Annotated in this window: 53 protein-coding genes (1 of these 53 running past the window's edge); 25 read left to right on the top strand and 28 right to left on the bottom strand. The window is 54.6% G+C overall.

All coding sequences use genetic code 11. The features are described from left to right. Positions 1-816 carry the 5' portion of a leucyl aminopeptidase gene (locus ACT3UM_RS18240; protein ID WP_498901157.1) on the bottom strand. 705 nt of this gene lie to the left of the window's left edge, so the window shows 816 of its 1,521 coding nt (coding positions 1-816); it begins with the start codon at positions 814-816; its stop codon lies off the left edge, out of view. 146 nt (positions 817-962) lie between these two features. Here ACT3UM_RS18240 and lptF point away from each other — a divergent pair, with 146 nt between their 5' ends. The 5 genes from lptF (at position 963) to bfr (ending at position 4,701) form a co-directional block, all read left to right on the top strand. After that, a complete protein-coding gene (lptF, locus tag ACT3UM_RS18235) occupies positions 963-2,042 on the top strand; it encodes an LPS export ABC transporter permease LptF (protein WP_498901155.1) in 1,080 nt (359 codons plus the stop codon). After that, complete coding sequence (gene lptG, locus ACT3UM_RS18230) at positions 2,042-3,106, top strand: LPS export ABC transporter permease LptG (protein ID WP_498901153.1); 1,065 nt, start codon at positions 2,042-2,044, stop codon at positions 3,104-3,106. Before lptF ends, lptG begins: the two co-directional genes overlap by 1 nt. A 68-nt stretch (positions 3,107-3,174) precedes the next feature. Next, the gene (locus tag ACT3UM_RS18225; protein WP_498901151.1) at positions 3,175-3,651 is read left to right on the top strand and encodes an RDD family protein; all 477 of its coding nucleotides are present in this window, start codon (positions 3,175-3,177) and stop codon (positions 3,649-3,651) included. A gap of 169 nt (positions 3,652-3,820) precedes the next feature. After that, the gene (locus ACT3UM_RS18220) at positions 3,821-4,027 is read left to right on the top strand and encodes a (2Fe-2S)-binding protein (protein WP_498901149.1); all 207 of its coding nucleotides are present in this window, start codon (positions 3,821-3,823) and stop codon (positions 4,025-4,027) included. 191 nt (positions 4,028-4,218) lie between these two features. Then, positions 4,219-4,701 (top strand): bacterioferritin, encoded by a 483-nt coding sequence (gene bfr / locus ACT3UM_RS18215; RefSeq protein ID WP_009288515.1) that lies wholly within the window; start codon positions 4,219-4,221, stop codon positions 4,699-4,701. Positions 4,702-4,951: 250 nt separating this feature from the next. Here bfr and ACT3UM_RS18210 read toward each other — a convergent pair whose 3' ends face one another. From ACT3UM_RS18210 to ACT3UM_RS18180, 7 genes are all read right to left on the bottom strand, one after another. After that, positions 4,952-6,136 (bottom strand): MFS transporter, encoded by a 1,185-nt coding sequence (locus tag ACT3UM_RS18210; RefSeq protein ID WP_498901146.1) that lies wholly within the window; start codon positions 6,134-6,136, stop codon positions 4,952-4,954. A gap of 36 nt (positions 6,137-6,172) precedes the next feature. Continuing rightward, positions 6,173-7,165 carry a fumarylacetoacetate hydrolase family protein gene (locus tag ACT3UM_RS18205; RefSeq protein WP_498901144.1) on the bottom strand — a complete coding sequence of 331 codons (993 nt, stop codon included), beginning with the start codon at positions 7,163-7,165 and terminating at the stop codon, positions 6,173-6,175. 2 nt (positions 7,166-7,167) lie between these two features. Beyond that, the gene (locus ACT3UM_RS18200) at positions 7,168-7,962 is read right to left on the bottom strand and encodes a cyclase family protein (protein ID WP_498901142.1); all 795 of its coding nucleotides are present in this window, start codon (positions 7,960-7,962) and stop codon (positions 7,168-7,170) included. 213 nt (positions 7,963-8,175) lie between these two features. Further along, positions 8,176-9,321: a hypothetical protein gene (locus ACT3UM_RS18195; RefSeq protein ID WP_498901140.1), complete on the bottom strand. Its 1,146-nt coding sequence runs from the start codon at positions 9,319-9,321 to the stop codon at positions 8,176-8,178. Positions 9,322-9,520: 199 nt separating this feature from the next. Next, positions 9,521-10,681: an alpha/beta hydrolase family protein gene (locus ACT3UM_RS18190; RefSeq protein WP_498901138.1), complete on the bottom strand. Its 1,161-nt coding sequence runs from the start codon at positions 10,679-10,681 to the stop codon at positions 9,521-9,523. A 73-nt stretch (positions 10,682-10,754) separates the two neighbouring features. Further along, on the bottom strand, positions 10,755-11,873 hold the full coding sequence (locus ACT3UM_RS18185; RefSeq protein WP_498901136.1) for an FAD-dependent monooxygenase: 1,119 nt from the start codon (positions 11,871-11,873) through the stop codon (positions 10,755-10,757). A gap of 133 nt (positions 11,874-12,006) precedes the next feature. Next, a complete protein-coding gene (locus tag ACT3UM_RS18180; RefSeq protein ID WP_498901134.1) occupies positions 12,007-12,912 on the bottom strand; it encodes a LysR family transcriptional regulator in 906 nt (301 codons plus the stop codon). 248 nt (positions 12,913-13,160) lie between these two features. Between ACT3UM_RS18180 and ACT3UM_RS18175 the strand changes: the two genes are divergently transcribed. Both ACT3UM_RS18175 and ACT3UM_RS18170 read left to right on the top strand, forming a co-directional pair. Further along, positions 13,161-14,111, top strand: a complete 951-nt coding sequence (locus ACT3UM_RS18175; protein WP_498901132.1) for a VOC family protein — start codon at positions 13,161-13,163, stop codon at positions 14,109-14,111. A gap of 9 nt (positions 14,112-14,120) precedes the next feature. After that, on the top strand, positions 14,121-14,462 hold the full coding sequence (locus ACT3UM_RS18170) for a Rieske (2Fe-2S) protein (RefSeq protein WP_498901130.1): 342 nt from the start codon (positions 14,121-14,123) through the stop codon (positions 14,460-14,462). Here the strand turns inward: ACT3UM_RS18170 and ACT3UM_RS18165 are convergent. Continuing rightward, positions 14,459-14,587: a hypothetical protein gene (locus ACT3UM_RS18165; protein WP_498901128.1), complete on the bottom strand. Its 129-nt coding sequence runs from the start codon at positions 14,585-14,587 to the stop codon at positions 14,459-14,461. The genes ACT3UM_RS18170 and ACT3UM_RS18165 overlap by 4 nt on opposite strands. Positions 14,588-14,882: 295 nt before the next feature. Here ACT3UM_RS18165 and ACT3UM_RS18160 point away from each other — a divergent pair, with 295 nt between their 5' ends. Further along, positions 14,883-17,054, top strand: a complete 2,172-nt coding sequence (locus ACT3UM_RS18160) for an esterase-like activity of phytase family protein (RefSeq protein ID WP_498901126.1) — start codon at positions 14,883-14,885, stop codon at positions 17,052-17,054. A 168-nt stretch (positions 17,055-17,222) separates the two neighbouring features. On the opposite strand, the gene ACT3UM_RS18155 is transcribed toward ACT3UM_RS18160, so the two are convergent. The 9 genes from ACT3UM_RS18155 to ACT3UM_RS18115 all read right to left on the bottom strand — a co-directional run bounded on the left by ACT3UM_RS18155 (position 17,223) and on the right by ACT3UM_RS18115 (position 27,628). After that, a complete protein-coding gene (locus ACT3UM_RS18155; protein ID WP_498901124.1) occupies positions 17,223-18,689 on the bottom strand; it encodes a carbon starvation CstA family protein in 1,467 nt (488 codons plus the stop codon). Positions 18,690-18,877: 188 nt separating this feature from the next. Further along, positions 18,878-19,429 carry a superoxide dismutase family protein gene (sodC, locus tag ACT3UM_RS18150; protein WP_035576599.1) on the bottom strand — a complete coding sequence of 184 codons (552 nt, stop codon included), beginning with the start codon at positions 19,427-19,429 and terminating at the stop codon, positions 18,878-18,880. An 81-nt stretch (positions 19,430-19,510) separates the two neighbouring features. Beyond that, entirely contained in the window at positions 19,511-20,683 is a 1,173-nt protein-coding gene (locus ACT3UM_RS18145) for a M20 family metallopeptidase (protein ID WP_498901122.1), read from the bottom strand. Beyond that, positions 20,668-22,089: a M20 family metallopeptidase gene (locus ACT3UM_RS18140; RefSeq protein ID WP_498901120.1), complete on the bottom strand. Its 1,422-nt coding sequence runs from the start codon at positions 22,087-22,089 to the stop codon at positions 20,668-20,670. Before ACT3UM_RS18140 ends, ACT3UM_RS18145 begins: the two co-directional genes overlap by 16 nt. A 38-nt stretch (positions 22,090-22,127) precedes the next feature. Beyond that, entirely contained in the window at positions 22,128-23,141 is a 1,014-nt protein-coding gene (locus ACT3UM_RS18135; RefSeq protein WP_498901118.1) for an ABC transporter ATP-binding protein, read from the bottom strand. After that, entirely contained in the window at positions 23,138-24,187 is a 1,050-nt protein-coding gene (locus ACT3UM_RS18130) for an ABC transporter ATP-binding protein (RefSeq protein WP_498901116.1), read from the bottom strand. The genes ACT3UM_RS18135 and ACT3UM_RS18130 overlap by 4 nt, the downstream gene beginning before the upstream one ends. Continuing rightward, entirely contained in the window at positions 24,180-25,091 is a 912-nt protein-coding gene (locus tag ACT3UM_RS18125; protein WP_035576603.1) for an ABC transporter permease, read from the bottom strand. Before ACT3UM_RS18125 ends, ACT3UM_RS18130 begins: the two co-directional genes overlap by 8 nt. 11 nt (positions 25,092-25,102) lie before the next feature. After that, complete coding sequence (locus ACT3UM_RS18120) at positions 25,103-26,020, bottom strand: ABC transporter permease (RefSeq protein ID WP_009288365.1); 918 nt, start codon at positions 26,018-26,020, stop codon at positions 25,103-25,105. 75 nt (positions 26,021-26,095) lie between these two features. Further along, complete coding sequence (locus ACT3UM_RS18115) at positions 26,096-27,628, bottom strand: ABC transporter substrate-binding protein (RefSeq protein WP_498901113.1); 1,533 nt, start codon at positions 27,626-27,628, stop codon at positions 26,096-26,098. A 182-nt stretch (positions 27,629-27,810) separates the two neighbouring features. Between ACT3UM_RS18115 and ACT3UM_RS18110 the strand changes: the two genes are divergently transcribed. Further along, positions 27,811-28,794 (top strand): LysR family transcriptional regulator, encoded by a 984-nt coding sequence (locus ACT3UM_RS18110; protein WP_498901111.1) that lies wholly within the window; start codon positions 27,811-27,813, stop codon positions 28,792-28,794. A gap of 48 nt (positions 28,795-28,842) precedes the next feature. Here the strand turns inward: ACT3UM_RS18110 and ACT3UM_RS18105 are convergent, their stop codons facing one another. The 3 genes from ACT3UM_RS18105 to ACT3UM_RS18095 form a co-directional block, all read right to left on the bottom strand. After that, positions 28,843-30,366: an ABC transporter substrate-binding protein gene (locus tag ACT3UM_RS18105; protein ID WP_498901109.1), complete on the bottom strand. Its 1,524-nt coding sequence runs from the start codon at positions 30,364-30,366 to the stop codon at positions 28,843-28,845. 161 nt (positions 30,367-30,527) lie between these two features. Next, positions 30,528-31,400: an alpha/beta fold hydrolase gene (locus ACT3UM_RS18100; protein ID WP_498901107.1), complete on the bottom strand. Its 873-nt coding sequence runs from the start codon at positions 31,398-31,400 to the stop codon at positions 30,528-30,530. After that, positions 31,393-32,511 carry a helix-turn-helix transcriptional regulator gene (locus ACT3UM_RS18095; RefSeq protein WP_498901105.1) on the bottom strand — a complete coding sequence of 373 codons (1,119 nt, stop codon included), beginning with the start codon at positions 32,509-32,511 and terminating at the stop codon, positions 31,393-31,395. The genes ACT3UM_RS18100 and ACT3UM_RS18095 overlap by 8 nt, the downstream gene beginning before the upstream one ends. A gap of 306 nt (positions 32,512-32,817) precedes the next feature. Between ACT3UM_RS18095 and ACT3UM_RS18090 the strand changes: the two genes are divergently transcribed. The 6 genes from ACT3UM_RS18090 (at position 32,818) to ACT3UM_RS18065 (ending at position 39,352) form a co-directional block, all read left to right on the top strand. Continuing rightward, a complete protein-coding gene (locus tag ACT3UM_RS18090; protein WP_498901103.1) occupies positions 32,818-33,915 on the top strand; it encodes a transferrin-binding protein-like solute binding protein in 1,098 nt (365 codons plus the stop codon). A 101-nt stretch (positions 33,916-34,016) separates the two neighbouring features. Continuing rightward, positions 34,017-35,339, top strand: coding sequence for a surface lipoprotein assembly modifier (locus ACT3UM_RS18085; RefSeq protein ID WP_498901101.1), 1,323 nt, complete (start codon positions 34,017-34,019; stop codon positions 35,337-35,339). A gap of 99 nt (positions 35,340-35,438) precedes the next feature. Beyond that, on the top strand, positions 35,439-36,212 hold the full coding sequence (locus tag ACT3UM_RS18080) for a pseudouridine synthase (protein ID WP_498901099.1): 774 nt from the start codon (positions 35,439-35,441) through the stop codon (positions 36,210-36,212). An 11-nt stretch (positions 36,213-36,223) separates the two neighbouring features. Continuing rightward, complete coding sequence (gene tcdA / locus ACT3UM_RS18075; protein WP_498901097.1) at positions 36,224-37,099, top strand: tRNA cyclic N6-threonylcarbamoyladenosine(37) synthase TcdA; 876 nt, start codon at positions 36,224-36,226, stop codon at positions 37,097-37,099. After that, the gene (locus tag ACT3UM_RS18070) at positions 37,096-37,314 is read left to right on the top strand and encodes a DUF1653 domain-containing protein (protein WP_498901095.1); all 219 of its coding nucleotides are present in this window, start codon (positions 37,096-37,098) and stop codon (positions 37,312-37,314) included. The genes tcdA and ACT3UM_RS18070 overlap by 4 nt, the downstream gene beginning before the upstream one ends. A gap of 28 nt (positions 37,315-37,342) precedes the next feature. Continuing rightward, positions 37,343-39,352: a RecQ family ATP-dependent DNA helicase gene (locus ACT3UM_RS18065; protein ID WP_498901093.1), complete on the top strand. Its 2,010-nt coding sequence runs from the start codon at positions 37,343-37,345 to the stop codon at positions 39,350-39,352. A 9-nt stretch (positions 39,353-39,361) separates the two neighbouring features. Here the strand turns inward: ACT3UM_RS18065 and ACT3UM_RS18060 are convergent, their stop codons facing one another. From ACT3UM_RS18060 to ACT3UM_RS18035, 6 genes are read right to left on the bottom strand one after another with little or no spacing between them, the layout of a single operon-like run. Continuing rightward, positions 39,362-40,783 (bottom strand): FAD-dependent oxidoreductase, encoded by a 1,422-nt coding sequence (locus ACT3UM_RS18060; protein WP_498901091.1) that lies wholly within the window; start codon positions 40,781-40,783, stop codon positions 39,362-39,364. Further along, entirely contained in the window at positions 40,783-41,715 is a 933-nt protein-coding gene (locus ACT3UM_RS18055; RefSeq protein WP_498901089.1) for a polysaccharide deacetylase family protein, read from the bottom strand. Before ACT3UM_RS18055 ends, ACT3UM_RS18060 begins: the two co-directional genes overlap by 1 nt. A 4-nt stretch (positions 41,716-41,719) precedes the next feature. Further along, positions 41,720-42,673 carry a polysaccharide deacetylase family protein gene (locus ACT3UM_RS18050; protein ID WP_498901087.1) on the bottom strand — a complete coding sequence of 318 codons (954 nt, stop codon included), beginning with the start codon at positions 42,671-42,673 and terminating at the stop codon, positions 41,720-41,722. Positions 42,674-42,701: 28 nt separating this feature from the next. After that, positions 42,702-43,367, bottom strand: coding sequence for an isochorismatase family protein (locus ACT3UM_RS18045; protein WP_035576614.1), 666 nt, complete (start codon positions 43,365-43,367; stop codon positions 42,702-42,704). Positions 43,368-43,424: 57 nt separating this feature from the next. Beyond that, positions 43,425-44,330 (bottom strand): isocitrate lyase/PEP mutase family protein, encoded by a 906-nt coding sequence (locus tag ACT3UM_RS18040; protein ID WP_498901085.1) that lies wholly within the window; start codon positions 44,328-44,330, stop codon positions 43,425-43,427. Then, positions 44,327-44,737: a nuclear transport factor 2 family protein gene (locus tag ACT3UM_RS18035; RefSeq protein ID WP_498901083.1), complete on the bottom strand. Its 411-nt coding sequence runs from the start codon at positions 44,735-44,737 to the stop codon at positions 44,327-44,329. Before ACT3UM_RS18035 ends, ACT3UM_RS18040 begins: the two co-directional genes overlap by 4 nt. 227 nt (positions 44,738-44,964) lie before the next feature. On the opposite strand from ACT3UM_RS18035, the gene ACT3UM_RS18030 reads away from it, so the two are divergent. The 7 genes from ACT3UM_RS18030 (at position 44,965) to ACT3UM_RS18000 (ending at position 51,551) form a co-directional block, all read left to right on the top strand. Further along, on the top strand, positions 44,965-45,771 hold the full coding sequence (locus ACT3UM_RS18030; protein WP_035576617.1) for a GntR family transcriptional regulator: 807 nt from the start codon (positions 44,965-44,967) through the stop codon (positions 45,769-45,771). A 146-nt stretch (positions 45,772-45,917) separates the two neighbouring features. Next, on the top strand, positions 45,918-47,357 hold the full coding sequence (leuC, locus tag ACT3UM_RS18025) for a 3-isopropylmalate dehydratase large subunit (RefSeq protein WP_498901080.1): 1,440 nt from the start codon (positions 45,918-45,920) through the stop codon (positions 47,355-47,357). Further along, the gene (gene leuD, locus ACT3UM_RS18020; RefSeq protein WP_498901078.1) at positions 47,357-47,995 is read left to right on the top strand and encodes a 3-isopropylmalate dehydratase small subunit; all 639 of its coding nucleotides are present in this window, start codon (positions 47,357-47,359) and stop codon (positions 47,993-47,995) included. The genes leuC and leuD overlap by 1 nt, the downstream gene beginning before the upstream one ends. A 112-nt stretch (positions 47,996-48,107) precedes the next feature. Further along, positions 48,108-49,106, top strand: coding sequence for a TRAP transporter substrate-binding protein DctP (dctP, locus tag ACT3UM_RS18015; protein WP_035576620.1), 999 nt, complete (start codon positions 48,108-48,110; stop codon positions 49,104-49,106). Positions 49,107-49,169: 63 nt separating this feature from the next. Further along, positions 49,170-49,676: a TRAP transporter small permease gene (locus ACT3UM_RS18010; protein WP_035576621.1), complete on the top strand. Its 507-nt coding sequence runs from the start codon at positions 49,170-49,172 to the stop codon at positions 49,674-49,676. Then, positions 49,676-50,989 (top strand): TRAP transporter large permease, encoded by a 1,314-nt coding sequence (locus ACT3UM_RS18005; RefSeq protein ID WP_498901075.1) that lies wholly within the window; start codon positions 49,676-49,678, stop codon positions 50,987-50,989. Before ACT3UM_RS18010 ends, ACT3UM_RS18005 begins: the two co-directional genes overlap by 1 nt. A gap of 118 nt (positions 50,990-51,107) precedes the next feature. Continuing rightward, positions 51,108-51,551 (top strand): ion channel, encoded by a 444-nt coding sequence (locus ACT3UM_RS18000; RefSeq protein WP_498901073.1) that lies wholly within the window; start codon positions 51,108-51,110, stop codon positions 51,549-51,551. Between the two features lie 9 nt (positions 51,552-51,560). On the opposite strand, the gene zigA is transcribed toward ACT3UM_RS18000, so the two are convergent. Beyond that, the gene (gene zigA, locus ACT3UM_RS17995; protein ID WP_498901071.1) at positions 51,561-52,787 is read right to left on the bottom strand and encodes a zinc metallochaperone GTPase ZigA; all 1,227 of its coding nucleotides are present in this window, start codon (positions 52,785-52,787) and stop codon (positions 51,561-51,563) included. Between the two features lie 316 nt (positions 52,788-53,103). Between zigA and ACT3UM_RS17990 the strand changes: the two genes are divergently transcribed. The 3 genes from ACT3UM_RS17990 to ACT3UM_RS17980 all read left to right on the top strand — a co-directional run. After that, complete coding sequence (locus ACT3UM_RS17990; RefSeq protein WP_498901069.1) at positions 53,104-55,848, top strand: type I restriction-modification system subunit M; 2,745 nt, start codon at positions 53,104-53,106, stop codon at positions 55,846-55,848. Then, positions 55,841-57,166, top strand: coding sequence for a restriction endonuclease subunit S (locus ACT3UM_RS17985; protein ID WP_498901067.1), 1,326 nt, complete (start codon positions 55,841-55,843; stop codon positions 57,164-57,166). The genes ACT3UM_RS17990 and ACT3UM_RS17985 overlap by 8 nt, the downstream gene beginning before the upstream one ends. Positions 57,167-57,282: 116 nt before the next feature. Then, positions 57,283-57,671: macro domain-containing protein (locus tag ACT3UM_RS17980; RefSeq protein ID WP_498901065.1), on the top strand; the 389-nt coding region annotated here is incomplete at its 3' end.

Below are 57,671 nucleotides of genomic sequence, written 5' to 3'. Positions count from 1 at the left end.
GGTAATGCCTTTGCCGACCAAAACATGGGGAGCTTCGTCAGCATTCTCAGCGCCCTGGTACTTCATCACGATCAGGCGTGTCGGCTCTTTGCTGCCGCGGCCGACGGATAGTAGTGAGCCTGCACCCAGGGCTTCCAACGCCTCTTCATCAAGAATATCGACCTGGAGCGCGCCTGCTGAGTCGCGGCCCAACTGCTCTGCCTGCTCGGCTAAATAGCGGGGCGTACAGATATTGGCGGGCAGATTGCCCAGGGTGCGGGTGTAGTTGATGCCTTGGCCAATGGCGTTGCCCACTAACGCCCCCTGCTTCACCTGCGCAACAGCGTCGGCATCGCTAATGATTAACGTAAGCTTGGCAAGGCTGGGCGCTGGCGCAGGCGACGATTTGAACTGATCAAAGCGATAAATCGCCCGCTCAACGGCTTCCATGACCTTGCGCGCTTTCCAGGCCGCGTCGCGGTCGGCCAATGGGATATCACCAAACACTACGCTGGCTTCGTCGATGGGTAGTTTCACCAGCGCGGTCATGGCCGCATCCAGCGCCTTGATAAAGGCCGCTTCCTGACATTTTTCGCGCTCACCCAAGCCCACCAGTAAGATACGTTCGGCGCCCAGGCCCGGTGCAAAGGGTACCATTTGCACGTTGCCCAGCGCGGCGTCGAAGTCGCCGCGTTCCAACAACTGGCCGATTAGGCGTTCGCTGGCGTCGTCCAGTTTGGAGACGGTGGGCAGTAGGTCGCCCCCTTTAAAAACTGGCACCAACAGACAAGGTGTTTCAGCTTTGGCTGGGTTTGCGGTCTGAACGGAAAATTCCATGACGGCTCCAACAAGACAAGCATCGAGGGATTCGGGATAATGCCCCGTTGCTTTTGATTTTGAAAAGGGACTGTGAATAGTTTGATTAGTGTACCCAAGCCATACGCTTATTGCATGGCATCCTGCACGTCTAGCCGGAGAGCGCGTTGATTTTATTTCGGTATCTAACTCGCGAAGTGTTACTCACCATGTCAGCGGTTGCTGGCATTCTGCTGCTGGTGATCATGGGCAGCCGCTTTATCCGCTATTTTTCGGACGCAGCGGAAGGCGATATCCCCGTCACCATGTTAGGCAGCCTGATGATGTTTCACCTGCCTGGCTTTATGGAGCTCATTCTACCGCTGTCGTTTTTTCTAGGTATTCTCCTCGCCTATGGGCAACTCTATATGAACAGCGAAATCACTGTAATGGTCGCCTGTGGGATGAGCCCCACGCGGCTATTGAAAGTGACGTTGCTGCCTGCCAGCGTGGTAGCAGTGTTGGTAGGTGTCTGCAGCCTGTGGCTGACCCCTTTGGGGACGCTGCAAACCGAAACTGCGCTGGAAGAGCAACGTAGTCGCCTGGACGTTTCGGTACTGGCCCCAGGGCGCTTTCAAGAGTTTGGCGGTGGTCGTACCGCTTACATCGGCAGCTTCTCCAGCGATGGTACGGAAATGCAGGACGTGCTGGTGCACGAGCAGAACCAGCTCGGCGACGAAGGTACCCACGACTATGTGACCCGCGCGGCATCGGGTTACCAAGAAACCCGGCTCGAAACCGGTAGCCGTTTTCTGGTGTTAAATGACGGTGAGCGTTACGGAGTGACGCCAGGCGATAAAAGCGCCGAGCGACTCACCTTTGAGCGCTACACGTTACGACTGGGGTTGAATCGCGACCGACAGGAGTTGGATTCGTTGGAGTATGCCTCCACGCCTGCGCTCTGGCGTAATCCAGCCCCCCGGGCCCAGGCTCAATGGCAATGGCGTGCGGGCCTGCCATTAATGGTGTTTGTGCTGGCCTTGATGGCGCAGCCGCTCTCCCGGGTTAACCCCCGCCAGGGACGCTTTGGCAAATTGCTCCCCGCCGTTTTTTTATACGTTGCCTATCTCAGCTTACTGCTAGCAGTGGTCGATGCCATTGGCAGCGGTACCTGGCCGACTACATTGGGTGTGTGGCCGGTACACGGACTGTTCTTAGGACTGGGCCTGCTAATGCTGTGGCGCTCACAACGTAAGGGGATGCGCTGATGGTGCTTGATCGTCTTGATCGTTACATTGCCCGCAACGTGCTGGCGGCCATTGTCGTTGTTCAATGTGTGCTGCTGGGGCTGGATATTACCATCGCCTATATCGATGATTTAGGTGATGTTCAGGCGGGCTATACCGCCTTTGATGCGCTCCTTTACCTGCTAATGCGCACGCCTTGGCGTTTCTATCAGTACGCACCGGTGGCGGTGTTGATCGGCGCACTGATTGGCTTGGGCAGCATGGCCTCCAGCAATGAGCTCACTGTTATGCGCGCCGCGGGCCGCTCCCTGGCGCGCATTGTGTGGGGCGTGATGAAGCCAGTGCTGGTAGTCGTCGTTGTGGTACTGCTGGTCGCTGAGTATGTCAGCCCACGCACCGAGCAGTATGCCGAGGCGTGGCGGTTGGAAAAGCTTCAGGGCGAAGGCGCTATGCTGACCAGCCGCAGCGGCTGGCAGATCGAGGGCAACAGCGTCTACCGTTTCGGCGCGATTCGTGCCGATGATGTGGTGCTCGATTTAACCCGCTATCGCTTTGATGACCGCCAGCTTGTCGAAGCCACTTACGCCCAGCGAGCCCGTTGGGAGGGCGATGCCTGGCGGTTGGAAAACGTGGCGACTACACGTATTTATGCCGACCACACTGAGTCCGAACAGACGGCAAGCATGGGCTGGGAGACCTCCTTTACCCCCACCCAGTTAGAGCGGCTGCTGCGCGATATCGAGAGTCAGGCGCCCAGCGAACTGTGGGCCTATGCCCAGTTCCTGGAAGCGCAAAACCTGCAGAATGACCAGGCGCTGCTGTATTTTTGGCAGAAAATGCTGATGCCGCTGACCATGGGCTCGCTGGTGCTGATTGCCGCCTCCTTTGTGTTTGGCCCGCTGCGTACCGTGGCTGCCGGTACCCGGGTGTTTTACGGCGTGATCACCGGGCTGAGCTTTAAGTACGTTCAGGACTTGCTGGCGCCCGCCTCGACGATTTTTGGCTTCTCGCCCGTCTGGGCGGTACTCGTGCCGACACTGGCGTGCGCTGGGGTCGGGATTTACTTTTTACGTCGCAACGGTTAATGCCGGAACGGCATCGCGGCTTCTAATCGCCTAAAAACCGCCAATAAATAGCCAGGAGCTGAGCAAGAATGAGGGAAACACGACGCTTTACTCAGTTGGACAGCGTATGGCCAGCGGGCCTTGGCCGCCGTTTGGGCGCTATGTTGTACGACGGCTTTTTGGTCACCGCGATCTGGATCGCGGTGACGGTCATTCACATGCTGTTTTTCCGCTATGTGCTTGGCCAGCAGCCCGAAGAGATTGGCACCACGGCCAGCGATATTTGGAGCCTGCGCCTCATGCTGGTGTTTTTTGTCACGCTGTTTTTTGTTTTTTCCTGGTCGCGCGGGGGGATGACCTTGGGCATGCAAGCGTGGCGGCTGAGGGTGCAAACGGCAGATGGCCGTTCGCTGAATCTGAAGCAGTGCCTAATCCGCTGCGCGGTGGCGTGGCTCTCGCTACTGGCCTTGGGTTTAGGCTACTTATGGGTGCTGTTTGATCAACAGCGGCGTAGCTGGCCGGATATCGCATCCAACACACAAACGGTGGTTTTGCCGAAAAAATAATTTTACCGGGCATCGGCCATTTTTTTTGGAAAAAGTGTCGCTTCGACAATATCTTATCGCGCTCTCCATAATCACTAAGACGAATGGCTAGCAAAAAGCAGTAATTTCTACTTGATAAGATGTATGCGAATCATTTACATTCATCTCATGATTTCAATGAGGTGTCGCCATGTACGTTTGCGTGTGCAAGGGAGTAACCGACCATCAGATTCGCCAGCACGTTGACGACGGTGCGCGCAGCTGGCGAGAAGTACGCGAGGCAACCGGCTGCGCAACGCAGTGTGGTAAGTGTGCGTGTTACGCTAAATCCATTACCCGCGATGCCATTCAGGAAGCACGTCAAGAAGCCGATATGGGTCTTGCTTACGCCGTGTGACGCGAATCACTATTGTTAGGGTTATCTTTAGCAAATAACTGATTTGCTTGAACTTTTAATCATCTTATCTATACTCTCAGGAACGCTGGGGGTATAGCTATTTACGTCTATACTCTACTCCAAACGTAACTGCTTGATCGTATTGTCTAAACTAGATTAAACATCAGCATTACAGTAGAAAAGGTGACGTTATGAAAGGTGATACGAAAGTTATTGAGCATCTTAATAAGGCGCTCGGCAACGAACTGGTTGCAATCAATCAGTACTTTTTGCACGCCAAAATGTATAAAGATTGGGGCCTGAAAGCCCTCGCCAAATGGGAATACGATGAGTCCATCGAAGAGATGCAGCACGCTGATAAGATCATCGAGCGCATCCTGTTCCTTGAAGGTATTCCTAATCTTCAGGATCTGGGCAAGCTGCATATCGGCGAAAACGTCAAAGAGATGCTCGAAAGCGATCTAAAAATCGAGCACGATGGTCGCAACGACTATATTGAAGCGATTACCTATTGCGAGAGCGTTAAAGATTACGTCACCCGCGATATGCTGCGTGACCTGCTTGCTGATGAAGAAGACCACATCGATCACATTGAAACCGAGCTTGGTTTGATCGACAAGGTGGGCATTCAGAATTACATGCAGCGCCAAATGCAGATGGCAGGCGACGAGTAAAACGCTTCAGCCAATCTATAGCTGACTAGTTCAGTTATTAGTGCCATGCAAAACGGGCAGCCAAGTGGCTGCCCGTTTTATTCACTGCGGCGTTAGTCGTCTTCATTGGCAATAACAAAATGTCCCCCGCCCCCTGTCTGTCCCGAAAAAAAACGGTCACACGCGCAGCCGTGAGTAAAACCTCAACAGACCCTTTAAGTGCACAGTGTCGGCCAGAAAGCTAAGGTGATCACTATTTTATTAGCTTCCTTTATGGGTTGCCGTGACCGTTGGTTGCCCGCGTGCCACGAGCAAAACAAGTGATGGAAAGGGCGGAGATAATAACTGCCGTAATGCCGAGAAAGGGAATAGATGCTGTCTCCATTAGCACGCCGCCAATAATGGGACCTAGGGCTGAACCGGTCATAAGCATTGCTGGCGTTGCGGCTACAGCGCGCCCCGTAGGATCCATTTTTGCTAGCAGGCCAAAGGCGAACGTATGGGTAAAAATCTGCACTGCAACGAATACGGCGGCGACGGGCGCCCAAACGGTGAAGAGGGTCACGCTGGTCAGTATCAGCGCGAAGGCGGCTTGCACGGCGGGACCGATATTGAGTACGGTGCGAGCGGGCAGGCGTTTCTCCAGCAGTGCGGCGAGCGGGGCAGGACCGACAAAGTTGACAATACCGAGTGCGATCAGGGTGCCGATGATGGCCTGAGGCGCGAAACTGCGGGCATGGCCGATTACCTCGATAAAAGAGAAGATCATGGCTTGGTTGAAGGTGATTAGGCTGACACCCGCGATGACCGCCGTGACACCAGGCGCGAAAAGCGCGCCAGGCCTGGTAGCCTTAACCGTTTCAAGCCGTGGATAGGCGGAGAATACTGCCACGGCTGCGACAACAAAGATGGCGGCAAAGGCTAGAAACAGTATATTGCCTCCTTGAACAGACATCAGCTGCGGTACCACACCCATATAGACGATACCGAAGGCGCCGAGGCCAATGCCTGCGAAGGCGAACAGGCGGTGTGGATTGTCGGCACGCCCCATCGCGCCATGTACAAGGCTAAGCGCCATGCCGTTGGCAAGCCCACCAATCAAGTGCAGTACGGCTAATGGCATAAAGTCAGATTGCGTCGAGGCGACAAAAAAGGTTATGGCCGCCACTGAGTAGCCCAGCACCACCAGAGCGCGTCGGTTGACCCTATGGAAGTTGCGCGCAGTCATCAGGCTAGCGACGACCGCACCGATCAAAAACAGGGTCACCAGTCCCCCGGCGTGTGCTGGGTTGAAATTAAACCGGGTGATCAATGCGCCCACCCAAATAGGCAGGGCCACAAGGTCTATCAGGCCTGCACAGTGACCGATAACAAGGGCTGCCACATTCATTCTGGAAATGCTGTCGCGTTGTTTTAAGTGGTGCGTAGCGACATTGGATATTGTTTTAACCGCCATGATAAAGTCCTCTTCTTAGGATAACGTTCTCTCGAATTACGGCTTTGTGCTCTTTGGGCTGGCAACCACTTGCTGAGAGATAGCACCGAATAAAGGAGCGTTATCGCCAAGCCTGGCTTCCATCTGGACGGCATCACCGAAACGCAGGAAAGGGGTTTGGGCCTCGCCTGAATCCACTATTTCAATGGCGCGGCGCTCTGCGATACATGCGGATCCCACCTGACGGAAATTGGCGTTTGAGACTGTTCCAGAGCCAATAACCGTGCCCGCAGGAAGGTCTCGTGAGTAGGCAGCATGGGCAACTAATTCATGAAAGCCTACCGACATGGCATAGCCATTGGGGCGCCCGAAGGGAGTCGCGTTGAGGGATACCTCAAGATCTAAATCTACCCGTCCATCACGCCAGTTTTCACCCAGCTCGTCGGGGGTTATCGCGACGGGCGCCATGGCGCAGCGTGGTTTGCACTGCAGCATGCCAAATCCCGTTTTCATCTCGATAGGGCCAAGGTACCGTAGGCTCCAGTCGTTTACCTGGACAATAAGGCGTATCGCATCCAGACAAGACTGTGCACGGGTGGACATGCCTACAGGCCCCGTAATGACAGCAAACTCGCCCTCAAAATCGATATTGTCATCCTCGCTAGGAAAAGGAGACGGCTCATTAGGTGATTGAAAACGATCAGAGATGCCTTGATACATCAGTGGCCTGCCGAGTGCATGGCGCGCTTCAAGTTTGAAGACCTGTTCCATTAGCTGACCATGACTGTCAAACGCGGATCCATCTAGCCACTGCCAGGCACGCGGTAGCGGAGCCATTGCCTGAGAGGGGTCAAAATCAAAGCTGCCTGGTGCTTGGCCGTCATTTAACTGCCGATACTGCACTTCAAGCGGCGCGGAGACGTCTGACCACCGCTCCAATGCTTCCTGAAGAGTGGTAACGGACTGCGTGGGAACGGTCGTCGCATTACGGCGACAGACTAGGTGAAGACGTCCATCTGGATGGCCATTGGGAAAAGTGGCAAAACGCATCGTTAATTCCTTCCGTTGTTTGGAACTAATGCAATCGGTCGGCACCAGCCGGCGGAGGCATGGGCTATCTTGGTGGGTAAACAGATGACGTCGAAGCCTGTCGCAGGTAAGGTGTCGAGATTGGCAAGTTTCTCCATATGGCAAAACACGGCCTCCGCGCCAGCTTTATGCCCTTCCCAGAACAGTGCGGGATTACCGGTTTCGCGTACTTTCGCTACCTGCGTGACGAGAGGTGGATCCCAGCTCCAGGCATCAGTACCCGCGACTTTTATGCCGTGGTTTGTCAGGTAAAGGGTGGCTTCACGACCCAATCCGCACCCCGAAGCAACATAGTCGCTTTCGCCATAGCGTTCACCCGCACGCGTGTTGACCAGTACGATATCCCCGGTTGAAAGGGAGTGACCGATGCGTGTTAGCTCAGCCTCAACGTCCTCAGCTGTCACCAAGTGGCCATCAGCAAAGTGTCTAAAGTCGAGTTTGACCCCATGCCCGATACACCATTCTAGTGGCACTTGATCAATCGTTAGTGCAGGTTTGCCACCGTCCATCGTGGGGTGGTAATGCCATGGCGCATCCATATGAGTGCCTGTATGGGTACTCATGGTGCAGCGCTCAACCGCTGCGCCTTTGCCATCCAGTTGCTGGTCAACCGGAATGCCGAACATCTCCTCAAATTCTTTGGCACCTTGATCGTGGTCAATGTAATCAATTCGCGGGCCAAGGCCGGGTGGGTCTGAAGCAATGCCCGCGGTTAAACTGACGGCCAGGTCAATGATGGTTTTACCTTCAGTTAACATGCAGTGACTCCTTAAAGCAGTGGTTTAATATAGTTTGAATAACCCACGTCCACTCTGACGTTTTTTTATCTTCATGCGGAAGCGAGCGCTTGTTTAACGGCGTTTTGAAGATGACATAAAATATTAAATAATAGCTTTCGGTGCTTTTTTTTATTTTAGATGCTTGTATGTTAAGTAAGTGGTTTATGGATTGATGTCGTATTGGAGTTTTGTCTAAAAAGAAACATTAACCCCCGTTACAAACACATTACCTACCCGTTCTTCTTCAAGTCCCTGATAGCGTTTATAATTAATAAAAAAACCATGGCCGCGGATGGTCGCTGTTAATTCGGCCCCGAACACTGCGTAAGTGTCTTCATCATTGAATCGATTAAGAGAATTTTCATATTCATACTCAACACCGACCATTGCACTAGGTATCCATTGGAGCTGAGTAGTATGACGGGGTGCTTTTTGTAGCTGGAAGTGAGCCCAGGTAAGGCCAAAGTCTTCGTTGGGGCCATCGACCCCGGTGACCTCGGGTAGCTCGATAGTGCCAAGCCGCGGTGTTGTGGTACCCAGGTCACTATGATGATAAAGAGCGCCTATGCGTGGGTGTGCAAGGCTCCCGTCGGGAAGCCAATGAGTCGTATCACCCAAGTATGAGCCGACTAGATCGGCTTGCAGGTAGTAGCGGTCATCGTCCTGCTTTTGGCGTAGATTGGCAGGTCCATGGCCGGTGGGAACATTGTAGACGCGGTTCTCTGTATCACCCCAAAGATACAGACCTCGAGTCGCTATGCCCCAGTTATCACTAAACTTTTTCAGATAATCCAGACGTAGCCCAAGGCTGTCGCGAATGACCTCTGTGCCGCTAATGGTATCTTCACTTTTGAAGTCATTGGCAACTAGGCCTACACCCCACATCGTGTCAGGGTCAGGCAAGTGCAAAAACGCTACTGCGCCGTGATAGAGGGTGGTCTCAAGGTCAAGGGCGTGAGGAACGGATTCACTTTGTGTATAAGTCCCTGTGAAGCGAAGATAGCTGGCGCCTACTTTAGCGGGTAGCTCCATCATAATATTGATGGGGGCTATTAGCGTATTGCCATCTTCACGGAAGTCGGTTAGCTGGGGATTGGCGCCGCCTTCGCCATAGGCATAACGGCTTGCGCCCATTCTGGACTGAGCGAAGCCAAATTGCTCATCAGAAAAGAAAGGCTGCAATAGTCCAGCCTGTCCAAGGTTGATTAAAGATCGGGTGCCAGGCGATAGCGCTGGTCGGGGAGTGTCGGGTGCATTGGTGGGTGCCTGTGCCATGGCCGATTGGGAAAGCAAGGCGAGCAAAACCGATGCACTAATAGTGCGTGCTTGATGGTTCATTTTGAGCTCTCTTTATTTATTATGTGAGATGAGCATATTGCTATTTAATATGTTTGGTCTTTTTTATATTTAAGACGACCTAGTAAATATTAAATCTAAGGGCAAGATGGCTAAAGTGATTCTTGTCTATACCAGTTATTGATACGGTAAATGGTAAAAGACAATGTCGTCCGAAGTTTTAATCGGAAGAGGGTCGTGCTTAAGAGGTCTTACCACCTAACGTATTTGCAAACCAGTCGGCAATGTAATGCCTCCCGAAGCTCATGTTGTCTGCGCCTACATGTTCAACTCCCCCTTCCCGATCAGTAAATATCTTGAGCTCTCTGCGTGGTGAGTTAGTAAGCTGGTTATAGGATTGGTGGGCATAATCAAGGCTAATTTGTCGATCCTTTTCGCCATGAGTCACCAAGAAGGGCACCCGGATTTTCTCCATTACGCCATTGAGATTCATCCCTTCAGCACGTTGGAAGAAATCGTCTTTATCCTTGGCGCCAAAGACCCACTCCACGTGGTGCCAGTAATGAGGAACGGGATTTTCGCCTTCCCGTTTTAGTCGCTTCTGTTGTACCTCGGCCCAGTTATGATTTGCCCCCCAAACAGCGCCTGATGCGTAGCGGGGTTCCAGGGCACATACCCGGGGGGCGTAGTAACCCCCAAGTGAGATACCTGTGATACCTATTCGGGATGCATCGACATCGTCACGCTGGGCCAACCATTCGTATACGGGCGTGCCCCATTGCTCTGCCTGCCAGGTCGCGGGTAGATCCTGAAGCCGAAGGCTCTCACCAGTGCCGGGCTGGTCGACACACAAACAGCTGATTCCGCGGCGGGCCAGTTCCTCGGGCAGGCGCGACCACCAAAGCAGTTCCTTACAGCTGTCCAGGCCATTTAGAAACACTACCGTCGGTGCTGGCCCCTCTACTCCTAAAGCGCGGGTGTAGAGCACGGCTATATGTTTATCGCCGTAAGGTATTTCGTGGCGGCTAACATTAAACCTTCCAAGTGTTGCTCCCTCATCAAAACTTTGGCGCCCTTTTAGGAACGTCTCCATACGCCCCTGAGAGCCTTGGGCTTGCATGCGTTCGGCCATTAAGTAGTACAGGGAAGCACGGTGCAGTTTGTCGCTTGCTGAGAAACCACGATCCTTAGCTTTATCTTCTTCGGCGAGCGCAACTAATTGATCGGCTACCCTCACCCACTCAAGCATAAAAGCATCAGTGCCTACATCTTCTCCATCGTTGGCAGCTTCGAGTAACGGCTGGCACATGTCCATGATCTCGCCAAGCTTGGCACCGCTTTCCATCGCAATGGAAATGGAAAGATTCCAGACATAATTGGGGAAATAGTTAAATAAAGCCACGTTGGGTATTCTCCGGTCAGCATTATGATAAAGAAGTGCTGATTCACTTCGTCATTTGAGTCGATTCAGTTGATCAAATCGGGGTGGCCATTAGGGCCATGCAGCGACGGTTGATATCACCTGGGTCAACGTCTTGGCGTAAGCCCATTTGCATGTCTCCAATAGCTAACGAGTTAAGATTCACGAAATGACAACGTTCGTAGCGTCGTTTCCGGTAGCGTGTAAAAGCACCTTCTAGATCGCTTGTGGCGGCTAGCTCTTCAGCGAGCACCACGGCGTCTTCAATGGCCATGCCGGCACCCTGCGCCAAATGCGGAGTAGAGGCGTGCACGGCGTCGCCAAGCAATACCGTGCGGCCCCGGTGCCAATCCCCCGTTAAAAAAATGACTTCTAAAGGCTTGGCGACTATCTCCGTATTATGTCGAACGTGTTCCATAAGGGCTTGGATTTGTGGCGCGGCATGGGCTGCACGGTGGTGCATCAGTTGGCATGCTTTATCGCTATCAAGCCGAAACCCCTCGGCCTCTTCGCTCAACATGAAGAGGTACATCAACTCCTCTGTCAGGGGCGTTAGGCCTGCATTGACGCGTCCGTAAAAGAGATGAATACCCTCCACTTCTGCCGAGCGGGGCATGTTGTAACGCCATACCCATTGCCCGGTATAGCGAGGTTTGGGAGCGTCTGGAAAGAGTGTTTGGCGAGTTTGGGAAAAGATGCCATCGGCGCCTATCATTAAGTCAAAGTCTTGGTGAGTACCGTCACTAAAGATGACGTGAATGCCGTCGGCGCTTTCCTCCCAATGCGCTACAACGGTACCCAGCCGTGTATCGGCACCTAGTGCCTGCGCTTTGCTGGCAAGAATATTCTGTAGCGCCGCTCTGCGAATGCCAACATTAGACGGCAAGTGATCACCGGCCAAGCGCGGCGCAGAGAAAGAGAACAGGGGCTCACCCTGGGCGTCAAAACAGCGGGTACTATCAAAGCCATAAGACTGTTCAAGGTAGTCTTCGAGAATATCCAGTTCTGCCATGGCGCGCAGCACATTGAACTGTTGGATGATCCCAACGCCACTGGCAGGCCACTGGGCCTCTTTTTCGATTAGCGTGACGGGAAAGCCTTTGCGCCTGAGTGCAATAGCCGCGGTGAGTCCGCCGATACCACCGCCTACCACAAGAATATTATTGTTGGTCATGTTTGTTACCTCCGGGAGAGAGCCTAACCAATAGCCGGTATCACGAAAAATTGAGGTGTTGAATCATATGCATTGATTTGCGTGATGGGTAATAGGGGCTTTATGCAATGCTGGAGGAACTGACGGTATGCATTTAAAACAGCTCCCTGGCTGCTCGCTTCATAATCTCTGTCAGCCAGCGGATACCGGGATCCTGATCGCGGTAGGCGTGCCACTGAATGCGTTCTTCCAATACCGGGATGTCAAAGGGCAGTGGATGGATATCGATAGGCAATGAGGTGTAACAAGCTTCTGCAAGGTGCTTGTGTACGGTGGCAATCCGGTCACTGCCGACAATTAAGTGGGGAAGAGAAGCAAAGGTATAGCTGGTCAAGGCGATGTCGCGTTCGATGCCCAATTTTTCAACCCACTGTTGCTCAAATGTATCCGCCCCAGTGGGGGGTGACATTTTGACATGACGAGCGCTGGAATAGCGCTCAAGGGTCATTGCTTGACCATGATGTCGGCTTTTAGCACAGGTGATGCAGACATATTTTTCGCTGAACAGATGCTCACTGGGATGTTCGTGAGAGGTAAACAGCGCGGGAGCCACGAGTAAATCGGCATCGCCTTTTTCGATAGCCAGGTAAGGTGACTCAATCTGAGGCAAGAACTTAAACGAAACGCCTGAGGACTCTAAGTCGGTGAGTTCTAGCACCCTGGGTATCAGCGTGGACATGATGAAGTCAGACAAAATGATACGAAATGTGCGGGTAGAGCGCCTCGGGTCAAAGAGGATGTCAGTCGAGACGGTTGCTTCTATACGTACCAGAATATCGCGAACGGAGTGTTGCATTGCCTGCGCGCGAGGTGTGAGCTCCATTCGCCGTCCTACCTGAACAAGCAGAGGATCGTCGAAATAGCTCCTTAACCGTGTTAAGGCATTTGACATGGCAGACTGAGTGAGATTCATACGTTCTGCTGCTTGGCTGACTGACTTAAGGGTCAGCATTTGGTCTAGAGCGACCAGTAGGTTAAGGTCTAATTTATTGAAATGCATGGCTAAACTCATTTTTTATCGTAGTTGTAGAGTATTTATGCCTTGTATAGACGGCGTGTTTGAAATTGATAATATCAATGCAGTAATTGATTTTATAAATATATGAATAATTAACCATTTATATCGTTAATTCGTCGAATCACGAGGAATCATTTTTCAGTCGTTAGCGAACTTTGTAGTGTAGGCAAACCGGGAAGTTGGATACCCCGACGACGCTCATAACATTACAATTTTTAGGCGAGACGACGATGAGAATTATTGGCCCTGATGAGGTGATTTTTGGCGTTCATGATATTGAAGCGTCCAAAACATTTTTGCTGGATTTTGGTTTGAAACAAACAGCCACAGCCGAAGACGTTGGATTACTGCGCTTTGAAGCGCTAGACGGTACGGCTATCTGCCTTCGGCATCACGATGATCCGGCATTGCCGCCGGCACTGCCGACCACCAATACACTCCGTCAAACGGTGTGGGGGGTAGAGAGTGAAGAAGCCCTGTTAGACATCTACACCGAACTGTCACGTGATCGCGCAGTAGAGCAAACAGCGGATGGCCGCTTAACATGTCAGGACGACGTGGGTTTTGAGATTGCCTTTCAGGTAACCACGCGAAAAGCCTTGGATATGCCGGCCGAACGAATCAATTCCCCAGGTGCCCAGCCAGGCCGTGAAACTAACGAAATAGGGGCGAGAGAGGATGCGCCTGCGCTTCCCCGTACACTTTCCCACGTGGTGTATTTCACTCCCGATATGGAGCGTATGCAGCGTTTCTACATTGAGCGGCTGGGGTTTATCACCACGGATCGTTTTACCAACACAGGCCCTTTCCTCCGTCCTCAGGCGAATCTAGACCATCATGTGCTGTTTCTCATTCAAACCCCAGAGTATATGCAGGGACTAGAGCACGTTGCGTTCCATATGCAAGGCCCTTCTGAGCTGATGCTAGCGGGGACACGTATGATAAATAAAGGTTATGAGAGCTTCTGGGGCCCTGGGAAACATAAATTCGGCTCCAACTGGTTCTGGTATTTTAACTCTCCAATGGGCGTCCACGTTGAGTACGACGCTGATATGGATCAGCACGATGACAGCTGGGAGGCCAGAGAGGCTATTTCCAACGCCGCTAACTCTCAGATCTTCCTGTTCCAAAGCACACCAAAATGGGCGCCGATGGGTGGGCCTCCTTCGGGTGCTAAGTGAAGAAACCAGATGAAGTGGATACACCTCTGTGCGCTAGATGATATTGCACCAGGCGAGTCACCCGGGTTTGACCCTTTAAATACGGGGCGAGACACTGTTTTTGTGCTTCGGTTGGATGATGATTTAGTCGTCGCGTATCAAAATGCTTGCCCACATGTTTCGGGGGCACGCATGGGCTGGAAAAAAGACAAATTTCTCAGTAGCAGCGGTGAGTATATTACTTGCTTCGCCCATAACGCTTTGTTTCGAAAAGAAGATGGTGAATGTGTCGCAGGGCCATGTCTTGGGCAGCGGCTAAGCAGCGTGGAGGTTGATGTACGGGGGCAGCAGGTTTATATACTGGACGCCTAGTAAGTGACGACAGTGACGTTCTTCGTAAATAGCCCGGTGCGGCGTAGCCGCTTACGTTGCAAAAAGTACACAGGAAAGGTTTGATCGCCATAGAACAGGCCTATCACCGCGGCCACCCAGATCATTGCGATAATGCCTTAGATGATTATTATGGCGTAGAAGATTTTCGCCCATGGGTTTCGTTTTGTGTGGTTCGCGATCAAGCGTCAACAGGCCCTTGTTAGAAAGCAGCCAGTCAGTACTCACTGACTGGCTTTGTTTATTCTACGACATCTCAAGCCTGATGGCGCTTTCGGCTCCCCCGCTCTTCGAATGTCATAAGCCTGACACGGTCATGCTGTTTGATAGTCCAGTTGATGCTGCACGTTTAATGACTTAATCAGATGTTTCTTCGGCTCAGGCAAGGAATCAACCTTCATTATGACATTCACACGCACACCCTCACTATTGGCGCTCGCTATTACCCTGGCCGCTTCACATTCGGTCAGCGCTGCGGATAAGCACTTTAATCGCATTGCCAGCTTCGCTATCCCCAGTAACATGGCGGAGGGCGAAGACCGTAGTCGCGAAACCTCGGCGGAAATTATCGCTGCCTCAGGCGATGGTATGACGCTGGTTTACTCGGACAGCCCGCTGGGCGTGATTGGGCGCATTGACATTAGCGACCCCGCTAATCCGCAGCCGCTGGGCAGTATTGATGTCGGTGGCGAGCCCACCGCGGTGACAGTGCTCGGCAATATCGCCTATGCCGGGGTGAATACCTCGGTCTCTTACAGCGAGCCTTCCGGGCAATTGCTCACCATCGATATCGAGAGCGGTGAAATACTGGCCTCCTGCCCCTTGAAAGGCCAGCCCGACAGTGTGGCGGCCTCAGCGGCGCCCGAGGGGCGTTTCGTCGCCGTCGCTATTGAGAACGAGCGCGATGAAGACGCCGGCGACGGCCGTGTGCCGCAGATGCCCGGCGGCTCTGTCGCCTTGGTGGAGATCAACGGTGCGGGAGAAGTTAACTGTAACAGTCTGCTCTACGCCGACGTGACCGGGCTTGCCGAGATCGCTCCTGAGGATCCCGAACCGGAGTTTACGGATATCAATGCCTTGGGTGAGATTGCAGTCACCCTGCAAGAGAATAACCACTTGGCGGTGATCGACGACAGCGGCAAAGTGGTGTCGCACTTCAGCGCCGGGTCGGTGGATCTGGACGGGATTGATGCCAGCGACGACGGTGCACTGATCTTTAACGAGCAGCAGACTCAGCGCCTGCGCGAGCCGGATGCGCTGCAGTGGATTGACAGCGATCACTTTGCCATTGCCAACGAGGGCGATATGGATGGTGGCTCCCGGGGCTGGAGTATCTTCCATAAAAGCGGCCGCTTAGTGTATGAGTCTGGGGCGGATTTCGAGCATGCCGTGATTGAGGTTGGCCACTACCCCGATAAGCGCTCGGATGCCAAGGGCAGTGAGCCGGAGGGGATGGAGTTTGCTGTTTTTGATGGCACGCCCTATGTATTCCTGCTCTCCGAGCGGGGTTCGCTGGTGGGTGTTTACGACGTCAGCAACCCTGCCGAACCGCAGCTCACCCAGTTACTTCCTTCAGGGCTTTCCCCGGAAGGCGCGGTGGCGATTCCCAGCCGCGGCCTGCTCGCTACCGCCAATGAGACGGATCTGGGCGAAGAGGGCGGCCCGCGCTCCCATGTCATGATCTACCAGTACCAGGATGCGCCAGCGGTCTACCCCACGCTGACCTCCGCGGGCGCCGATGAACTGATCGGCTGGGGGGCGCTGTCTGGCATGGTCGCCGCTGATGACGTGCTCTATGCAGTCAACGACAGCTTCTACAGCGCCCAGCCGCGCATTTTTACCATTGATCCCTCCACGTCACCCGCGCGGATTACCGCTGCGCTGGAGGTCACCCGTGAGGGTGAGCCTGCGCTGGGGCTTGATATGGAAGGCATCACTACCGATGGCGAAGGTGGTTTCTGGGTCGCTTCCGAGGGGAACGACAAAGGGCTTGCCAACACCCTCTATCATGTTGGCGCTGACGGCGAGATTGACCAGGGCATTGCGCTACCCGAGGTGCTCGCCCAGCAGGCACTCAAGTGGGGATTGGAGGGCGTTACCCGGATCGATCATCAGCTTTGGCTGGCGGTGCAGCGTCCCTGGAAGGATGACCCCGAAGGCATGGCTAAACTGCTGCGCTACGATCTCGACAGTGGCGAGTGGGACGCTGTTCACTACCCGCTGGAGCGTGTTGATGGGGGCTGGGTAGGCCTTTCTGAGATTACCGCCTACCAAGGCAACCTCTATCTGATTGAGCGCGACAACCGTATCGGCGCAGATGTCCAGGTCAAGCAAGTGACCCGGGTCGCTTTGGAAGGCCTGACGCCAGCGCCACTAGGCGGTGAGCTACCGGTGGTTGAGAAACACCTCGTGCGCGACCTGATTCCCGACTTGGCCAGCTATAACGGCTTTGTGGTGGACAAGATTGAAGGGATGGCCATCAATGAGCAGGGCCATGCCTGGCTGGTCAGCGACAACGACGGTGTTGACGATAGCAGTGGCGAGACCTACTTCTGGTCGATACCGCTGGAGTAGCCCCCTCCCTGTATTACTTACTCTATATTTCAGCAGCACGGAAGCCATAAACACGGTGAGTGGGAGAGAGGAGGCAGGATAAAAGAGTTGAGAGAAAAGCGTGGGCACGCATCAAACACAATTATGTGGTTGGTGCGTGCCCTTTTTGATGGCGTATGCAGCGTCTCGCTATTTAACTGCAAGCGCCTCACTGCTGCCTGTGAACTGGCTTGGAACCGGCTCATCCACCGCAAAAGTGGCGCGGCTGAGGCGGCGGACACGTTTCATAAATAGTGCAATGCAGATCAGTGTGCCCAGTGCCGCCACCACATAGCTTAGCTGCAGCGGCAGACCAAAACCGATCGGCGCGTAGGCTAAGTAGGTGAACGTTGCCATGGTCATAAAGGTGGCTGGGATCGAGGTAATCCAGTGAGGCTTACGCGACAGCACCAGGTACATGGTGCCTACCCACAGCGCGATCACGGCGGTGGTTTGGTTGGCCCAGGAGAAGTAGCGCCACAGCAGTGTGAAGTCCATATGCGTTAAGGCGTAGGAGACCACAAACAGTGGCAGGGCAACCATGACACGCTTCACAATCGGCTTCTGATCGATCTTGATGTAGTCGGCAATAATCATTCGCGCGCTGCGGAAAGCGGTATCGCCCGAGGTGATCGGCAGCACAATAACGCCGAGTACCGCCAGGGTGCCGCCGATCGCGCCCAGCATGGTGGTAGATACTTCGCTGACCACCGCGGCAGGGCCACCAGCAGCGAGTACATCAGAGAGTGACTGGTCGCCGTAGAACAGGCTCATGGCGGCGGCCGCCCAGATCATCGCGATAATGCCTTCGGTGATCATCATGCCGTAGAAGATTTTGCGCCCGTTGGTTTCGTTTTGCGTGGTGCGCGAAATAATCGGCGTTTGAGTGGCGTGAAAACCGGAAAGTGCGCCACAGGAGATGGTTAAAAACAGCAGCGGGAAGATTGGCGCGGCATCAGGGTGCATGTTCTGGAACGAGAGCTCGGGGATCGGAGCGCCGGTGACAACCAGGCCAATACCGATACCTGCAGCGCTGAACAGCAGCAGGGCGCCAAAGTAGGGGTAGATACGGCCAATGACCTTATCAATCGGCAGCAGCGTGGCGATCAGGTAGTAAATAAAAATGGCAACAATGATCAGCGTCAGCGACAGTGAGGTCATATTGGCCAGCAGCGCCGCGGGGGAGGTCACAAATACCGTGCCGACTAACAACAGCAGCAAGATCGCGAAGCCATTGACGACGTGCTTCATCGCTTTACCCAGAAACTTGCCGGCCAGCTGAGGTAAGTGTGCGCCGTGGTTGCGAATCGAGATCATACCGGTCAGGTAGTCGTGCACTGCACCGGCAAAGATGCAGCCAATCACAATCCACACAAACGCCACTGGCCCATACAGAGCGCCGAGAATCGGGCCAAAAATAGGGCCGACACCGGCAATGTTTAATAACTGAATGAGTGAATTGCGCGTAGTGTTCATCGGCACATAGTCGATGTTGTCGCGCATGCTGAAAGCGGGCGTCTGACGCTTGCGGTCAGTGACAAACACACGCTCAACGAATTTCCCATAGGTAAAGTAGCCCGCTATCAGCAGCAGGATCGATACGATAAAGGTGATCATCTAAGGTACCTAGCGCAGTGAGGGGATGGGCGAGCATGCCGTTGAGCATGCAAGCAGGCACTTCTTTAGCAGGGCTGAATGTACAGATAAGCGTTGTAAAATCACAGTTAGACTTTAGTGGGCGGTAAGCAAAAAAACGGGCAGCCTAGAGGCTGCCCGTTTCATCTGATCAAGGTGATCGCTGACGTTTAGGACTCCACGACTCCACAGGCCATGCGGGTACCACCACCGCCCAGGTGTGGCTCATCTGTGTAGGTGTCGCCGCCTTCGTGAATCATCAAGCTGCGGCCAGGCATATCTTCCATGCTCAAGCGCGGCGCCAAGACGGGGAGATTGGCTTCGCCATCTTCATTAACCGTTAGCACCGGTAGGTCGCCTAAATGACCTTCTCCATAGGGGCCTTGGTGAGTGCCGGTTTCCTCAGGGTCATAGTGTCCGCCAGCCGACAGGGCCGCGGTCATCTCGCCACTGTCATTCTCGGCGGGATCACAGCTGGCATTCTGGTGAACGTGAAAACCGTAGACCCCAGGCTCAAGGCCCGTCAACGAAGGTGTCAGCAGTAAGCCGTGATCCGTATGCTCAAGGGATACGGTACCGATTGATTCTTCATTACCCTCGGTGCTGACTTTATGCATCTCGACATCAAGCGTTTCATTGGCTTGTGCCGCTGAGGTGGCGAGCAGCAGCGAGGCGGCAATAGCGGTAAGCGGTGTTGAGAAACGTATAGTTGAATAGCGCATGTTGATCTCCTTCCGAATCCATGGAAACGCTGTAGCAGCGTTGCTTACTCAAGGTAGTTGGCTAGCAGTTACATTGCCAATTTAACGTGCCGAAGCAAAGGATACATCGTGCAAATTCAATAACGTAGCAGCGAGTGCCTGAGTGCGCGGCACCAGTGTGTCCAGCAAACAGTACTCTTCGTCAGTGTGCATTTTTGCGCCGACAGGGCCAAGACCGCACAGAGTGGGAATGCCCAGGCTGGCCGTCCAGCCCGCATCAGAACAACCGCCAGTGAATTCGCCGTCAACAGCAAACCCGATCGCCTTAGCCTGAACCTGATAAAGCTCAAACAGCGCGCTGCTCATACGCGCTTCGAGAGGATAAAATTCAGAGGTTTGTTCTATGGTCGCCAGAGTGCCGGGAACGTCGGGTTCCGCGATAATCGCCTCAATGGCTTTATACAGATGATCACGCTGGGCGGTGGTAACAAAACGAGTGTCCAACTGTGCCGACGCGAAAGGCGCGACGGTATTGCGTGACACGCCTCCGGTGATGGTGCCCACATTGGTGGTGATGCCTGCCTCATAGTCGGTTAACGCATGCAGCTTGATGATTTTTCGAGCGAGTGTTTCTATCGCGCTGGCGCCATCGGCATGGCTAACGCCCGAGTGGGCGGCCTTGCCAGTGACTTCGATTAAGAAACCTGCGCCCCCTTTGCGGCCCGTCACCACATTGCCGCTGACCCGCCCTGGCTCGACATTTAAGGCGACGCGTGCCCCCTGGGCAGCCGCTTCGATAAACGCCCGCCCATCCGGCGAGCCAATTTCCTCATCGGCGGTAAACAGGGCGCGAACGGGTAGGGGGCAGGTGGGCAGGCGGCTTAGCGCACGCATAACAAAGCAGTTCATCACCAGGCCGCTTTTCATATCGGCGACGCCAGGACCAAAGCCGATATTGTCTTGCTGGGTATAGCCTCGGCCCGCCACCGTGCCGGTGGGGAAAACCGTATCCCGGTGGCCCATGAGTAAGACATGGCCTTGACCCGTTTCCCCCAGATGAGCTTCCAAAATATCGCCTGAGTCAGGGCGCTGGTGGCGTATAACCATGATGCCATCCTGCTCAAGCCACTGAGTGATCAGGTCGGCAACCGCATCGGTACCCGCTTTGTCATAGCTGTTGGAGTCGATATTGACCAACGCCTCAAGGCAATCTTGCATCGCCTGCTGCTGGCCTTCCAGCCACGCGCAAACCTGTCGGGTTAGTTCGTCTTGCATAAGGTTTTCTCTCTCATGATGTCTGATCCTTGGTCACTCAAATCCCAGAATAGCCCCGCCATTAAGATCAGTGCCTCTGAAGCGATGCTCCCCAATAGGTGTTCGTCAGGCGCGTGCTGGGAGCAGGAGGGGTAGGAGTGTGGAACCCATAGCGTGGGTAAGCCCAGGGTTTCGGCAAACACATCGTTGGGTAACGAGCCGCCTAAGTTGGGTAGCAGCGTCGGCGTTTTATGGGTGGAGCGTTGCATAGAGGCCAACGCCCAGCCCACCCAGGGGTCTTCAGGATCGAGTCGTGTCGCCGCCATTTGCGACATGCGCGCAGCGCTTACCTCAATATCGTGATAGCCGTGTTGATCCAGGTGATGGCGTAAATGGACGAGAAAATTGTCCTGGTCGCTGCCCACCACATAACGCAGTTGGCAGTGGGCATAGGCCGTTGGCGGAATAGCATTGGCCGGGGCATCCGGGTTGCCCGCCTTCATGGCGAGCACTTCTAAGGTGTTCCAGCCAAACAGTCGTTCAGCGGGCGATAGTCCTGGCTCACCCCAGTCAGTGTCGATAGTGGGGGCATTGTCGCCGACGCCGACTTCCAATGCGGCGAGCGCTTTACGCACGGCTTCGGGTATTGGGTCAGGCCGTAGGCCTTGGATTTGAATAACGCCGTTGGCATCCACCAGTGTGGCAAGTGCATTGGCCAGACGCACCGCCGGGTTTTTTAATACGCCACCCCAGTTGCCCGAGTGGTGAGCGCCTTCACGGGCCTGGAGTTTAAGGTCGAAATTGAAGGAACCCCGTGAACCTAAAAACAGCGTGGGAGCGTCGGCATTCAAACGCGGCCCATCTGAGCCAATAAACACATCGGCGGCGAGGCGGTCACGGTAGCGGTGGCAGATCTCTTTTAAGCCAGGGGAGCCCGTCTCCTCGCCCATTTCCAGCACCAGCTTAACGTTATAGCCCAGGCGCCCATTGTTTGCTTTCAGCACGCAGCCCAGTGCGGCTAAATTGATGGTGTGCTGGCCTTTGTTATCCGCCGTGCCACGTCCGTACCAGCGATCCCCTTGCTGGGTGATTTTCCAGGGCGAAAGACCTTCAGCCCATTGGTCGTCATAGCCGCGGATGACATCGCCATGGCCGTAAGTTAATACGCTGAACGAGGCTTCTGGCTCAAGGCGTTCAGCAAGCAGAAACGGCCCAAACCCTTCAGCCGGGTTATCAACAATGTCCCAGCTAAAACCGAGCTGCTCAATATCCGGAATGATCTGTTCAGTAAGGTAGCGGTGAAGCTCTTCCTGTCTATTCGATTCCTGGCTTTCGCTGCGGATGGCAATGCGCGGGGCAAGCTGGTCATAAAAATCGCCGCTGTCAAAGTAAGCTTTGGCATGATCTAAGGCGTGTTGGCGCGTCATAGGCACTCCTTTTAACGTTAAATATTGATTAAATATGTTTAGGCAAGGTGGCAGGCGACACGCGCCTGGCTGCCCTTGCCAAAAGCTTGACCGGAAGGATGCTTCATAGCGCTCAACTTGGGTGTCTGCTCTGAGCATTGCGGTTGAGCGATTGGGCAGCGGGGGTGAAAAGCGCAGCCTGAGGGCGGCTGGGTGGGGTCGGGCTGACCTGCCCCCAGGCCTATGTCGGGCACGCCTAAACCTGGCTCCGGGGTCAACGCGGAAGCGAGTAGCGCTTGGGTATAGGGGTGGCGTGGTGAGGTGAAGATTTGCTCACGGGTACCCTCTTCGACAATCTGGCCTAGATACATGACCGCGAGCCGGTCCGCGAGATGTTCGACCACGGCGAGGTCGTGGCTAATAAACAGGTAGGTAAGGCCAAACTCATCTTTAAGGTCGAGCAGTAGATTGAGGATCTGCGCCTGGATCGATACATCCAGCGCGGAAGTGGGTTCGTCACAAATCACCAGATCAGGGCGCATAATCAGCGCTCTGGCAATCGCCACTCGCTGGCGCTGACCCCCTGACATTTGCCCGGGGTATTGCTGGGCGGCGCGTTTGGGTAGGCCGACCAGGTCAAGCATCTGATCGACCTTCGCTGCCTGTTCACGGGGCGTGCCTAGCGCATGAATACGTAGCGGTAGACCAACGATCTGAGCAATCCGCTGGCGTGGGTTAAGCGACGAGTAAGGGTCTTGGAAGATCGGCTGTATATGCCGGGCCAGTGCCTTTTGGTTAGCGTTAACAATCGCTTTGCCATTGATCAGCACATCGCCCGAACTAGGGGGTGTCAGCCCCAGCAGCATCTTGGCCAAGGTGCTCTTGCCACAGCCCGATTCGCCCACCAGCCCCATCACCTGGCCGCGGGGAACGCGTAGCGATACCTCATTAACGGCTTTTAAGGTTTGCGGCTTATGTAGCATGCCACCGCCCAGTTTGAACGTTTTAGACAGCGCGCAGAGTTCCAGGGCAAGAGGATCCATACCGTTTGCAGGAGAGGGGGTGCTTGTCATGACGTTACCTCCTGATCGTTTAGTGGCGCTGGGCTGGCTAGCTGATGGGCAAAGTGGCAGCGTGAAAAGTGCTCGCCTGCCACTGCCTGTAAGGGGGGCGTGGTCTGGCACCGCTCATCCGCTTGATCGCAGCGATTGCAAAAGGCGCAGCCCTCGATCTTGCCTACCAAGCTGGGCACTACGCCTGGGATCGCCTGCAAACGACTGCCTGGCAGTGTCTTGCCGGGCGTCGGTATGCAGCGCAACAAACCTTGGGTATAGGGATGGCTGGGGGCTTTAAAGAGCGCCTGTGCAGAGGCGGTTTCAATCACTTCGCCGGCATACATCACGGCGACCCGGTCGGCAATACGCGCAACGACACCCAAGTCGTGGGTGATGAAAATGATCGCCGTGCCAAACTCCTGCTGTAAGTCGCGTAGCAGGTGCAGAATTTGCGCCTGAATCGTCACATCTAATGCCGTGGTGGGTTCATCGGCGATGATCAAATCGGGCTCACACATGAGTGCCATGGCGATCATCACCCGCTGGCGCAACCCGCCCGAAAGCTGGTGGGGATATTGGCGCATGCGCTCTTCTGCAGCGCTAATGCCGACTCGTTCAAGCAAATAGAGGGCGCGGTCATGGGCCGCTTTACGTGACACCCGCTGATGACGGAGCAGGGCTTCGCAGAGCTGATTGCCCAAGGTGTAGGCGGGGTTGAGTGCGGTCATGGGTTCCTGAAAAATCATCGCCATGCGTGCACCGCGTAAATTGCTGCGTTCGCGCTCAGAAACCGTGAGCAGATTGACACCGTCAAAGTTGAGGCAATCGGCGTTTATCTGCGCCTTGCCCGGTAGCAGGCCCATTAATGCCAGTGAGGTCATGGATTTACCACAGCCTGACTCACCTACAAGACAGAGCATTTCTCCACGCTCAACGTGAAAGTCGATACCCCGTACCGCGTGAAGGGTGCCCTTTGCCACGGGCAAGTCGACGCGCAGCTGTTTAACCGTCAGTAGAGGCGAGGTGGGCTCAGTAGAACGCTCAGCGGTTGATAGATTACTCATTGCGGCCTCCCGGTGCGCTGAGATCGCGCAGTCCATCACCCAGCAAGTTAATCGCCAGCACTAACATAAACAGCGCGCCGCCGGGGATCGTAATCACCCAGGGCTGAAAGAACATATAGGTTTTGCCTTCGGCGATCATTAGCCCCCAGGAGGGCGAGGGTGGCTGCACACCCATACCTAGAAATGACAGCGTTGCTTCGAGCAAAATGGCGTTGGCGACCTCAAGGGTGGCGACGACAATCAAGGCGCCTGCAATGTTAGGAAGCACTTCGCGTAACAGAATGTAGGGCAGAGGGCATCCCAACGCCTGGGCGGCTTGCACATACTCGGCATCGCGCAACTGCTGGGTGGCCGAGCGGGCGACGACTGCGAAACGATCCCATAGCAGCAGCCCTAGCAGTAGCGTAACGGTTAGCATTGATCCGCCGATCAGCGAGGCCATGGCCAGCGCCACTAATACCACGGGCATGGCCAGGCGGGTGGTCAGCAGGTAACTCACCACCGCATCAACGCGACCACCAAAGTAGCCCGCCAAGACCCCCAGAGTGGTACCAATCAGGCCGGAAATCAGCGCGACCACCAACCCAATAAACAGCGAAATTCGCGCGCCAAAGATAAGGCGGCTCAGGTAGTCGCGGCCAAGGCGGTCGGTACCTAAGGGGTGCGTCCAGCTACCGGTGTCGTGCCAAAAAGGCGGCACCATGCGATTAGCGGTGTCCTGTAAGTAGGGATCATGGGGAGCCAGCCACGGTGCTAGAAGCGCCACAATCCCCAACGAGGCAATGATTAAGAGGCCGATGGCCAGGCTGCGATTATTGAGCGTGCTGCGCCATAGACGCGTCTGCCAAGCAGGAGGTAATTGGCTTTGTAGCGCGGTAGCCGATGGGGTAAGAGAGTCTGTCATGGTGTTCTCCGTTAGCGCGCGCGCAGGCGTGGGTCGAGGGCTGCGTTGAGAATGTCGGCCAGCAGCGTCAACACGATATAGAACAGCGCAATGATCAGTACGATGGCCTGAACGACCGGATAGTCATTGCGTGAAATAGCGTTCCACGCCAACTGCCCCAGCCCGCGTAGTGAAAACACGGTTTCGATAACCACTGACCCGCCGAGCATAAACCCGAGCTCCACGGCGGCCAGCGCGACCACCGGAATCACCGCATTGCGCAAGGCGTGTTTGAAGATAACCGTGCCGGTGCGCAGCCCTTTGGCCCGTGCGGTGCGAATGTAATCGGCCTCTAGCACCTCCAGCATGCCGCTGCGGGTCAGGCGCATCATGGCGGGGGTGGCGTAATAGCCCAGTGCAACGGCCGGTAGCACAAAGCCTTGCCAGCTATCGCTACCTGCGGCTGGAAACCACTGCAGCTTGACAGCAAACACGATGATCAGCGTTAAGCCAAACCAGAAGTTGGGCATTGCCTGGCCGGTGACCGCAATCGCCATGGCCATACGGTCTATCCAGCTGCCACGTTTGAGCGCGGCGACCACACCGAGGGGAATAGACACGCCCAGCGCAATCGCCAAGGCCAATATTCCTAGGGTCATCGTCACCGGTAGTCGCTCAACGACTAGATCCATTACCTCGCTTTGGTAGTAATATGAACGCCCAAAGTCGAGCTGCACGGCTCCCCACAGCCAAGTGGTAAATTGCTGAATCACCGGGCGGTCCAGGCCGTAATCAACGCGGATTTGTTCTACCTGTTCGGCGGTGGCCTCGGGGCCGCCAATGGAGAGCGCCAAGTCACCCGAGAGCTGCAGCAGACTAAAGCAGAGAACCGAAATAGTCAGAGCGACGCTAAGCGCTATTAGCGTGCGCTTGAAAACAAATGCCCACATAAAGCATCACCCCTTCGCCGTAGAAGGCTAGCCGTGGGAAGCGCCACGGCTGCCGATAGTTCAAACATCACGCCGTTACTTCCAGCTTGCCTCGTAAAAGCGCGGTAGTTCGTCAGGGTAAGCAGTGAACTCAAGATCAGCGGTGTGGGCGTAATAGGTGGAGTAGGAGAATAGCGGCGCCCAGTACGCTTGCTCGGAGATGCGGGCGAACGCTTTTTGGTAGTGCTCTAAGCGCACATCAGGATCTACCGAGGTGTCGGCGACCTGCAGCCACTCCTGCACCTGGGTGTCCTGCCAGAGATCGTCAATGCCGCCTGTGAAGTAGACGCTGACGAACGCCGAGACATCGTTAATCGAGAAGGAGCCCCAGGCTTTGAACGACATATCGGTTTGACCGTTGCGCTGGAGCTCCAACAGCGCGGGGGAGGTCATAAAACGCAGGTTGGCATTGATACCTACGGCGCGTAGATCGCCAATCATTGCTTCGGCGTAATCCCGTTCACGGTAGGCATGCAGGTCAACGTCAAAGCCGTCGGGGTAACCCGCCTCAGCGAGTAGTTCACGGGCTTTTTCAGGGTCGTACTCATACTCAATAACGTCTTGCGTTTCACAGCCAAACTGCGTCGGGAAGCAGGGGGCGTAGAGGGGCTGGCTGCCGCCGCGCACTAGGTCGTTAGCGAGCCCTTCCCGGTTCATCGCATGATTGATGGCTTGGCGCACGCGAAGGTCATTTAGCGGTGAATCTTCCCGTGTTGCGGCATCCAGCCCGATATAACCCACCCGCATGGTTTCGCCACCAAGCACGCTAAGCTGCGGCATACCGCTTAACGACTCGGCTTGATCAGCCGGTACACGCCAAATCCAATCGACTTGCCCTGACATTAATTGCGCCATACGTGAGTCCGCATCGGCAATGGCCTTGAACTCGATATTACCGATCTCGGGTTGTCCAATGGGGCTGTCGGCAAAGTAATTGTCAAAGCGCGTCAGGCTGACGCCATCCCCAGGGCGGACGTTGGTAATTCGGTAAGGGCCGGTGCCTACGGGCTCGCGGCTAAAGCCCTCAATACCGACTTCCTGGAAATACTCATCGGGGTAAATTGGCATTGGGCCGGAAAGGTACTCAAGGGCTGCGGGGAAAGGCTCTTTGAGGTGGATGCGCACCTGATAGTCATCCAGTTTCTCGACGCTTTCTATCCAGTCAACATTCTGGCGTGTCACCACCCGTGACTCGGGTGATACCGCATAGTTGAAGGTGAAGACCACATCGTCGGCGTCGAAGGCCTCGCCGTTGTGAAAGGTCACGCCCTCGCGAAGTACAAGATCCAAGGTCGAGTCATCGACCCACTCCCACTCGGTCGCCAAGCGCGGCTCATACTCGTTGGTTTCAGGGTTGCGATAGATCAGCGTGTCCCAAGCCAAATGAGCAAGAATCACCCCTTCGCGCAGGTTGTTGTGGTAGGGGCTAACATTCTCGGGTTCGCTGTCAGAGGCATAGACCAGGGTGTCGTTGGCCTTGCCCGCCATGGCCGACGTCGCACAGCCGAGTAAGGTGATGGAAGTTGCCCAAGCGGAAACAGCCCGAGCGAGTTTGCGTTGTGGATGCATGTCATACCTCGTTATTTTTTACTGAGAAAGGTTATGAGCGTTTGGCGTACCAGCGGGCTTTAATGTTGTTAAATGGTTTGCCCACTGAGTTAAAACTAAGCTATTGATTAGTCATGCCGCCAGTGCAATGTTTAGAATTTATCATTGCCGTTTCGGCAATGTTTGTGACGAAGGGAGTCTTTATGAATCCACGCGTGCTACAAGAAACGGCGTTACGCTATTTTTTAGAAGTGGTTCGCTGCGGCTCCATCAGTGAGGCCTCGGGGAAGCTAAATGTGGCGCCTTCGGCGATCAGTCGGCAGATTGCCCGGCTGGAGAGCGAGTTAGATACGCTGCTGTTTGAACGCCGTGCGCGCGGCATGGTGCCGAGTGCCGCAGGCGAACTGCTGGCGGTACATGCTCGGCATATGCAGCTTGAAGCTGACCGGGTAGGCAGTGAAATGCTGGCACTGCGTGGGTTGCAGCGAGGAAAAGTTCGTCTAGCGAGTTCAGAAGGCTTTGCGGTGGATTTTTTGCCTGCCGCCATTGCCGCCTTTCGCAAGCGTTACAGCGGTATTAACTTCCACTTAATGGTGGGCTCGCCTTCGGAAGCTACCCGCCATGTCAGAGAGGGCGAGGCCGATATAGGCATTACCTTTAGCCTCAAGCCTGAGGCGGATATAAATGTCGCCCTGAGGCAGCCCGCGCCGATTATGGCGCTGGTCTCCCCAGACCATGAGTTGGCCGCCAAAAAGCAGATATCGCTGGCGCAACTTCAGCGCTACCCGTTGGCGCTACCTTCACCTGAAACGACGTTGCGTCAGCTGTTTGATATTTGTTGTAGCCGTCAAAACCTAGCGTTTGAATCCATTTTTAGCAGCGACTATACCGAAGCGCTGATTAATTTCGCCATGCTGGGGGGTGGAGTGGCGCTTGCCGGTGAGATTTCCGTTCGTTACCGCATTCAGCAACAGCGTGTGGTCGCGATTCCTATCCGCGATCAGGGCATGGACTCGCGCTTTATCGAAGTCCAGACCCTGGCTAAACGCACCTTGCCGAGCGCAACCCAGGCGTTTTTAGCGTTTATCAAAGAGCATATTCCAACGGGGCAATTGCCGCTTTCGCCTAAACCGCCAATGCCCACTGCCGATCACCTACCTTCGCAATCAGCGCCGGGTCGTGGCTGACCAGCATCACCGGGCAGGCTTGTTTTCGGGCCTATTCGATCAGCCGGCTCATTCCGCCCACTCCATCTGATCAATGCGGTAACTGCGCTCTAGCGGATCGATGCTAAAGCCTTCAACCTTATCGCTAACGGCGGCCGTTTGCTGATACCAAGCCACCGGGATCAGCGGCATCTGTTGATGTAACCGCTCCGCCACTAACGGTGCCAAGTCGTTGAATTCCTGCTGATCGGTGGATTGACGCAGGGTGTCCAGCCACTTAGCCACCTCGTCATCGTTCCAATTCATGGTACCCCAGTCACCGCCCATGTTGTCTGGGTCGCTACCCATATCATCGAGTAATGTAACGAGTGGATTGGGCACCAAACCGTAATTTCGGCCCATTAGCCCCACCTCTAAACTGCCATCACGGTGGCTTGAAGCGATCGCGTTGGCATGGCCTACGGTAATTCCAAGCTCAACCCCCAGTTCATGCCACTGGCGCTGTAGGGCATTCGCCACCAGCGGTAGCTCGGGGCGGTCAGCTAAGGTGAGCAGGGTCAGCTTAAACGGCTGACCATTGCGTGCCAGCAGGCCATCTGCCCCCTTCTCCCAGCCCAGTTCGACCAGTAGCGCTCGCGCTTTTTCAATATCGTGGCCGCTGGAAGGATCAAGGCCAATATGCCAAGCACCTAGACTCGCGGGAAATAATTCTGCCGCTGCTGCCTGTGGTGTGCGTAGCAAATCGGTGGCAATGTCTGCTCGATCAATAGCCAAGCTAAGGGCTTGGCGGGCGCGTTTATCCTCAAGGAACGGGTGGCCTGCATTGAGCTTGAGCATGATGGTGCGTGGCAGTGGCTCGCTGTATATGGAGAGGTTGTCGTTGCGTTTTAGGCGCGCTTGGCTGGCGAGGTCAAGGGTGAAAACGATATCCGCATCGCCGCTTTCCGCCATCAGCGCGCGGGTTTCACCACGGCTCACCGCTAAATAGCTAGCGGCTTCTATGTCAGGGGCGCCGCCCCAGTAATCGTCAAAGCGAGTCACTGTCATACGCTGAGGCGGGCTCAACTCTTCGACCTGATAGGGCCCGCTGCCGATCATCTGAGTGACGTCGTCATTCTCGGCATAGGCGGCTTCGGCGAGAATCAGCGTTGTCGAGTGCGCCAATAGCGCGGGTAGGGGCGCAAAGGCGCTTTCCAGCCTGATGACGACGTCATCACCATCGACTTCGACGCTGGCAATAGGCGCTGTATCCAGTATGCCGGGTTTGGCAATGGCGGCTTCTAAACTGTTGACTACCGCCTTGGCGGTTACGGTTGAGCCATCATGAAAGTGAGCGTGATCGCGCAAGGTAAAGCGCCATTCAAGGCCGACGTCAGAGACTTCCCAACTGCTTGCCAGGCCCGGCGCTAATCGGCCCTGGTTGTCGGTATCCACCAGCGTTTCGGCCACTCGCATACGGCTAAAGACATACCCTGATGTGGTCGGGTCAACGCCATCAATTTCCCAGGGCGCAACGATATCCAGGCTGCTTTCCACTGCCCAGGTATCAAATGACATTAAAATAGCCAGCCACGCAGCAGCAAATCTTTTCATTAGATGCCTCTTAACAATTGGTTTTGTTATCTTAAGCGCATCGAGGTGGTTGATGAGAAGCATTACTCAATTGCATTGATGACATCTCGCTGCCCAGCCGCTAAGACATTTTAAGGCCTGTCGATGTGTTATAGCGAACCTCACTGAAGTATCTAGCTGCTCTAATTGTGCAAGTTTCTGAGCTCGAAGACGTTAAGCAACGTGTCGAAATGACCTGAGTGAGGCAGTACAGTCAGGGTAGCATCAGGGATAGCCGATGCCAGTGCTTGGCCATGGGCAAGATGAACTAACTCATCGTGTTTACCGTGAAAAATCTCTACAGGTGTCGCCAATTTTTCTAAGTTAAATGGCCAATTCTGTATCATCAATTGCGTATCCCTAACCATACTGTCAGCCGCTATTATGGCGCCTTGTTGTGTTGCGGCTATCAGATTTTTTTGGAATGCTGTATATGCCCTTGTAGTGTTCAGGATCCGTTGCTCCCCGTCGCTTAGAGAGTTCATCAAAGTGGCAGCTAGTAGTTCGCTGTTGGTCGTTAATGTTGCCAGCCGGGAGGCTAAATCGTGCGGGGCCACTAGTGCGTCACGCCATACTTCAGCAGTAAGTTCTCCCGCGTGCTTGAAAGACGAGTTATGCAGCGGTACACAAGGTGTTCCCACTAGGATCAGTTCTTTAATCCTGTTTTTAAGGGCTAGCGCAGCGGCCATAGCAAACACTCCGCCGCCTGAAAAGCCTAAGAGAGAGAGTTCCTTAATCTGTAGATGATCCGCTAAGGCCCAGATGTCATCGCTATGCTCGGCCAAACTGTAGCGCTGCAGCGGTGTGGAACCACCATACCCTGGACGATCAATGGCAATTAGCCGAACTTCCCCAGCCTGACCTGCCTCTGAGGCCATGAATACTTCGTTGCTGGAACCAGGAATGCCGTGACAGTAAAACCAAACCGGTGCATCTATGGGGCCAGCGTCCACGACGTTCAATAAACGGCTATCTTGCCTCGGAAGACGATGAGTTCTCACTTTATTGTCATTCATAATGATGAACCATCCCTACGCTGAGCAGTAGCTTCCTGATGAGTTCAGCCTGGCGAGTAACCTCTGTTTTTTGCATGATTGACTTTAATTGCGAGCGAGTGGTGTGTGTCGTTACATGCAGGCAGGCGCTCGCCTCAGTCAAGTCCAGGCCGCGCATTAAAAGATCAATCAGTCGCAACTCTGCCCCTGTCAATGCGTAAAGGTGCTTAAGACGTGTATGGTCAAGAGGAGTAACCCTTTGCGGGTCAAGTAAAAAGGCAATAATGGTCGTCGAGTGGCTCACATTCAAAAAAGGGGACAGAGCTTCTCGGTTACAAAACAGTACCAGCGATGCGCCTGGGGTGCTTAAACGAATGCTTTCGCACTGGCTCTCGCCTTTTTTTAGCTTGTGTGCTGCCTGATTAAGTGCCGCACTGGCTTTACTCTGCTTGATAGTTAAATAGTTATTACGCTGGTGTAGCCCGAAACTGTGCGTAGTAAGCGCCTCTTCAGCAACGCGATTTAACCATTGGCAGCGGAGTTCTGAGTCTAACATCCAGACCCCAAAGGGGAGGGTGTTAAAAGCATTTCGCGCTTGCGCTAATGCTACCTGCACCTGACTGGTAAGCCTTGTTAGCTGAACAACACGGCGTAAATGCCCGTTCAAATCTTCTAGTCGATGTTTCTCCAGCTGGGTGAACGCACCCTGGTTGCGCGGTCGATGTATACCAATATGCATAGCAGATGAATCATTGCGCTCAAACTGGGAGCCTATGGCGTAAAAGTTACCATTGGGTCGAAAAAATAATTGGTAATGGTCGCTGCGCTCAAAAGCGGGGTCAGAAATAATCTCGGTGCTGGTATGTACTTTTCCTAATGGGCCGTTAGCCAGAGGGATGCGGAACGGGTCAAATACGACGGCCTCTCGATTGTAATCAAGTCCTTGATCCAAGCCAGCGGTGAAGGATTGATAGACAACAGGGTTATCGCGATCGGTGATGCGCAGCGTGGCGGAAGGAGAGTTAAAGTGCCTGGCAAGATGCTCTAGGAAGAGGTTCCAGCCTTGAGGACAAGTGACGTTGTCGTAGAGCGCATGCAGTAGAGTCGATGTGGTTTTTTCTTTGCTATACACGACCTACCTCCTGCCGTAATAAATACAAAATATACCTCACTTTTAACGTTGAACCCAATCAACGATTGAAGCTCTGATGGAACTTTGTTTTCCCCCACAGTGATAGTGGTGAGCTATGAGGGAGTTTTTGAAATGTTTCACCCATTTGAGTGATTTTTACACGAGGGGAGCGTGCTTTACTTCAGTTTAGCTAGGGTCGATTTTAAGTGGTTGATTGCTTTTTAAGAAAGTAATCAAGTAAGACATTTCTTAATAAGCAATAAATTCGAGCCTGAAGCTAAATCGTATAAGCAAGGGGAAACCAATATGAAACTTATTGATAATAAAGGCTCGGTATTTAAAATCTCACTTCTGGTGCTGTCCATTATTGCCGTAGCCGGTTGTTCAAGTAGCGGCAGCTCCAGCAAGCCCATAGATCAAAGTGATAGTGATCCAGAACAGGCAGATGGAGGTGGTTCGGGCTCAGGTGATAGCAGTGGTGATTCGGGCTCAGATGGTGGCGGCACTGGCTCAGATAGCGGGGATGCAGGCCCAGGTGACGGTGGGGCTAATTCTGGGCAGGACTTCACCTACAAGACCATCAATCCTGTCGAAGCCATACCTGTTGGGGAAGTGTTCCACCTAGACAGCGTTAGCATAAACGCAACCCCTTCTAGCAGTGGTATCGCTATCAACCAGCAGCCTGTGCTAGATCACGCAGCAATGATCGAAGTCCTGCCTAATGATTCAGGTGGTCAGTCAAGAATCCGTTTGAACGCGCCAATCGCCGGCGTCGAAAACAGAGACTTTACGGAAGATGACCTGCCTTATGACTTTTTTAACGGTGAAGAGAATGACGTTAAGCTGCGTTCTATGGAGGGTAATTCGCAGCAGTTTCTTGATGGCTCCCTAAACTACGCGGTTTTCGGCGAATGGTTGATTCGTAACAGCGGTGGTGACTCTGACGCTAGTTTCTTTGCTAGTGGGTATGACACTCACTCTATGGATATGCCAACGACGGGTTCGGCCGAGTACAGCGGGGCAACGAGTGGCACTGTGATTATCGATAATGGTTTGGCCCGAGATTTGGTTGGTCAGGCGAATCTCAGTGTGAACTTCGCAGATAAAACTTTGAACGGCAGTTTGACCAATATGAATGCCATAGAGCGTGATACTGACGCTGCTGACCTGCCCTGGAATGATATCAATCTCGCCGGGGGGCTTGATGATAGCGGCAACCGTTTTGCGGGTATAACCGAAGTGATATCGTCACCCGGCAATGCTGCAAGTTTGAGCACTGAGTCGGAAGGTGAGCTGCGTGGCCGTTTCTACGGCCCAGAGGCAGCAGAAGCAGCCGGCGTTTGGTCAGTGAAAGACCCCAATGGAAGCGCTGCATACGGCTCCTTTGGCGTTAAGAAAAACTAATCAGAAACGCTAGCCATACTGCCCCTTCCGTTCGGATGGGGCTTTTTTACAATTAGATAACGGCGCATTTGTCTGTTCCTCATCCGAATAAGGACTTATTCATGTCTGTTTGCCGCTTTATCGCCACCGTTATGGTTTGCTGGTGTTTTATTGGTTCCTCTTCTGCTGATTCTCCTGTGCGCAATAACGACACCAATCGCGAAATTCCTTTAGCCGCCGTGGCCGCCACACGCCTTATGGAGCAGGGCGAAAATGCGCAGGCCAAGGCAATTCTGCTTGAAGCGCGCGAACACTTTGCCAATAACGACGATATTGCCTTTCTGCTTGGTATGTTGGCCATGGGAGAGGAAGACTATGAAAGTGCAAGTGACTATTTCCGCGAGATATTGGTACGCGACCCGCAGGCGGTGCGCGTTCGCCTGGAACTGGGGCGGGCGCTATTCGAGAGCGGCGACTACCGTGATGCAGGTCGTCAGTTCCGTTTTGCGCACAGTGGTAACCTGCCTGCGATAGTTAACGCCAATATTGATAGCTACCTTGCTGCTATCAAGCACCTCCAGACACTCAACTGGGATATATCAGTGGCGCTTGCCCCAGATACCAACATCAATGCTGCGCCCAGTGTTGAAGAGATCAGTATTTTTGGTCTGCCCTTTCAACTTTCCGAAGATGCTCAGAGCCAAACGGGGGTTGGCATGCTGTTAAACACCAGCGCGGAGTGGACGCCCCATATCGGGGAGCGCACGAGGCTGCGGTTAGGAGGAAATCTGTATCGCACCGACTACAGCGGTGGTGACTTTGACGATACTTTGGCCAATGTGCACATCGGGCCCAAATTTCAGCTTGGTGATTTGGAGCTAAGCACGCTGTTGACCGGCTTTCACCGCTGGTATGGTAATGAACCCTACAACCATGGTACCGGCATTCGTCAGGAGCTGACTTACTATCCGTCATCTCGCACGCGTCTGCATACTTCTCTGGAGCACCAGTGGGTTCGACATGACGAAGCCAGCAGTCTGGATGGCTCTCGAACCAGTTGGCTAGGCAGTTGGCAATTCGCTCTTTCACCCTCTAGTGGCGTCATGGGGCTCCTGGGTGTTTCTAGAGAATCGACCGAACTCGATATGCTCAGTAATACCGTCTACCGGGGCGGTCTCGGGTACTACCGGGAATTGTTCGGCGGATTGACTGCCCTGATACAACCTGAATATCTTCATGCTCGCTATGATGACGTGACGCCTGCTTTTGGCGTGGAGCGGCGCGACGACCTATGGCGAGCACGTTTGCGGCTGACCAATCGTCGCTGGGTATTTAAAGGGTTTTCACCAGAGCTGACGCTGATTCGCTCATCCAGGAGTAGCAATATAGACATCTATAGCTATGATCGGGATCAGATACAGCTAGGCATATCAAAGTTGTATTGAGTCTTTGCTCTCGCACTCCCGTATTGACCGGGTGACATCTCGCTGCCCAGCCGCGACAATAGTGACCTGTTTTGTCACCAGCTTTTACCTGGGAGCGCTATGACGCCACTCAATATCCTTTATCAGGATGAGCATCTAGTTGCAGTGCACAAGCCGTCAGGGCTTTTGGTGCACCGCTCGGCGTTGGCGCGTGGCGAAACCGAGTTTCTACTTCAGCGCCTACGCGACCAGATCGGCAAGCGGGTCTACCCTGTTCATCGGCTGGATCGACCCACATCCGGCGTGATGGTGTTTGCCCTCTCTTCAACAGTAGCAGGCCTACTCAGCGACGCCTTTAGCGAGCGTCAGGTGGAGAAGCGCTACCTGGCGGTGGTGCGTGGTAAAGCGCCGGAAAGCGAACGATTGGACTACCCGCTGCGGGAGGAGGATGGCACGCGACCCAAGGCGGAAATGCCCGCTATGCCAGCGATGACCGATATTCGCCGCCTGGATAGCGTCGAGCTGCCGGTACAAGTAGATCGCTATTCCGTGGCACGTTATTCGCTGGTGGAGGCGCGGCCGCTAACCGGGCGGCGCCACCAGATTCGCCGCCACCTCTCCCGGCGGGGGTATCCGATTATTGGCGATGCCAAGCACGGTAAAAGTGTCCACAACCGCTTTTTTGCCGAACAGCTGGGGGCGCCACGGTTACTGTTGGCGGCCACCTATTTGGCCTTTAACCATCCGCTGCTCGACAAGCGTGTACAATTAAGCTGTGCCTTGGATGACACCATGGTCGCGCTGTTTAATCACCTTGGCTGGGCGGGGCATCTACCGCTGGATAGTCTGCGCACGCCACCCCACGCCAAGCCTTCAGCCCTTCAAGTGCTATGAGTGAGTCTGCAATGTCCTCAACTGTGTCATCGAACGAGCCACCTCCTGTCGCTGCAGGCTCGGCTTCCACTGACTATGACTTTCGCTTTGGTGGGATTCGTCGCCTTTATGGGCAGCGTGCAGCCGAGGCGTTCCGTCACGCTCACGTGGTAGTGGTTGGGGTTGGTGGCGTAGGAAGCTGGGCGGTGGAGGCACTTGCACGCTCGGGCATTGGCAAGCTAACGCTGATTGATCTTGATGACGTGTGCGTTTCCAACGTCAATCGCCAGCTCCACGCGCTGGATGGCACCATTGGTCAGCCCAAGGTGGAGGTGCTGGCTGAGCGCTGCCGTTTGATTGCCCCGGAGATGGAGATTATCGCCGATAGCGCTTTTGTTACGCCCACGAATTTGGGCGATCGGATTCCCGATGATGCCGATCACGTGGTGGATGCTATCGATAGCGTCATCGCCAAGGCCGCGCTAATTGCCTGGTGCAAGCGGCGTAAAATACCCATTACCGTCACCGGCGCGGCGGGCGGGCAGACCGATCCCACGCGTATTCAAGTCGCTGATTTGACGCGCACTGAGCACGACCCGCTGTTATCCAAGGTGCGTTCGCGGCTGCGTCGGGATTACGGCTTCTCCCGCAACCCCAAGCGGCGCTTCTCGGTGGAGTGCGTCTACTCCGACGAGCAGTTGATCTATCCCAGCGCTGATGGCGAGGTATGTCTGCAAAAGCCCGGCAGCGGCGACGCCACGCGCTTGGACTGCGCCTCTGGCTTCGGTGCCGCCACATTTCTGACCGGCACCTTTGGTTTCGTCGCCGCCTCAAAAGTGCTGGAACGCTTGGCCAAAAAAGCCAACCAGCCAACTGCCGTAAACGCCATTCAAGAGGAAACCGAATGACCGCGCCCGTTCCCGGTATTTATCGCCACTACAAAGGCAGCCTCTACGAAGTGCTCGGCGCCGCCCAGCACAGCGAAAGCGAAGAGCATGTAGTGGTTTATCGCGCCCTTTATGGCGACTACGGCCTATGGGTGCGCCCGCTTGAGATGTTTACGGAAACCGTGACCAAAGAGGGCCACACCCAGCCGCGCTTTGCGCTGGAGAAGGCGTTTTAAGCCGAGTTTCGTTAACCAAGGAGGGCTTATGTCACCCAGATCCCCGCAGCAAACGCTTAAAGACGTTTTCGGTTTTGACGACTTCCGTGGTGGCCAGCAGGCGGTGGTGTCCCGGGTGTTGGCGGGGCACTCCACTGCGGCGATTTTTGCCACCGGCGCGGGGAAGTCGCTTTGCTATCAGCTTCCGGCGCTGCATCTGCCGCACTTGACCCTGGTAGTGTCTCCTCTGCTGGCGCTAATGCAGGATCAGCTCGCGTTTCTAACCCGCCACGGTGTGTCGGCGGCCAGCATTGACTCCACCCAAGACCGCGAAACGACACGTGATGTCATGGAGCGCGCCAAAAGCGGCGAGCTGAAAATCCTGATGATCTCGGTGGAGCGGCTTAAGAACGAGCGCTTCCGCCACTTTCTGCGCCAGGTGAAGATATCGCTACTGGTGGTCGATGAAGCTCACTGTCTCTCTGAGTGGGGGCATAACTTTCGCCCCGACTATTTGAAGCTGCCGGACTACCAGCGGGACTTTGCCATTCCCCAGGTGCTGCTGCTTACCGCTACCGCGACACCCACGGTGATTACCGATATGGGCGAGAAATTTGCCATCGCTCACGATGACGTGATCACCACTGGCTTTTATCGTTCCAATCTTGAGCTGCTGGTGGCACCCGCCATGGAGGACCGCCAGCAGCAGCTGATCAACTGGCTGAAGCCGCAGATGCAGCCGGGCTTTGAGGCGCCGACGATAATTTACGTCACCCTGCAACAAACCGCTGAGCAGGTGGCAAAAGCGCTGGCGGCCCAGGGTATTGCGGCCCAGGCCTACCATGCGGGGTTAGATTCAAGCCGCCGCGATGAGATCCAGCGCCAATTTATGGGCGGCGAATCGCCCTGCATTGTGGCCACCATTGCTTTTGGGATGGGCATCGATAAGGGCGATATTCGCAACGTGGTACACTTTGATCTGCCCAAATCCATCGAGAACTACAGCCAGGAGATTGGCCGGGCGGGGCGTGATGGCAAGCCTTCTACCTGCCTGACCATGGCCGGTCGCGATGGCCTGCGGGTGCTGGAAAACTTCGTTTACGGCGACACCCCCGAGTACGCGGGCATCTATCGCCTATTGGAAGAGATCGCTGCGGCAGGCCAAGCGCCGGATCGTCAGTGGGAAGTGCTGCTCAATACGCTTTCCCGGGATACCAATATCCGCCCGCTGCCGCTGAAAACACTACTGGTTCGGCTGGAGATGCATGGCATCATCGCCCCGCGCTTTGCGTTTCTCGCCGAATATCGGCTGCGCTACCACATCGAACCAGAGGCCCTGGTGGGACGCTTTCAAGGCGAGCGGGCGGCCTTTGTGCGATTGCTGGTCGACAATATTCCCATTGCCCGTACCTGGGGAACGGTGGATTTTGAGCGCCTGCACAGTGCGGGGCAGACCCAGCAGATTGACGCCTCTCGCGCCCGCGTGATTACCGCACTGGAGTACTTTCAGGACAAAGGCTGGCTGACCCTGGAAGGCAAGCGCATGACCGATGTGTATGAAGTGTGTCAGCCGGAGTTCGCCATTGAAGCATTGGCAAGGCAGCTATATGACGACTGCCTCAATCGCGAACGTATCGAAATTGAGCGGCTGCAATCGATGCTGGCGCTGTTTGAATCGGAGAGTTGCCTAACGCGGCGGCTGGCCATGCACTTTGGTGACAGTACCTTTGGCGATAACACTTTTGACGCACCACCTGAGAGCGAGCAGGGCCGCTGTGGCCACTGCTCGGTATGTTACGGCCATCCGGTAAAACTACCGGATGCGCCTCCACCGCCTGAATTAACGGCTGCTGATTTTCAGCGCTATGCAACGCCATTAATTGAGTGCCACACCAAACAGTTCGGCCAGCCACCCAATGCACAGCGGCTGGCGCACTTCCTGTGCGGCTTAACCATGCCGATTTTTACCCCGCTCAAAGCCCGCAGCCTTAACGGCTTCGCGGTCTTTGAGCAGCGTGCCTATCCCGAGGTGCGTCAATGGGCGGAGGCAATGTTGTAGCAAGTAGGCCTAGGGCAATACTGCTGAACTGAGCTTCAAATGAAGCAGCTCAGCGGCGCTTCTGCCCGCTACAGCGCCCAGTGCCACCGCGCTAAGCAGCCCGTTGCCGGAGAGGTAGCCGCTGTCGTTGGAACCTGAAACACCGCGCGCAGCGCCCCCTGCCGCGAACAGGTTAGGCAGCGCCTGGCCTTGGGTATTAAGCACTCGCGCGGTGCGATTCACCTCTAAACCGCCCTGGGTATGAAACAGCGCACCGGTCACGCGAATGGCGTAATAGGGTGGTTTGAGCAGGTTGGCGGGTTCAAAGCTGCGGCCAAAGGTATCTTCCGTTTGCTGCTCGGCATGCTGCTGCATCGCTTTGAAGGTGGCTTGCAGCGCTGTTAGCGGCAGGTTTAAGCCCGTTGCCATCTCTTCAAGGTTAGCAAAGCTGCGTGCCGCGCCGCTCTGCTGGGCATTGCGGTAATCCTCAAACGCCTGTGCGGATTCATGGATGCGGGCGTCATAAAGATTCCAGGCAATTTTCTCTGGCTGGGCCAAGACTTTGGCCGCTTGCTCTGAATAGCCGCCGTGCTCATTGGAGAAGCGCTCGCCGTTGATGTTGACCTGAATACCACCTTGCATCATCAGCGCCCAGCTAATCAAAATCTGATGGGGCGTCGCCAGCGAGCCGTGCCCCTGGCAGGCGCCCAAATCTTTGGTGCTCGCGCCCATGGCCTGACCCCACAACAGTGCATCGCCCTGGTTGCCTTCATGGCCGTAGTAGAGGGCGTGCTTGAGTGTGGGTAGATAGCGCTCCACCAGCTCCACGTTACCGCCATAGCCGTTGCAGGCCAGAATCAGCGCGTCGCAGCCGATGCTTTCGCGACTACCGTCCGGGCGCTCAAGCGTTATGCCGCGCACTCGCTGAGCGTCATCAACGTATAAATCCACCACTCGCGCCTGGGTCAAAATATCGATACCCGCCGCCTCAACAGCGTTAAGCAGCGCTCCCATTAGCTCTTCGCCGGTGCGCCGTGGCGTGGCATGCATGCGCAGATGGCGGTGGCCGGGGTAGAGAAAGCCTTCTACCAGCTCAAAGGGCACGCCGTGCTGATCCGCCAGCCACTCGATGGTTTGGCCTGATTGCGTGGCGAGCAGTTCGACAATCGCCGGATCCGCCTCATAGCCGTTTTTCTTCTGGATATCCTCTGCCATAGCGTCGGCAGAGTCGGTAACGCCCAACTCACCCTGAAAACGCGTATTGGCGGCGGGAATAAAGCCCGACGACATCGCCGTACTGCCCCGGGGTAAGGCATCGCGCTCTAGCACGGCAAGCTCAACGCCCGCTTCCTGGGCGGCTAGCGCCGCGACCAAACCGCAGGCGCCCGCACCAATAATTAGCAGCGGCAGGTGGGCATCAAAACTATCGTGGGTATAGGCAAGTATCGCCATTACGCCTGCTCCGCTGCATGGTGGAAGGCATCCAAAACCTTACCCGCTGGCGCTTGCCATACCTCAGGGTGGCCACTGATATGGGCCAACACTTCTTCCAAGCAAGCAATGCGGTGGGGCTGGCCCACCAGCCAGGGGTGCAGGTTCAGGGCAAACAGGCGACCACCTTGTTCGCGGGACTCTTTCAGCAGAAAATCGAAAGCATCCTTTACCTGGGTTACCCAAGAATCTTCCGAATGCAGGTTCTGGCTCATCACAAACTGATCTTCAATTTCGGTGGCCAGCGGCATCATGGTCAGGCCGCCTGTTTTGGTTTCACACGAATATGGCATATCGTCGTTCACCCAGTCGGCACAGTACTCAATGCCGTTCTCTGCCAGCAGGTCGAGGGTATTGAAACTCTGGTGCTTGGCCGGGCTTAGCCAGCCACGAACGGGTTGGCCGGTGACGCGCCGCAGGGTCTCGACGGAGCGCTTGACCAGCTCGGCCTCCTCTTCAATCGGCTGGCCGCCGTAGTGTAGATGATCCATATTCCAGCCGTGGGCGATAAATTCACCGCCATGCTCTTTCAAGCGCTGCACCAAGTAGGGCGTCTGCTCCGCTAACTGCGCATTGATTGCAAAGGTGGGCGTGATGTTGTGCGCCGCCAGCGCTTTGAGCACGCGATAGATCCCCACCCGGTTGCCGTAATCCCGCAGCGAGAAGTGGCGCAGATCCGGGTAGGGCATGGTCATGCCGTTGGGCACTTTAAACGGCTTGCCGCGCTGGTTAAGTGGGTAGAACTGCAGCGAGATATTGATCCACACCGCCAGGGTTTTGCCCTCGGGCCAGGTGACCGGTGGGCGTTCACTTAGCATCGACCACGCATAGCGCTCATGGTCGTAGCCGTGGCGGCGTAAAGGGTAGTCGAGATAGTCGTCGTTAAGCGCCATAGCGTTACCCCTGTTTACTGGCGGTGGCGGCCTGGGCCGCGATGCTTTCGAGGGCGGCATCGTAATAGTTGGCCAAGTAGTAGTCGGCAATCTCGCGGCCGGTGGCGACCCATACATCCGGATGGCCGGTAATGTACTCAAGTGCCTCTTCAAACGCCTTGATCCGGTGCGGACAGCTCACTTGGTAATTATGAGTAGGGATGCACATGACGGTGCCGGACTCGGCGCCCTCTTGATATAGGCGGTCAAAGTGGCGCTTGAGCATGGTGGTGTACTGGCGCGGCTCTACCTTGTTTACTGCGTAGACGATGGTGTCGTTCATCTCCAGCGAGTAGGGCATGGAGATAAACCGCTTGCCGGAGCGAACGCTGACCGGCGTTGGCTGGTCGTCGTGGAACAGATCGCAGGTGTAAAGCCCGCCTTTGTCGCCGAAAAGCTCTTCTCCCACTTCTGCAAACAGATCCAGGGTGCGCTCTGAGTGAGAGAGTGCCGGGGCTAGATAGCCAGCGCAGGCCTGGCCAGTATGACGGTGTATGGTTTTCATGCTGTCGCGGATCATCGCCCGCTCTTGATCTTCGCTAAGGCCGTAGGTGTAGCGGGTGTTGTAGATGCCGTGGCTGAAAAACTCCCAGTCGCGCTCTTTGCACATCTGGATGATTTCCGGGTGATGCTCGCAAAGTGCCACGGAAAGCGACACCGAGCCGCGAATGCCGTACTTATCCAGCAGGGCCATCTGGCGCTGGTGGCCAACCCGGTTACCGTAGTCGCGAATGCTGTAGCCGGGCACCGAAGGGTGCGGATGCGGCCAAGGGTTACGCTGCGGGTTCAGCGGCGGGTCGAGTTCGTAATACTCGATATTGGGTGCGACCCAGAAGGCCACCTTGGCGCCTCCTGGCCACTCGATTTTAGGGCGTTGGTCGTAGGCCCAGTAGTCGTAAACGCCTAGTGACTCTTTCATAACCGGCTCCTTTGAAACTTGGCAGGCCTTAGGCGTTGCCATTCAGCCATTCGAGTACATTGGCAACCGGCAGAACGTCGGCATACTTGAGATGCAGGTCGGTCAGGTTGGCGTAGTGGTAGCTTTCGTGTTTATCCGCTACGCACTCCATGGGCACGATGGTGCGGTAGCCCCGGGACAGGCTCTCCACGGCGGTAGCGCGAATGCAGCCAGAGGTTGAGCCGCCGGTAATGATCACCGTATCGACCTGATGCCACACTAAAAGCGATTGCAGCGGGGTTTCAAAAAACGCAGAGGGCATGCGCTTGGTGTAGATCACATCTCGGCTGTGATCGATTTCACAGCGCTCGTCGAACTCGGCGCGCTCAGAGCCATACTTAATGTTTTGCAGCGAATCAGGCGTATCGGTGCGCGTACCCCAAACACCCGCATCTTCTGCGGAGTCTAGAAATGCCACATGGGTCCAGACCACAGGCCAGCCTTTCTCCCGAAAACCGCGGGCCAGTTGGTTGGTGTACTCCAACTGTTTAGGGTCGGTTTCGTAAGCGGTGTTAAAGAGATCGGTACGGGTATAGGCCTTTTGCGGATCGACATTCACCAGCACCGCTTTGTTGCCAAAACCAAATGGCACCCGCTGGGGGTTGGCCATAACATCGTTAAAAATCTCTTTCGCCGTTTTATCGGTGGTCTGCATCGTCGTCTCCTGAATTTGCTTATTTATAAATCATCGGCACACGTTGAGAAGCGAGCGTTAGCGATTGTCGTACTGCTCGCCAAGCTCCAGCATCGCCTGGGTGCCTAGGTAGTCGTTAAGTTGTTTGAAATCAAGCATCTGGTCGCGAAAGGCGTCGGTGGTGCCGTCCTGCTTCAGGGTGGCAAAGAAGCGACTGGCCATATGGGTAATCGCCCGTACCAGCGCGCCGGGGAAAATCACCAGCGAGAAGCCAAGGTCTTCCAGGGCCTGGGCGTTCTGCAGCGGCGTGTCGCCCCCTTCGACCATATTGGCCATAATCGGCACCTTGCCTTTGAACTGGGTCATGATCTTGCTGATATCTTCGTCGCTACGGATACCTTCGATAAACAGCATATCCACGCCAGCTTCATAATAGGCCTGGGCGCGCTCAATGGCGCTGTCGGTGCCTTCCACGCCCAGCGCATCGGTGCGGCCAATAATAAGCGTGCTGTCATTTTCTCGGGCGTCCAGTGCGGCGTGCAATTTACCGACCATTTCGCTTTTGGAGACCAGGGTTTTACCGCGCAGGTGGCCGCAGCGCTTCGGGTAGGTTTGGTCTTCAAGCTGAATAGCGTTGGCGCCAGCGCGTTCCAACAGGCGCACGCTACGCATCACGTTCATGGCGTTGCCAAAACCGGTGTCGCAATCCACCACCACCGAAAGATGCGTGCGTTCGCGAATATGCGACATGGCAGTGCAAATTTCGGTAATGCTGAGCAGGCCAATATCCGGCCGCCCCAGTTGGGTGTAAGCCAGACTGGCGCCGGAAAGATAGACCGTATCGAAGCCCGCCTGCTCGGCAAGAGACGCGCCTAGGGCGTCAAACACGCCGGGGGCGACCACGATGGATGCGTCTTGCAACTGCTGTTTAAGTTGGGTGGGCTGGTGTGAAGATTGTGGTGACAACATTGTTTGGCGTGTCATAGCAGTCTCGTCATTGTTTGAGTAAGCGCCAAGTCATTCCAGACATCCTGGCGGGTAATTAGGCCTTCGGTTAGTTCAAATCGATCAATAAAGCGCACCCCCGTTGACGTCGTGCCATCTAGCCACTTCACCGTCAGTTCGCCATGGCAAATCACGACGCAGTGGGTCGCATAGTCGCATTGATCAACGGCGTGAAAGGTTTTGCTAACGCTGCTATAGCGATTTCGCGCCCACTCCACGACCTCACTTAGCCGCTGCATTGACGGGGCGCCAGGGAATTGCATAACGACATCGTCTGCGAGATAGCGCTCGGCGTTGACTAGGTCGCGGGCTTCCATAGCGCTTAGGAAAGCGCGCACCTGCTCGGTACCATTGATTTCTCCGCTACGACTTTCCGCGTTAAACATTGGCGATTCTCGTGCCTCTCGTTGCTTATCTGAAACCCTCATCTGAAACCCAGTTGTCAGCGATACTTAACCGTGCTGGTTCTGTAATAATGGCTTTCAAGTGTCAGCGATTGTGTTAACAGTTGACTATTGATATGTATTATATGTAATACATTTTTATGTCTATTATTATCCCTACGTCAAGCCTGACATGACATTTTTGAACAATATCCTGAAGAGAGGCGTGGATGAGCGAGGCACAACCCTCTGCGGTGGGCGGTACCAAATCACACCGTATCTACCTGCTGTTGAAAGACGCTATTTTGAGTGGTCGGCTGCCCGCGGGCAGTAAATTGGCAGGCGAAAACAAGCTGGCGGAGCAGCATGGCGTATCGCGGGTAACCGTCCGACGTGCCATGGAGGCGCTGCAGGCGACTGGATTGGTAGAGCGTAAGGCAGGCGTGGGTACGTTGGTGCTGGAACAGCCGTTGGACGCTACGGTGATGACTGCAAGCGTGTCCAACCTGATGCCTAACATGGTCAAAATGAGCCAGGCTTCTCAAGTGCGGCTGCTGGAATTTGCCTATGTGCTGCCGCCGGACATGATCCGCGAGCAGTTGGGTATGGCCCAGGGGGGCAAGGTTCAGCGCTCGGTGCGGGTGCGTATGGTCGACGATAAGCCGTTTTCATACCTGGTGACCCACGTACCTGAATCGATCGCCCTGCACTACAACGAGATGGATTTAGCCAATACGCCGCTGTTTGTGCTGTTGGAGCGCAGCGGTGTGAAAGTCGACCACGCTTCCCAGTCGATTTCCGCTACCTTGGCCAGCCATGAGGTGGCCGAGGCGCTGAATGTCGCTGTGGGTTCGCCGCTGATTTCACTCACCCGCGTGGTGTTTGATGAGCAGGGGCGTGGCGTGGAGCACTTGGATGCGCTTTACCGTCCGGATCGTTATCGCTTCCAGATTGACCTAGAGCGAAACGGCGACGATAACTCACGCTATTGGGAGCCAAAAGTGGGTGGAATGCCCACCAGCAGCAAGGCTGAGTGATGGGATGAGATTGTTTTTTAATGTATTAAATTTAATACAGATAAAAAATTACAAAAAATACATTTGACCTGTGTTGTGAAACTGCGCTAGTTGTATTGGGGTGGTGACGATAAGACCAACGAAGGCTGAGGCAACGAGCGACGACAATGAGTACCCCTACAACGCTATTTGACAAAGTTTGGCGCGCCCACGAGGTTCACCGCAGTGAAAGTGGTCAGAGCCTGCTGTGGATTGACCGTCACTTTGTTCACGAAGGCTCCTTTCATGCGTTCAATAAGCTGGGTGAGCGCCAACTGCCCGTTGCTCGGCCCGATTTAACCTTCGGCATTGCTGACCACTACGTACCGACGCTAGCCCGCGATTTAGCCGGCGTTGCCGATCCCAAGGTGCGTTCGATGATTGAACAGCTGTCGCAAAATACCCACCAACATGGGGTGACGCTGTTTGGCTTGGATGACCCACGCCAGGGCATTGTGCATGTGCTAGGCCCCGAGCAGGGGCTTACCCAGCCGGGCATGGTGATGGTGTGCGGCGATAGCCACACCGCCACCCATGGCGCCTTTGGCAGCATTGCCTTTGGTATTGGTGCCTCGGAAGTGGCCCACGTACTGGCCACCCAAACCCTGTGGCAAAGCAAACCCAAGGTGATGCGGATTACCGTCGAGGGTCAACTCGCGGAGGGCATCACCGCCAAAGATATTGCGCTGACCTGGATTGCGCGCCTGGGCGCCGACGGTGCTCGCGGCTATGCCATTGAGTACGCTGGCGAGGCGATCCGCTCGCTCTCCATGGAAGCGCGGCTTACGCTGTGCAACCTCTCCATTGAGGGCGGTGGTCGCTGCGGCATGATTGCCCCAGACCAAACCACCTTCGACTATTTGCGCGAGCGCCCCTGGAGCCCTAAAGGGAAGGCTTTCGACCAAGCCTGCGCTTACTGGTCCACGCTCTACAGCGACCCAGGCGCCAGCTTTGATCTTGAGGTGACGCTGCACGCCGATGAGATTGCGCCGACAGTGACCTGGGGTGTCTCGCCGGAAGAAGCGTTGCCGATCGACCGGGCGGTGCCTGATCCTGATCAATTGAGCGATCCGGCGAAAGCGCGCCAAGCCCGGGATAGCTTGTCCTATATGGGGCTAACGGCGGGGCAAAAGCTCACCGATATCACCATTGACCGGGTGTTTATTGGCTCCTGCACCAACGCCCGCATTGAAGATTTGCGCGCCGCTGCGGCTGTCCTGGCAGGCCACAAAAGCCGCGTGCCCGGCATGGTCTCGCCAGGCTCAACCCTGGTGAAAACCCAGGCCGAAGCCGAAGGGTTAGACCGTATCTTTATTGATGCCGGGCTTGAGTGGCGCCACTCCGGTTGCTCCATGTGCGTGGGTATGAACGGTGATTTAGTCGCCAGCGGTGAGCGCTGTGCGTCCACCACCAACCGCAACTTTAAAGGCCGCCAGGGACCAGGGGCGCGCACCCATTTGATGTCGCCTGCGATGGTGGCTGCCGCGGCGGTCAATGGGCGGTTAGCCGATGTACGTTCTTTACCTGCTGGCAGTGATTCATTCTTCCAGACTTCAGGAGCGCACTAATGCAACCCATTACCGTACTAGACACTCTCGGCGTTGCCCTTGCTGCAGCTAACGTGGACACCGACCAGCTAATTCCTGCGCGCTTTATGAAAGAGCCACGCAGTGTGGGCTACGGTCAATTTCTACTTTACGACGTTCGTCACGATGAGCAGGGCACGCCGGATACAAATTTTATTCTTCATCGCCCCAGAGCAGCAGATGCCGAAGTGATGGTTAGCCGCCGTAACTTTGGCGCTGGTTCCTCACGGGAAGCAGCCGTCTATGCGCTAGTCGATTACGGCTTTCGCTGCGTAGTGGCACCGAGCTTCGGCGATATTTTTGCCTCTAACGCCGTCAATAACGGCTTATTGCCTGCAGTGGTGGAAGAGGATGACGCCGAGCGTTTGCTGGCAGCCCTTGGTGATACACCGGCGGCCATTTACGTTGATTTGGAGCAGCAGTTAATTCGTGTTGCCGAAGTAGAGGCTAGCTTTTCTATTAGCCCCGTATGGCGTACCAAACTGCTCAACGGCTGGGATGATATCGATATGACTCGCCAGCATGCTGACACTATTACCTGTTTTGCAGATATGTACGCCAAGCAGTTTCCCTGGACGGCGGCGCAGTCTCCAGAATCCACCATTATCAGTAAAGGGTAGCGGCACCTAGTGTTACTCAAATAGTAGATCACCATAAAAACAGCACGCACGCTTGCATCAATGGTTCAAAAACACCCAATAACGTAATTCCCTTTGTGCAGGAGACTAACCGATGAAAAAAGTAACGCTAACGATGGGCGTGTTGACAGCCCTGGCATCTACTCAGGCGCTGGCGCTGGATGAAATCACCGCCGTGCATGCGTTTCCTCCCTCGCTGATCTATACCCAGAGCTTTTTAGAGTTCGTCGATAAGGTCAACGAGCGCGGTGAAGGTGTGGTGCAAATTAACGTGCGCGGCGGCCCTGAAGTGATTGGCCTTTCCGAGCAGCCCGACGCAGTGCGCAACGGCGTGGTCGATATGGCCTACACCGCCGCGAGCTTCTACGCGGGCACCGTGCCAGAGCGCGATGCCATGGTTGCCTCGAACACCAACGCTATTTTCGCCCGTGAAAATGGCGGCATCGATCTGCTCAATGAAATTCATCAGGAGAAAATGGGCACCTACTACTTGGGCTGGTTCGACAGTGGGGTCAGCTACAACTTCTACACCATTGATGAGCCCACCATTGATGACGAAGGTAATCTAAACGTTTCGGGCCTACGCCTACGCAGTAACCCGGTGTATGACGCCTTCTTCCAGGACTACCTGGGCGCGCAGCCAATCAGCCTGCCGACCACCGATGTTTATGCGGCCCTGGAGCGAGGCGTAGTGAACGCGACCGGCTGGACGCAAATTGGCCTGAAAGACCTCAATTGGGATCGTTTCCTTAACTACCGGGTTGACCCTGCCTTCTTCTCTACCGATATGGGGGTGATTGTTAACCTGGATAAATGGAACCAGCTAAGCGAAGAGTCGCAACAAATTCTTCAGGAAGTCGCCATTGAGCATGAGCGCGACAGCGCCGAACAACTGGCTGAATTAGCCAAAGAGCAGCAAGCCGAGCTTGAGGCTGATGGCATGCAGGTCATCACCCTGGAAGGCGAAGCAGCACAGCGCTTCTCAGACGCTGCCCGGGATGCCACCTGGGAGCGTATGCGCGGCCAGATGGAGCGCCACCCCATGGGGCTTGAGCATTACGATACGCTGATCGAAAAATTCAACGATCTATAGAAACGTAGGGGCGCCGAGCGATTGAGCGCCCTATTTGTGTGGCTTATTTTCTAGGGTTTTTTTATGCGCTACGCACAACGCGGCTATCTGCTGCTGCTCAACGGCATGGCACTGCTGGCCGCCATCATGCTGGTCTGGCTGATGGTGGCCGTGGTGCTTTCGGTGGTGATTCGTAACTTAGGCCTTCAGCCTTCTGCGTGGTTTTTCCTCTCCACCGAATACGCCATGTTCTACCTCACCTTACTCGGAGCTCCCTGGCTGGTGCGCCAAAAAGGGCATGTGCATATCGAGCTGCTGACCTCGGTGTTGCCACCTGCAGCGCTGAATATCCTCAGCCGTGGGGTGTCGCTGCTCTGTGTCGTGGTGTGCGGCGTGCTGGCGTGGAAGGGGCTTGATCTGGTGCTGCTCAATATTGAGCGCACTGACTATGACGTGCGGGCTTTCTTTGTGCCGAAATGGATACTAACCATCGTCTTCCCCATCAGCTTTTCCCTGATGGCGATCGAATTTGGCCGCTTTGTGGTGGGCCATGAAATTCTTCACAGCGGCGAAGCGGGGATTAAAGAATAATGGAATGGTACTTTGCGCTCGCTTTCCTGCTCTCGCTGATTCTCCTGTTCATGGCCATTGGTACCCCCATTGCGTTGGCGTTTTTGGCCGCCAACGTGATTGGCGCCTGGCACTTTATGGGGGGCCAAACCGGCATCTTACAGATGCTCAACAACGGTTTCGGCGCGCTTTCCAGCTTTAACTTGGTGCCCATTCCGCTGTTCCTGTTGATGGGCGAACTGTTTTTTCGCACCGGGCTGGGCATGAAAATGTTCAACGCTGTGGATCAGCTAATGGGCAAGGTGCCGGGGCGTTTATCTTACGTCACAGTGGTGGGGGGGACGGCGTTCTCAACGCTAAGTGGCTCCTCCATGGGCTCTACGGCATTAATGGGTTCGCTACTGGTGCCGGAAATGGAGCGCCGGGGCTATAAAAAGAAAATGGCGATTGGCCCGATTCTGGGCACTGGGGGCCTGGCGATTATTATTCCGCCCTCCGCGCTGGCAGTGTTACTAGCAACCTTGGCGAAAGTGGATATTGGCGCACTGCTTATCGCCGGTATTCTGCCAGGGCTAACGCTGGCGGGGTTCTATATCGCGACCATCTTTATTCAGACCAAGCTGGATCCTTTGGCCGCCCCGAATTATGAGCTTGAGCCGGTGCCGCTGAGCGCGAAGCTCAAACTGATCGTGACCGATATTCTACCCATGCTCAGCGTGATGGTGATTATCGTCACACTAATGCTGATTGGGTTTGCCACGCCGTCAGAGGCTGCAGCCTTTGGTGCGCTAGGCGTGATTATCCTGGCGTTTATTTTCCGCTGCATGACCTGGGAAGCGTTTAAGCTTTCGGTCACCGGGGCACTGAAAGTCACGCTGATGGCCTACCTGATCGTGTTTGGCTCGGCTACCTTCAGTCAGTTGCTCGGCTTCTCTGGCGCTTCGGGTGGCTTGATCGGCTGGGCAACCAGTTTTGATCTGTCGCCGATTCTGATGCTCCTGGCGATGTTCGCAGTGCTGCTGGTGTTGGGCACCTTTATGGAGCAGATCTCTATCATGATGCTGACCGTGCCGATCTTTTTCCCACTCGCCCAGGCGCTGGGGTTTGATTTGGTGTGGTTCGGCATCGTTGTTCTGCTTGCGCTTGAAATCAGTTTCTCAACGCCGCCCTTGGGTCTGTTGTTGTTTGTCATGAAAGGGGTCGCACCGGCAGGTACTACCATGAGAGAAATATACTCGGCAGCGATTCCCTACATTCTCTGTTCTATGCTGCTGGTAGCAGTGCTGATCGTTTTTCCAAGTTTAGCGACTTGGTTGCCCAGCATGTTGCAGTAATTAACCAGTAAATGTCGTGAATAACCTCCCAGGCTAACATTAGCCTGGGAGGTTTTTTTATTTCCAGATCCTTGACTACGCTTAAGCTCTTTCAAGGACATCAACGCAGGGAGCCGCAATGTTAAGCGGAAGTGGAGCCGCCATTCTCATTACGGCGATAGCGGTACTGGCCAGTGTGGTGGTGCATTTTGAAGTGGCCATTCGGGTGAGCCGCAAACTTGAGTACTGGCCGTTAACGTTAAGGCGGCGTTTTTTAGTCCTAATGTTCTCGTTGTTTGGAGCGCATGTGGCCGAAATTTGTCTGTTTGCTCTCGCGTTGCTGGGTCTTCAATATCTACCTGAAACGGGGCAGCTCTCGGGCAGCGAAGCGGTGACGCTGTGGGATTATGCCTATGTGTCGGCAACAAGCTATACCACCCTCGGTTTTGGTGACCTAACACCCGAGGGTGGTATCCGCCTGCTTCTCAGCGCCGAAGGCCTGATCGGGTTTATGCTGATTACCTGGTCGGCGTCGCTTACCTTCCTACAAATGCAGCAGCACTGGGCAGTGGGGGCTGAGTAGCCAGCTAGGTTACTCCCAGGCAGGGAAGGGATCGGGCAGCTGTTTCCACGCCTCTATGCCTTCCACAAGCTCGTCTTCGCTCACAAGACAGGCGTCCAACGCTACGTGCATCCGCGGTTGATCCAGGTTCTGGCCGATAAAGACCAGTTCCTGGCGCATATCACCGAACGGCTCCTGCCACTTCTCCATAATAAACTGACGCGTTTCGGGGTCGGTTGGCCAACGCTCTTCGGGAATCGCCTTCCAGAATACCCCGGCGGGGCCGTGGTGGGCGATACCCCCTGCCTGGCTCCACTGACCAGCGGCCTGTGGGCGAGTAGCCAGCCAGAAGAAGCCCTTCGAGCGTAATAAGCCTTTTCCGAACCACTCCTGGTTGAGCAAGTCGTGGAATTTCTGCGGATGGAAGGGACGACGGGCATGATAAGCAAAGCTGGCAATCCCGTACTCTTCGGTTTCTGGTACATGCTCGCCGCGCATCTCTTTTAGCCAGCCCGGTGCCAACTGGGCACGCTCGAAATTGAACCTGCCGGTATCCAGCACTTTATCGAGCGGCACGCCGCCTTGAGTGATCGGTACCAGCTCCGCGTCGGGGTTCAGCGAGTGTAGAATCGCCTTCAGCGCTGCTAACTCTTTCTCACTGATCAGGTCAGTCTTGCTGATCAACAGCACATCGCAAAACTCGATTTGATCAACCAGCAGGTCGGCGACGTTGCGCTCGTCGTCTTCGCCTAAACTTTCGCCCGCTTCAGCGAGGCTTTGCGCTTCGCGGTACTGTTCAAGAAAGTTGGCGCCATCGACGACGGTGACCAGCGTATCCAGCCGCGCTACGTGGGAAAGGCTCTGGCCGCTTTCATCTTCAAAGGTAAACGTTTCCGCTACAGGCAGCGGCTCGGAAATCCCAGTGGATTCAATCACCAGATAATCGAACTTTCCTTCCCGGGCCAGTTGGCTGACCTCTTCCAGCAAGTCTTCGCGCAATGTGCAGCAGATGCAGCCGTTACTCATCTCTACCAAGCGCTCTTCAGAGCGATTCAGAGCAACATCGCCATCCAGCGTCGACTCACCAGGGCCGCCCCGCACCAGTGCACCGTCAATATTCACCTCGCTCATATCGTTAACGATCACCGCCACCCGGCGACCTTCACGGTTGGCAAGAATATGATTGAGTACGGTGGTTTTACCGGCACCCAGAAAACCCGAGAGCACCGTCACGGGTAGGGGAGTAAATGCGGTCATTGCTAGGTCACCTCTAAATGGGTTTATGTTATGTGATAATATAACAATAAAGAGATGGGTTTAGAATAGCCGAGTGTTAGTTCATGTGAGGCTGCTAAACAGCGAGTAAAACACTGAACAGCTTCATGCAGGTTATCGTGGATGCGTGATTTATTAGCAATAGAGAGGTTTTAGGTGGTTTATTTTTTTAAATAAAACAATGGCTTGAAAGATTTTTGAGAGTTTTGCCGATCTGGCTGAGAGTCCCGTATAATCGTCCTCATATAGCGGGAAAGGGTGGTTGCACATTCCGCGCACACTGGAACTGTAGGACTCAATGAATCAAAAACTGACGCTTCCCCACCTAGAAAGCTTGCTGATGCGCGCCTGTGACGACTTGCGCGGCAGCATGGATGCCAGCGAATACAAAGAGTACATTTTCGGCATGCTGTTTTTGAAGCGTGCCAGTGACTTGTTTGATGAACGCAGAGAGGCACTGCGTCAGCAATTTACTGCCCAAGGCATGACTCAGGAGGATATCGCCACAGAGCTGGAAGACGCTGACCACTATTCAGGGAAATATTTCTACGTGCCGCGGCGGGCCCGCTGGAATGAACCTTGGCAAGAGGCGGTCATCGAGGATGGGCATACAAAACTCATTCAGCGCCCTGCGCTTAAACACGTAAAAGAAAATGTTGGCTCTGCGCTGAACAAGGCCTTAGGCGCGATTGAAGAGGCCAATCCGGACGCCCTTCAGGATGTGCTTAGCGGCATCAATTTCAACCGTAAAATCGGCCAGCGCACGCTGGATGACGATACGCTTGCCGACTTTGTACAAAATTTCGAGAAGATCCCTCTACGCGACGAGGATTTTGAATTCCCCGATTTGCTTGGTGCTGCCTATGAATGGCTGATCAAATACTTTGCCGATTCTGCAGGTAAAAAGGCAGGCGAGTTCTACACCCCGTGGGAGGTCGTGCGGCTATGTGCTGAGGTTTGCGATCCAGAAGAAGGCATGAGCGTCTATGACCCCACAGTAGGATCTGGCGGCATGCTGATTCAAATGCGCGACTTCCTGCGCGAAAAAGGCGGTGATGCTCGTGAGCTGGCCCTTTACGGTCAAGAAAAGATCGGCACCACTTGGTCTATCTGTAAGATGAACATGCTGCTGCACGGCATTTCCCATGCCGATATTCGCCAGGAAGATACCATTCGTGAGCCCCAGCACTTTGACGAGACAAACGAACTTAAACGGTTTGACCGGGTGGTCGCTAACCCACCCTTTAGCCAGAACTACCTCAAAAAAGACCTGAAATCCCCAGGACGCTTTCCGGTAATGATGCCGGAGAAAGGCAAAAAAGCGGATCTGATGTTTGTGCAGCATATGCTAGCCGTGCTTAAGCACGATGGCCGAATGGCCACGGTAATGCCGCACGGCGTACTATTTCGCGGCGGTGAAGAGCGCGAAGCGCGCAAGTATTTTATCGAGCAAGGGTATTTGGAAGCCATCATTGGCCTGCCGGGCAACCTGTTCTATGGCACGGGGATTCCTGCCTGTATTCTGGTGTTGAACAAGGCCGGAGCCGATAAGCGCCGTAGCGATCAAGGCAGTGTCCTGTTTATCAATGCTGACCGGGAGTACCGCGAAGGTAAGGCCCAGAACCATCTGCGCCCGGAAGATATCGACAAAATCATCTATGCCTATCGCCAGGGGCAAGCGATTCCCAGCTATGCTCGTCCGGTACCCATTACTGAGCTACAGAACGAAGATTTCAACTGCAATATCCGCCGCTACGTGGACAACGCGCCACCACCCGAGCCTCATGATGTACGCGCCCATCTACACGGTGGCGTGCCGGTGCGAGAAATCGACAGCCTGGATCACTACTGGCAGAACTACCAAAACCTCAAAGCCGCGCTATTTGTCGCGCGTGACGCCAATTACATGGATTTCGCCCCGGCGCTAGCGGATAAGCGCGAGATTGCCGGATTGATTAACCAACACCCCGGTGTGGCGGTTGCTAATCAAACTGTCATGGGCGTGCTGGAAGCGTGGTGGGATGACAACTTGCCGGTAGTGGAAGCCTTGGCACCCGATGCCGAAAACCAGCAGGCTCGCCCCCGCAATGTTTACGTGATGCGTAGCCAGTTACTGCAAGGTATCGAAATCGCCCTGGCCGATAACGGCTTGCTTACCCCGTTTCAGGTGCGTGGCGCCTTTGCGACCTATATAGATAGCCTCAAAGCAGATTTTAAATCCATCGCCGCCAGCGGGTGGGGGCCGGAACTGATACCCGACGACGAAATTCTGCAAAGCCAATTCCCCGATGTGCTGGAAGAGCAAGAGCAGGCCCAGGCGCGCCTGGCCGAACTACAAGCGCTGTTTGCCGCTGCTGACGAGGAAGAGTTCGGAGATAGTGACGATAGCGGCGTGTTGCCCAGCGATGAGGTCAAAACTAAAAAAGACGAGCTCAAAGCGTTCAACTCTGAATGGAAAGCCCACCTTAAAATCATCAAAAGCCTAGCCAACAACCTGTTCATCGAACTTAAAAATGCTGACCTGCTGCCCGCAGGCAGTAAAAAAGCTTTTTACACCAGCGAGGGACTGACCAACAAAGCGCCCGAATTTAGCAACGGGCTGCGCATCGTCGGGCTGGCTGAGCAGCAAGGCTACGGCAGTGAGTGGATTATCCCACTGCGTGAAGCAGTGAGCCAAGGCCAGCGGGCATGGGAAAGCGCCCAACGTGCTGAGGCTAGCCTGAGCCGCCACAAAGCACTGGAAGATGAAGCCAAAACGCTGAAAAAAACGCTGAAGACCATCGAGCAAAAACGCGATGAGCTGGTTGCCAGTGCACGCAAGAAAATCTCGGTTAACGAGGCTCGCACGGTGATTATTGAGCGTTTGAGAACCCGCCTACTGGCTATCTACAGTGGCTACCTGCGCAGCGAGCAACGCGCTTGCATAAAAGCCATCGAAAACCTATGGGCCAAATACGCCGTCACCGCCCGCCAGATCGAGTTCGAACGAGATCAAGCATCGCAGCAGTTGCAGGAATTCCTGGTGGAGTTGGGGTATGAGTGATTTGGCAACGATTCCGCTTGGCAATTTAGCGAGCCTGCGGCGTGGGATAACTTATACTGAGTCAGCTCTTCGAGACAATCCTGAAGATGGCATACCGTATGTAAACATGAAATCCTTCCTCAAGAATGGTGGGTTTAATAGTAATGGGCTTAAATATTATTCAGGATTCTTTACTGACCAAGATCTAGTGGGTGAAAGTGACATTTTGATTGCCAATACAGATGTCACAAGAGAAGGAGACATTATTGGGGTTCCAGCTCTTTTTTTAGAGAACGTAAACAGCGATAAAATTCTTTACTCTCACCACGTAACGCGACTTAGATTGGATGTTGTGCAGAGCGTGCGCTATTTGTTCTACTTATTTTGTACGGACAGATATCGTCGAGAAATGAAAAAATATGCTCGGGGCACAACTGTTTTAATGCTAGACATGAAAGGTTTGCAGCGTATCCCTGTTACCTATCACGTTAATATCGCTCAACAAGATAAAATAGCTCGCATTCTACAAACCATCGACCAAGCCATCGAAAAAACCGAAGCCCTGATCGGCAAGTCCCAGCAGATCAAAGCTGGACTGATGCACGATTTGTTTACTCGCGGCATTGGCCCTGAAGGAAAACTACGCCCGCCACGTGAGCAGGCTCCTGAGTTGTACAAGGAAAGCCCTATTGGGTGGATTCCGAAGGAGTGGGTATTTGATACTTGTGAAGATGTTTGTGAAAAAGTTATTGACTGCAAAAATCGAACGCCACCCATAACACCCGATGGCCATCCAGTTATCCGCACCCCTAATGTTAGATACGGGCAGTTCGTTGACGATGGACTTGTTTACACAGATACTCGTTCTTATTCAGTTTGGACAGCCAGAGGAGCTCCTCAGCCGGGTGATATCGTAATTACGCGTGAAGCACCAGTTGGTGAAGTATGCAAAATTCCCGAGCGCCATCAATATGCATGCCTTGGTCAGAGAATGATGCTGTATCGCGTTGATCGAGAAAAAATTTCAGATGACTTTTTTCTTTATGTTCTTCAGTCGAGAGCTGTGCAGGCCCGTTTGGACTTAATATCTGGCGGTTCAACGGTCGGCCATGTCAGGGTCGGTGATATAAGAACTCTTTGGATTTTTTACCCGGAATCTAGAGACGAACAGTTGCAAATTGCTCAAGCGTTAAACCATATATGCTCAAAGCTTGATACTGAAGCCTCATTTTTAGAAGCACTCCAAAAACAAAAAACCGGCCTAATGCATGACCTGCTTACCGGCAAAGTACCAGTGCAGGTTGAGTCGGAAGCCAAGCCTGAGGCGGTCAATGCCTAATCATGACCCGAATCTTAACGTCGACAGAGCCTTGATATGACGGATCACCCATCGCCAGAATCTGCCCTGGATTCTGGCGGGCTGTTTACTCACTTAGTATATCAAAGGCGTTAGCTATGATTTCCTACACCACTGGCAACCTACTTGAATCTGATGTTGAAGCCCTGGTGAACACCGTTAATACGGTGGGCGTGATGGGTAAAGGCATCGCGCTGATGTTCAAGAAGCGCTTTCCAGTCAATTACACCGCTTATGTACACGCTTGCAAAGAGGGGCGAGTACAAACTGGCCGTATGTTTGTGACCGAAACCGGAGAATTGGTGAATCCGCGTTGGGTCGTCAACTTTCCCACGAAGCAGCACTGGCGCGATAAATCTCAAATGCAGTGGGTTATCGACGGCCTAGCAGACCTGCGTAGTTTTATAAAAGAGTACAGGGTTGGCTCTATCGCCATTCCTGCACTGGGCGCCGGTAATGGTGGTTTGGAGTGGATTCAGGTAAAGCC

This window comes from Halomonas sp. AOP13-D3-9, from assembly GCF_052379125.1.
Taxonomy (GTDB): domain Bacteria; phylum Pseudomonadota; class Gammaproteobacteria; order Pseudomonadales; family Halomonadaceae; genus Vreelandella.
The sequence above is the reverse complement of the archived record's forward strand: the minus strand, read 5'-3'. Positions and strand labels throughout refer to the sequence as shown.

Coding starts and splice junctions, on each gene's coding strand:
- lptG (WP_498901153.1), top strand. CDS start 2,042: ATGGTGCTTGATCGTCTTGATCGTTACATTGCCCGCAACGTGCTGGCG.
- ACT3UM_RS18225 (WP_498901151.1), top strand. CDS start 3,175: ATGAGGGAAACACGACGCTTTACTCAGTTGGACAGCGTATGGCCAGCG.
- ACT3UM_RS18220 (WP_498901149.1), top strand. CDS start 3,821: ATGTACGTTTGCGTGTGCAAGGGAGTAACCGACCATCAGATTCGCCAG.
- bfr (WP_009288515.1), top strand. CDS start 4,219: ATGAAAGGTGATACGAAAGTTATTGAGCATCTTAATAAGGCGCTCGGC.
- ACT3UM_RS18210 (WP_498901146.1), bottom strand. CDS start 6,136: ATGGCGGTTAAAACAATATCCAATGTCGCTACGCACCACTTAAAACAA.
- ACT3UM_RS18205 (WP_498901144.1), bottom strand. CDS start 7,165: ATGCGTTTTGCCACTTTTCCCAATGGCCATCCAGATGGACGTCTTCAC.
- ACT3UM_RS18200 (WP_498901142.1), bottom strand. CDS start 7,962: ATGTTAACTGAAGGTAAAACCATCATTGACCTGGCCGTCAGTTTAACC.
- ACT3UM_RS18195 (WP_498901140.1), bottom strand. CDS start 9,321: ATGAACCATCAAGCACGCACTATTAGTGCATCGGTTTTGCTCGCCTTG.
- ACT3UM_RS18185 (WP_498901136.1), bottom strand. CDS start 11,873: ATGACCAACAATAATATTCTTGTGGTAGGCGGTGGTATCGGCGGACTC.
- ACT3UM_RS18180 (WP_498901134.1), bottom strand. CDS start 12,912: ATGCATTTCAATAAATTAGACCTTAACCTACTGGTCGCTCTAGACCAA.
- ACT3UM_RS18175 (WP_498901132.1), top strand. CDS start 13,161: ATGAGAATTATTGGCCCTGATGAGGTGATTTTTGGCGTTCATGATATT.
- ACT3UM_RS18170 (WP_498901130.1), top strand. CDS start 14,121: ATGAAGTGGATACACCTCTGTGCGCTAGATGATATTGCACCAGGCGAG.
- ACT3UM_RS18165 (WP_498901128.1), bottom strand. CDS start 14,587: ATGATCTGGGTGGCCGCGGTGATAGGCCTGTTCTATGGCGATCAAACC.
- ACT3UM_RS18160 (WP_498901126.1), top strand. CDS start 14,883: ATGACATTCACACGCACACCCTCACTATTGGCGCTCGCTATTACCCTG.
- ACT3UM_RS18155 (WP_498901124.1), bottom strand. CDS start 18,689: ATGATCACCTTTATCGTATCGATCCTGCTGCTGATAGCGGGCTACTTT.
- sodC (WP_035576599.1), bottom strand. CDS start 19,429: ATGCGCTATTCAACTATACGTTTCTCAACACCGCTTACCGCTATTGCC.
- ACT3UM_RS18145 (WP_498901122.1), bottom strand. CDS start 20,683: ATGCAAGACGAACTAACCCGACAGGTTTGCGCGTGGCTGGAAGGCCAG.
- ACT3UM_RS18140 (WP_498901120.1), bottom strand. CDS start 22,089: ATGACGCGCCAACACGCCTTAGATCATGCCAAAGCTTACTTTGACAGC.
- ACT3UM_RS18135 (WP_498901118.1), bottom strand. CDS start 23,141: ATGACAAGCACCCCCTCTCCTGCAAACGGTATGGATCCTCTTGCCCTG.
- ACT3UM_RS18130 (WP_498901116.1), bottom strand. CDS start 24,187: ATGAGTAATCTATCAACCGCTGAGCGTTCTACTGAGCCCACCTCGCCT.
- ACT3UM_RS18125 (WP_035576603.1), bottom strand. CDS start 25,091: ATGACAGACTCTCTTACCCCATCGGCTACCGCGCTACAAAGCCAATTA.
- ACT3UM_RS18120 (WP_009288365.1), bottom strand. CDS start 26,020: ATGTGGGCATTTGTTTTCAAGCGCACGCTAATAGCGCTTAGCGTCGCT.
- ACT3UM_RS18115 (WP_498901113.1), bottom strand. CDS start 27,628: ATGCATCCACAACGCAAACTCGCTCGGGCTGTTTCCGCTTGGGCAACT.
- ACT3UM_RS18110 (WP_498901111.1), top strand. CDS start 27,811: ATGAATCCACGCGTGCTACAAGAAACGGCGTTACGCTATTTTTTAGAA.
- ACT3UM_RS18105 (WP_498901109.1), bottom strand. CDS start 30,366: ATGAAAAGATTTGCTGCTGCGTGGCTGGCTATTTTAATGTCATTTGAT.
- ACT3UM_RS18100 (WP_498901107.1), bottom strand. CDS start 31,400: ATGAATGACAATAAAGTGAGAACTCATCGTCTTCCGAGGCAAGATAGC.
- ACT3UM_RS18090 (WP_498901103.1), top strand. CDS start 32,818: ATGAAACTTATTGATAATAAAGGCTCGGTATTTAAAATCTCACTTCTG.
- ACT3UM_RS18085 (WP_498901101.1), top strand. CDS start 34,017: ATGTCTGTTTGCCGCTTTATCGCCACCGTTATGGTTTGCTGGTGTTTT.
- ACT3UM_RS18080 (WP_498901099.1), top strand. CDS start 35,439: ATGACGCCACTCAATATCCTTTATCAGGATGAGCATCTAGTTGCAGTG.
- tcdA (WP_498901097.1), top strand. CDS start 36,224: ATGTCCTCAACTGTGTCATCGAACGAGCCACCTCCTGTCGCTGCAGGC.
- ACT3UM_RS18070 (WP_498901095.1), top strand. CDS start 37,096: ATGACCGCGCCCGTTCCCGGTATTTATCGCCACTACAAAGGCAGCCTC.
- ACT3UM_RS18065 (WP_498901093.1), top strand. CDS start 37,343: ATGTCACCCAGATCCCCGCAGCAAACGCTTAAAGACGTTTTCGGTTTT.
- ACT3UM_RS18060 (WP_498901091.1), bottom strand. CDS start 40,783: ATGGCGATACTTGCCTATACCCACGATAGTTTTGATGCCCACCTGCCG.
- ACT3UM_RS18055 (WP_498901089.1), bottom strand. CDS start 41,715: ATGGCGCTTAACGACGACTATCTCGACTACCCTTTACGCCGCCACGGC.
- ACT3UM_RS18050 (WP_498901087.1), bottom strand. CDS start 42,673: ATGAAAGAGTCACTAGGCGTTTACGACTACTGGGCCTACGACCAACGC.
- ACT3UM_RS18045 (WP_035576614.1), bottom strand. CDS start 43,367: ATGCAGACCACCGATAAAACGGCGAAAGAGATTTTTAACGATGTTATG.
- ACT3UM_RS18040 (WP_498901085.1), bottom strand. CDS start 44,330: ATGACACGCCAAACAATGTTGTCACCACAATCTTCACACCAGCCCACC.
- ACT3UM_RS18035 (WP_498901083.1), bottom strand. CDS start 44,737: ATGTTTAACGCGGAAAGTCGTAGCGGAGAAATCAATGGTACCGAGCAG.
- ACT3UM_RS18030 (WP_035576617.1), top strand. CDS start 44,965: ATGAGCGAGGCACAACCCTCTGCGGTGGGCGGTACCAAATCACACCGT.
- leuC (WP_498901080.1), top strand. CDS start 45,918: ATGAGTACCCCTACAACGCTATTTGACAAAGTTTGGCGCGCCCACGAG.
- leuD (WP_498901078.1), top strand. CDS start 47,357: ATGCAACCCATTACCGTACTAGACACTCTCGGCGTTGCCCTTGCTGCA.
- dctP (WP_035576620.1), top strand. CDS start 48,108: ATGAAAAAAGTAACGCTAACGATGGGCGTGTTGACAGCCCTGGCATCT.
- ACT3UM_RS18010 (WP_035576621.1), top strand. CDS start 49,170: ATGCGCTACGCACAACGCGGCTATCTGCTGCTGCTCAACGGCATGGCA.
- ACT3UM_RS18005 (WP_498901075.1), top strand. CDS start 49,676: ATGGAATGGTACTTTGCGCTCGCTTTCCTGCTCTCGCTGATTCTCCTG.
- ACT3UM_RS18000 (WP_498901073.1), top strand. CDS start 51,108: ATGTTAAGCGGAAGTGGAGCCGCCATTCTCATTACGGCGATAGCGGTA.
- zigA (WP_498901071.1), bottom strand. CDS start 52,787: ATGACCGCATTTACTCCCCTACCCGTGACGGTGCTCTCGGGTTTTCTG.
- ACT3UM_RS17990 (WP_498901069.1), top strand. CDS start 53,104: ATGAATCAAAAACTGACGCTTCCCCACCTAGAAAGCTTGCTGATGCGC.
- ACT3UM_RS17985 (WP_498901067.1), top strand. CDS start 55,841: ATGAGTGATTTGGCAACGATTCCGCTTGGCAATTTAGCGAGCCTGCGG.